Origin of the sequence: Actinophytocola sp. NPDC049390, assembly GCF_044466355.1 — a bacterium.
In the GTDB taxonomy this organism is placed as follows: Bacteria; Actinomycetota; Actinomycetes; order Mycobacteriales; family Pseudonocardiaceae; genus Actinophytocola.
In genome coordinates, this window is record NZ_JBITMQ010000001.1 from 947,123 (window position 1) to 1,001,778 (window position 54,656).

Here is a 54,656-nt window from a genome sequence, read left to right on the forward strand (position 1 = left end):
GGGCCCGCTCGGCGACCTCGACCGGCACGTGCATGGCGACGTCGCGGTACCGCAGCACGACCGGCAGGCCCGCGGTGATCCGGTCGGCCGCCGCCGTCGCGGACGCGGTCGTGATCACCATGGCCCTGGTGATGCCGAGGAGCGTGAACTCCGCCGACAGCGCGGTGGCCGCACCACCGGAACCGAACCGGACCCGCTGGGGCCGGGTCTCGTGCACGAACTGGATGCTCATAGGCCGCCCAGTATGGGGCTCACGGTGTCTCGAACCGGGCGAGCCACGTCGTGAGCAGGGCCTCGAGCGCCGCCGCGTCCTCGGGGGACAGCCCGTCGAGCAGGCGCCGCTCGTTGCGCATGTGCTCGGTGAACGCCTTGTCGATCAGCTCGCGGCCGGCCTGTGTGAGCGCGACGACCCGGCCGCGGCCGTCGGTGGTGCTGCGCCTGCGGGTGACCAGGCCGTCGCGTTCCAGGCGGTCGATGCGCTTGGTCATCGCGCCGGTCGTGACCATCGTGAACTGGGCCAGCTCTCCGGGTGCGCGCTCGAACGGCGGGCCCGCGCGGCGGAGCGTGGCGAGCACGTCGAAGTCGCCTTCGCCGAGGCCGAACCGCCGGTACACGACCAGGAGTTGGTCGGTGAGATGGTTCGCGAGCCGGTGCAGGCGGCCGATCACGCCCTGCGGGCTGACGTCGAGGTCGGGGCGTTCGCGCGCCCACTCGGCCTGGATGCGTGCGACGTGGTCGGGCGGCATACACGGATTGTAGCTTCCCGGGAAGGTACTATAGCTTCCATGGAAGCCAGTTTGCGATGGGTGGCGATCACCGCCGTCGCGCCGATCGCGTGGGGCTCCAACTACTACGTCACGCGCGAGTTCCTGCCCGCGGACTCGCCGCTGTACGGGGCGCTGCTGCGGGCGCTGCCTGCCGGGTTGGTGCTGCTCGCGGCGTGCCGCAGGCTGCCGTCAGGGTCGTGGTGGTGGCGGTCGCTGGTGCTCGGCACGCTGAACGTGGGTGCGTTCTTCGTGCTGATCTACCTGGCCGCCCAGCTGCTGCCGACGAGTGTCGCGTCGACGGTCATGGCGACCTCGCCGGTCGTGATGATGCTGTTCGCGTGGCTGCTGCTGGCGGCCCCGCCCCGGTCCCGGCACCTCGCGGGCGCCGCGCTCGGCATCGCGGGCGTCGCCTTGATGCTGTTCACGGGCGCGGTGGCGACCGACGTCCGCGGCGTACTGGCGTCCGTGGCGGCGATGACCATGTCGTCCCTCGGGTACGTGCTGACGAAGAAGTGGAGCACGGACCTCCGCGCCGACGTCGGAGTGCTGTCCCTGACGTCGTGGCAGCTCGTGGCGGGCGGGCTCGTGCTGCTGCCGGTCGCGGTGGCGGTGGAGGGCGCGCCGCCCACGCTCGACGGCCCGGCCGTGCTCGGCTTCCTGTACGTGGCGGTGGTCGCGACCGCGCTCGCGTTCGCCGCGTGGTTCGGCGGCCTGCGCCACCTCGACGCGGGCACGGTCGGGCTCGTCGGCCTGCTGAACCCGGTGACGGGCGTGCTGCTCGGCACGGTGGTGGCCGGGGAGGTGCTGAGCCTGCGGCAGCTGTGCGGGCTGGCCCTCGTGCTGGCCGGCATCGCACTCGGCAGGCCGGTGCGTGCCCGGCCCGGCCCGGCCGCCGTCAGCCCGGTGTCTCCGGGAGCAACAGGCGGTCGAGCAGGTCCTGCAGCGTGACCAGCCCGGCGAGCCCGCTACCGTCCTCGACGAGGGCCAGGTGGTCGCGGGACTCGCGCATCGTGCTGAGCGCCGCGTACATCGGCGTGTCCGCGGACAGTGTGCGCACCGGGCGCATCAGGTCGGCGGCGGAGCCGTCCCGGCGGGTGACGGCGTCGCGGACGTGGACGACACCCAGCGGTTGCCCGTGCGCGCGCACGACGAGCCGGAGGTGACCGGTCTCGTGCGCCACGCGGGCGATGTCGGCGGGACCGGCGTCCGGCGGCACCTCGGCCAGCTCCGTGATCGGCCGCATGATCGTCCTCAGTGGACGTACGTGCGCCTCGAGCGCCGCCGCGAGGCGTTCGTGCCGTGCCGCGTCCAGCGCGCCCGCCCTGGCCGAGTGGTCGAGCAGTTGGCGCAGGTCGTCCGGGCCGCGGCCTTCCGACATCTCGTCCACCGGCTCCACCCCGACGCGGCGCAGGCACCGGTTCGCGGCGCCGTTGAGCGCGACCAGCACCGGGCGGGTCAGCCACATGAAGCCGCGCATGGGGATCGCGAGCAGCGTCGCGGACCGCTCCGGGTGCGCGATGGCCCACGACTTGGGCGCCATCTCGCCGACTACCAGGTGCACGAACGTGACCACGATCAGCGAGAGCACGAACGCGATCACGTCCGCCGTCACCTCGGGCAGGCCCCAGCCGGTGAACAGCGGCGTCATCAGGTGGTGCACGGCCGGTTTGGTGATGGCGCCGAGCGCGAGCGTGCACAGGGTGATCCCCAGCTGCGACCCGGCGAGCAGCAGCGACAGGTCACGGGCGCTGGCGAGCGCGGCCCGCGCGGCGACGCTCTTCTCCGCCGCCTCGGCCAGCCGGTGGCGCCGGGCGGCGACCAGCGCGAACTCGATGGCGACGAAGAACGCGCTCAGCACGACGATCCCGGCCGAGATCGTCAACGCGAGCCACGTGCTGAGACCGCTCATCGCGCCGCCTCCCCGAGCTTGATCGACACGGTCCCCGGCACCCGGCGGGCGATCGCGTCGACGGTGATCGTGACCGTCGGCCGGGGCGTGCCGGGCGGCTTGCGCAGCGTGATCTCGACCGTGTCGCCCAGGTCGGGCAGCCGTTGCAGCTCCGACATGACCAGCCCGGCGACCGTTTCGTAGTCGCCGTCGGGCAGGTCGTGGCCGATCAGGCGCTCGACCTCGTCGAGGTGGGTCGCGCCGGGCAGCGTCCACGTGCCGTCGCGCAGCGCGGGCGCGGGCGCGGCCTCGCGGTCGTGCTCGTCGGCGATCTCGCCGACCAGCTCCTCGGCGATGTCCTCGACGGTGATCACCCCGGCGAGGCCGCCGTACTCGTCGACGACGCACCCGAACTGCTCGTCCGCCTCCCGCAACCGGGCGAGGACCGCGGGCAGCGGCAGCGACTCGGGCACCATCACGGCGGGCCGGGCCACGTCGCGGACCGGCAGGTCGAGTTCGGTGAGCGCGAGCAGGTCGCGCAGGCGCACGATGCCGACGACGTCGTCCACGTCCGCGCCGAGGACCGGGAGCCGCGAGTGGGACGCGGCCATCACCTCGAGCGCGTCCGACACCGGCGCGCCGCCGTGCACCGTGGTGACCGACGTGCGCGGGATCATGGCGTGCTCGGCGGTCCGCTCGTGCAGGTCCAGGGTGCGGTCGAGCAGCGTGGACAGCTCGGCGGGCAGGTCGCCGCTGTCCCGGGACGCCGCGACGATGTGTTCGAGGTCGCGCGGGGTGGCCGCGTGCTCCACGTCGTGCACCGGTTCGATCCGTACCGCCTTGAGCAGCAGGTTCGACGCGTGGTCGAACAGCCGGATCAGCCACCCGAACACGGACAGGTACAGCGCGGTCGACCACGCGAGCCGCCGGGCGACCGGTTCCGGTCGAGCGATGGCGAGGTTCTTCGGGAACAGCTCACCGAACACCATCTGCACGACCGTGGAGAACAACAACGCGAACACGGTGCCCACGGCCACCCCGACCGCCTGCGGGACACCGACCCCGCCGAGCAGCTCACCGATGCCGGCGCCGACGAGCGGTTCCGCGACGTAGCCGACGAGCAGCCCGGTCACGGTGATGCCGAGCTGGGCGCCGGAGAGCATGAACGAGGTGCGCCGCGTGATCCCGAGCGCACGTTCGGCGCCCGCGTCGCCGTCGGCGGCACGGGCCTTGAGCCGCGCCCGGTCGACGGCCATGTAGCCGAACTCCTGCGCGACGAAGTAGCCGGTGAGCACGGTCAGCGCGAACACGACCGCCATGCCGGCGAGAACCGTGAGGATGGTGATCATGCCGGGTGATCACCGGCGGCTGGGCTCGTCAGGGTGCGGTGTCCGATGTGGACACCGGTACTTCGGGACGGGTCCATGGTCCTCTCATGCTCGTCGGCGCGGATACCCGGTGAACGGTGACATGCCGCCGAAAGTTCCTCAACTCGGCAGGTTCCGCACGTCCACAGCGGACATCCCGGCGGCTGCCGCGGCGGCCAGGCCGACAGGGGAGTCCTCGTAGACGAGGCACCGTCCGGGTGCCACCCCCAGCAAGGACGCGGCACGGAGGAAGGTGTCGGGTGCGGGCTTGCCACGGTCGACGTCGTCCCGCGTGACGATCGCGTCGAACACGCCCGTGAGCCCGACGGCGTCGAGCACGGCGGCGGTGACGGGGGCGGTGCTGCCCGTCGCCAGCGCCATGGGGGTGCGCCCGTGCGCCCGGCGGAGGATGGCGACGACGGGGGGCACGGGCCGGACGTCACGCACCCTGGCGATGACCTGCCGGTCGCACTCGGTGAAGAGGTCGGCGTCGGTGACGGCGTCGTCGAGGTCGCCGTTGGCGCGCATGCGCCGCACCCGCTCGGCGAACGCGGACCCGTCGGCGGCCATCGCGGTGCCCGTGGGGGTGATGCCGAAGGCGGCGACGGTGGCGACGAGCGCGGCCCGCCCGATCGTGGCCGTGTCGGCGAGCGTGCCGTCCAGGTCGAAGATCAAGGCCGCGGGATCGCGCATACCGTGAACCTAGCGCGACGGCTGACCAGCCCGGGAACGGGAACCCGGCCACGGCGGGGAATGAACCGGCCCGCGCGAACGCTGTACGAAGTACACGAAGGAGGAGCAGTGGCGACAGTCGAACTGACGAAGGACAACTTCGGCGACACCATCAGCGGTGAAGGCACGGTGCTCGTCGACTTCTGGGCGGCCTGGTGTGGCCCGTGCCGGATGTTCGCGCCGGTGTTCGAGGACGCCGCCGAGCAGAACCCGGACCTCACGTTCGGGAAGGTCGACACCGAGGCCGAGGTGGAGCTCGCGCAGGCGTTCGGCATCCAGTCGATCCCGACGCTGATGATCGTGCGGGACGGGGTCGTCGTGTACGCGCAGCCGGGTGCCCTGCCCGCGCCGGCGCTGGCCGACCTGATCGGCAAGGTGCGCGACCTGGACATGGACGAGGTCCGTGAGAAGGTCCGCGCCGCCGAGGAGCGCAACGCCTGACCGTCGCTCTCCGTGAGGCGCGTTGGTATGGCCGAGTGATCACCGACCCCACTGGTGGCGGATTGTCGCCATCGGGGTCGGGCTAGAAAGCTTTCCACGTGCTCACCGGGAAGCAGCTCGTCGCGGCTGCCGCTGTGGTCGTCACCGCTTCGCTCGCCGCCGCGCCCCTCGCGGCCGCCGAGGTGCGGCTGGGGGTGGGCCACCAGACCTCGCCCGCCCAGCCGTACAAGGGCAACCCGGACGCCTCCGACTGGCTCGGGTCCTATGTGGTCGCGGGCAAGCAGGTCTGGTGCGTGCAGTTCGCGTACCTGGCCCCGGACAGCGACGAGCAGTACCGGCCCGGCGCGGCGCTGAAGACCAAGTGGGGCACCGACCTCGCGCCGGACGTGGCCGCCGACATCTCCTACCTGCTGCTGCGCCACGCCGACACCGAGGACGCCGACGAGGCCGCCGCGCTCGCGCACCTGCTGCACAGCTGGACCGCGGGCCCGCGGAACCCCGGCCAGCTCGACCCCGCCAACGACTTCCGGCACATCGCCTACGACGCGCCGTTCCACCTCGCGAAGCTGCCGCCGGCCGCACGCACGGCCGTGGACGCGCTCAAGGCCGACGCCGCCGCCAACCGCGGGCCGTGGACGGCGGCCGTCGCCGCGCCGGAGGAGCCGCAGACCATCGGCGCCGTCGCCGACTGGCCCATCACGGTGAAGAACGCGGCGGGCACCGGTGTCGCGGACGTCCCCGTGACCGTCGAAGCCACCGACGCCACCTTCACCGACGCGTCGGGCAAGCAGGTCACCTCCGGCACCGTCACCACCACGACCGAACCCCTCGCGCTCGCGGTCACCCCGACCGGCGCCGCGCCCCGGCTGGCCATCACCCTCGCGAGCCCCGCCGAGGTGCCGGTGGTGCAGCAGGCGGTGCAGGTCGACACACAGCGCATCGTCAGCACGGGTGGCGAGAAGGAACTGACCGCGAACGCCGAGACCACCGCGACCCCGCCGCCCACGACCACCACGACCACGACGCCACAGCTGCCGAGCACCATCCCCGCGGGCGACTCGTCGGACATGCCCGTCGCCCAGGCCGCGGTCGAGCAGCGGATGTCCGGCGGCGGCTGGATCGTGCTCGTCGCGGTGGTGGTCGGCGCCGGCGTGCTCGTCCTGCACCTGGCCCGCCGCCGCGCGTCAGGCGAACACCAGGGCTGACCGTGCCGCCCGAGCCCGATCCCGCCTCACTCGACGCCGCGTCACGTGCGGTGCTGCTCGACGACGACCTCTGGCACGGCGCCCCACCGCAGCCCCGGCCCGCCTGGGCCGACGAGGAGGCCGCGGCCTGGGACGACTGGTCCCGGGAGGCGGTGCGTTCCCGCCCGGTCGTCATGCCGGTGGTGGCGATGGCCGCCGTGATCGCCGCCGTCAGCGCCGCCCTGACCGCCGCGCCGGGACCCGTCGTCGGCACGCCAACCGCCGTCGTGCACCCGGCACCACCAGCGCGCAAGGCCATCGTCCCCGCCGAACCACCGGCCGCCATACCCGCGACCCCGGCCGCGGAGCCGCCGCCACCGCCGCGGACGACCCCGAAACCGAAGCCGCCGCCGCCAGCGCCGCCGCGCGAGCAGGCTCCCGGCACGGTTCGCCTCGCCCAGGGCGGCACCGCCACGCTGGTGCGCGCGGACGTGGTCGACGGGGTGCTCCCGGTCCCCGAGGGCGTGCGCGAGGCCACCTGGTGGGGTGCCGCCCTCGACGGCTCCTCGGGCGCGACCGTGCTCGCCGGGCACGTGAACTGGAAGGGCGCGACCGGACCGTTCGCCGAGCTGTGGGAGTCCCGGGTCGGCGACGTGGTCACCGTCGTCGACCCGGCGGGCGCTGCCCACCGCTACCGGGTCAGCAGGCTGGTCACGGTGCACAAGGACCAGCTGCCCGCCCGTGCGCGGGAGCTGTTCGGCCAGGACGGCCCGCACCGGCTCGTGCTCGTCACGTGCGGTGGCCGCTGGGTCGGCGGCAGTGACGGCTACGAGGAGAACCGGGTCGTGATCGCGCAGCCGTTGTGACTTCTGGCGGTTCCGTCGGAGCGCTTCATGGAGTACAACGTGAGAGCGCTTCCACGGCTGACAGGAAGAAAAGTATGAACCGACGGAGTTGTCAGGTGGTCACCCTCGTACTGGCCATGACCGCCATGTTCACCGGCAGTGCGGGCGCGGCCCCGCACGGCCCCGCGCCGCAGAACCTCGGCCCCAACGTCACGGTCTTCGACCCGGACATGCCGGTCGAGCAGATCCAGGCCACCCTCGACGCGACGCACGCCGCCCAGGTCGACGCCGAGATGGGCACCGCGCGGCAGGCGTTCCTCTTCAAGCCGGGCACCTACGGCACCGAGGAACATCCGCTGCGGATCAAGGTCGGCTACTACACCGAGATCGTCGGGCTCGGCGCGTCGCCGACCGATGTGGTGATCAACGGCAAGGTCGAGGCCTACAACCGCTGCCTCGCGGACGGCGGCACGAGCAACTGCCTCGCACTGGTCAACTTCTGGCGGACCCTGTCCAACCTGACCATCGACATCAACGCGGCGGGCCAGGACGGCTGCCGCGCGTCGGCCAACTTCTGGGCCGTGTCGCAGGCCGTGTCGTTGCGGCGGATGAACATCCGCGGCGGCGGCCTGTCCCTCATGGACTACTGCACCGCGGGCCCGCAGTACGCGAGCGGCGGCTTCATCGCCGACTCCCGGCTGCCCGCCACCACCAACGGTTCGCAGCAGCAGTGGCTCACCCGCAACAGCGAGGTCGAGAGCTGGTCCAACGGCGTGTGGAACCAGGTGTTCGCGGGTGTCGTGGGTGCACCGGACGACGCCACGTTCCCGTCGCCGCCGTACACGACGCTCGACACCACCCCGGTGAGCCGCGAGAAGCCGTACCTGTACGTCGACTCGCGTGGCCGCTACCAGGTCCGCGTGCCGTCGGCGCAGCGGAACAGCCGCGGCATCTCGTGGGGGAGCGGCATGACACCGGGCCGCACGCTGTCCCTGTCGGACTTCTTCGTCGCGAGCCCGGACGACTCGGTGCGCGAGATCAACACCCAGCTGGCGCGCGGCAGGCACCTGCTGCTCACACCCGGCGTGTACGACGTCGACCGCACCATCGCGGTGAAACGCCCCGGCACGGTCGTCCTCGGGCTCGGCCACGCCACGTTGACCGCCGTCGGCGGCGCGGTGCCGCTCGAGGTGTCCGACGTGCCCGGCGTGGTCGTCGCGGGCGTGACGATCGACGCCGGGCTGGAGGAGTCGCCGGTGCTGCTGCGGGTCGGCAAGAAACACGGCCACGGCCACAGCGACTCACGCAATCCGACCACGCTGTCCGACGTGTACTTCCGCGTGGGCGGCCCGCACGTCGGCAAGACGGACACCGCGCTGGAGGTCAACAGCGACGACGTGCTCATCGACCACACGTGGGTGTGGCGCGGCGACCACGGCGTCGAGGGCTTCACCGACACCGAACGCTGGCACACCAACACCGGTCGCACCGGCGCGGTGATCAACGGCGACGACGTGACGGCGACCGGCCTGTTCGTCGAGCACTTCCAGCGGTACAACACGGTGTGGAACGGCGAGCGCGGCACGACGGTCCTGTACCAGAACGAGCTGCCCTACGACCCGCCGACGCAGGCGGACTGGATGAACGGCGACGTCGAGGGCTTCGCCGGGTACAAGGTCGGCGACCGCGTCCGCACCCACACGCTGTACGGCGCGGGTGTGTACGTGTTCAACCAGAACAACCCGTCGATCCACACGGAGAACGGTTTCGAGGTGCCGAACCGGCCGGGCGTGCGGTTGCACCACATCATGACCGTGAACCTGAGCGCGGGCGTCATCGACCACGTGGTCAACGGCGTCGGCGACGCGGCCGACACGACGAAGGTCGGCGTGCCGATCTACGTCACGGAGTACCCCTGAGCCCATATAGTTCTGGGTCTCATGGATGTGCAGACCAACGCGGCGGTGGCGGCCGTGTACGCGCGGCTGGCGGGCCGGCTGTCCGACGACGTGCTCGACGCCGTGCGCGACCACTACGCCGCCGGTGAGACGGAGATCGCCGAGTCCGCGTTGCTGCTGGGTCTTGCCCTCGAGGGTGTCGCCATCACCCTCGAGGAGCAGGACCTGATCCGCGCCACGCTGGACGACCCGGGCAACCCGGACCTGGACGACGTGCCGATCGTCGACGAGGCACCACCACCGCCGTACCGCTTCCACGCGACGGCCCCGGCCACCGCACCGGACCCGTCCCGCGCGGACGAGGTACTGGCGGCGGCAGTACCCACCCACGGCGCCCGCCGTCTGTGCCGAGCGTGGCGAGAACCCCTGGCCGACGCCCAGGACGGCGCGACGTGGCTCTACGTCCTGGTGGTCGACCCGGAAACGGACGTACTGTCGGCACGCGGCGCCCTGGCGTCCCGGCTGTGGTGGGAACTGCAACAGCGCTGGCTGGTGGAAGTGGTCACCGAAGGCGAGGACCTACCGCCATACCAGGCCAAAGCGCTGACCATGGCCCATGAGGTACTCCCCTGAAGGCCCCCTTCAGCACCCGGCCACCACCGAAAACTGGGCGCTAGCCCACAAAGACGGCCTGCAGGCAGACCCATCCTCGCCAAACCACAACAAGCCCGAATCGTGAGGCCGCCTCCCCGAGATCAGCCAGTCCGGCGAGGACCCCCCGGAGGGAACCCCGACGGCCCGAGCAAAGCGATCGAAGCCCGAACGGCAACCTCGCTCATCTCACTGACCCGGCGCCCGTCCTCAACGGTAGTAGCGATCAACTCCCGAAGCCCCCCAAGCAAAATAAGCGCCAACTGCTCGGAAACAGGCTCGGTACGAACAGCACGCCACTCATCCGTGTCGCACAGCGTCTGAATCATCGTCACGAACGCCGACATGACATCCCGCTGCAACTCCCGAGCAGCGGCCCCCAACGATGGCACGTCCCGAATCCAGCTCAACGTGATGGCAGGCTGGGACTCCGCACAGTCGATCCACGTGGTGATCGCCTGCCGCACCTGCCGCGTCCACGGCGCCCGAGCGTCCACCGCGGCGGAGATCTCCCGAATCATCGCGGTGTTGGCATCGGTGAGGAGCGCGACGAAACACGCCTCCTTGCTGTCGAAGTGCTCGTAGAACGTCCGCCGCGACGTACGTGCCCTGCGCACGATGTCGGCGACAGTCGTGCTGCGGTACCCGTCGACCTCGATCGACGCGGCGAGCCCGTCGAGCAGACGCTGCCGGAAGGCAGTGCTCGGGCTCTGCTGGGTCATCACTGTGGACACGCTAGTACCTCCCGTCTTGTGCTCGATGGTACGCGGGCGTACCGTCGGTATGGTACGGCTGCGTACCACAGTGAGGTGACCATGACCCTGCCACCAGGGCCGGCCAAACCCCGGTTCGTGCAAGGCGCCTACGCCCTGGCGATGCCGCTGCGCGGGCTGCCCCGGCTGCGGGAGCGGTACGGCAAGGCGTTCACGGTCAACGTGCCGATCTTCGGCCGCGCCGTGGTGATCAGCGATCCCGCCGAGATCAAGCAGCTGTTCCAGACCGACACGGCACTCGCGGACAACATCGAGCCCAACCTCGGCCGCGTGCTCGGATCCCGGTCGATGTTCGCGCTGATGGGGGAGGAGCACAAACAGCAGCGGAAGCTGCTCGTGCCGCCGTTCCACGGCCGCAGGCTCGCCGCCTACGAGCGGATCTTCGAGGAGGCGACGGTCCGGGAGATGGCGTCGTGGCCGATCGGCACGTCGTTCCCGGTGCTCCCGTCGATGATGCGGATCACGCTGAACGCCATCCTGCGCACGGTGTTCGGCGCCGAGGGCAGGGAGTTCGACGACCTGCGGGACCTGTTGCCGAAGCTGGTCACGCTCGGCTCCCGGCTGGCCGCCGCGCCGATCCCCAAGTTCGGCGGCAGGATCGGGCCGTGGGCGCGGTTCTTCGCGATGCGCCGCGAGTACGACCGGGTCATCGCCCGGCTCGTCGAGAAGACCCGGCGGGCCGGTGACCTCGACGACCGCGACGACGTGCTCGCCATGATGCTGCAGAGCCGCTACGACGACGGCTCACCCATGTCCGGCAACGAGATCGCCGACCAGCTGCTCACGCTGCTCGCCGCCGGGCACGAGACCACCGCGACGACGCTCGCGTGGACCGTGGAGCGGCTGCGACGGCACCCGGACGTGCTCGCCGACCTGGTCGCCGAGGTCGACGCCGGCGGCAAGCGGCTGCGCGAGGCCACGCTCATCGAGGTGCAGCGGACCCGTCCGGTGATCGACCTGGTCGGCAGGAAGGTCAGGGCCGACGCGCTCGAACTGGGCCGCTGGGTGGTGCCGAAGGGGTACTCGATCCTCGTCAGCATCGGCCTGATCCACGACGACGACGCCGTGTTCCCGGACGCGGCACGGTTCGACCCGCACCGGTTCGTCGGCTCGCGACCCGACCTGTACGAGTGGATCCCGTTCGGGGGCGGCACCCGGCGCTGCATCGGCGCGGCGTTCGCGACCCTGGAGATGAACGTCGTGCTGCGGACGGTGCTCCGGGACGTCACACTCGCTGCGACCACCGAACCGGCGGAACGCTGGCACTCCAGAGGGGTCGCCAACGCGCCGGGCAAGGGCGGGCTCGCGGTCGTGCACCGCAGGACCGCCGAGGCCGCCGGAGCCGCTGAGACCACTCGGTCCACTCAGGCCACGTCGAGGGGAGCACGGTCGTGAACGAGAAGGTCGCCGCCGTCGGACGGGGAATCTCCCTCGCCTACGAGGAGGTCGGGGACGGGGAGCCGCTCGTGCTCGTCGGCGGGCTCGGCCAGCAACTCCACAGCTGGCCGGACGCCTTCTGCGAGCAGTTCGCCGAGCGCGGCTACCGGGTCGTGCGGTTCGACAACCGGGACATCGGCCGGTCGACGCACGAGGACTTCCGGCCCGCGAAGCTGTGGTCGATGCTGGTCGGCCGGTTCCCGGAGCGGCAGTACGACCTCGCCGACATGGCGGAGGACACGATCGGGTTGTTCGACGCGATCGGGTTTGACAGTGCCCACGTGGTCGGGGTGTCGATGGGCGGCATGATCGCGCAGACCGTCGCGGCCCGGCACCCGGACCGCGTGCGGACCCTCACGTCGATCATGTCGAACACCGGGACGCGCCGGGCCGGACGTCCCGCGCTGTCCACACTGCGGCTGATGGCCGCCGCACCACCGAAGGCGCGGGACGCGGCGATGGACCGCGCGGTGCGGATGTTCCGCCACATCGGCTCGCACGGCTTCCCGTTCGACGAGGACTGGGTGCGTGCGCAGGCGGGCCGCGGCTGGGACCGGGACTCGTCGTCGGCCGGAACCGGCAGGCAGTTGGGCTCGATCCTGAAGTCCGGGGACCGCACGCCGTCGCTGCGGTCGGTCAAGGCACCCACGCTCGTGATCCACGGCGACCGCGACCGGATGGTGCACCCGACGGGCGGCGCCGCCACGGTGCGCGCGATCACCGGCGCACGGCTGGAGACCATTCCCGGCATGGGCCACGACCTGCCCAAGGGTGCGTGGCCCAGGCTGGTGGACCTCATTGACACCCACGCACGCACGCCGAGGAGCACCGATGCCCGTGACACGACCGCGTCCTAGCATCACCGGCCGCCCCGCCATGATCACCGGTGCGGCCTCCGGCATCGGCCGTGCGCTCGCCGTCCGCCTCGCCCGCTCGGGTTCCCCGGTGGCGATCGCCGACGTGGACGAGGCCGGGCTGAAGGAGACCGCCGCCGCGTTGCCCGGCCGCGTGCTGAGCCGCGTGCTCGACGTGCGGGACGCCGCCGACCAGCGGCGGTTCGCCGACGAGGTGCGGGACTGGCTGCCCGCGCCACTCGCCGTCGTGTTCAACAACGCCGGTGTCGCCGTGACCTCGACCGTGCTGGACGCGGTGCCCGAGGACGACCAGTGGCTGCACGACATCAACTTCCACGGCGTCGTCAACGGCACCCGGGCGTTCCTGCCGATCCTGGTCGGGCAGGACGACGGGGTCATCGTGAACACGTCCAGCGTGTTCGGGCTCGCGGGCATGCCGTACCAGAGCGCGTACTGCGCGGCGAAGTTCGCGGTCCGCGGCTTCACCGAGTCGTTGCGCCACGAGCTGCGGGGGACCGGCGTGCGCGCGGTGACCGTGCACCCGGGCGGCATCACCACGAACATCGCCCGCAACGCCCGCATCCGCTCCGACCCCGAGGGGCTCGGGCGGACGAAGGAGCAGATGGCCGCGCAGTTCGAGGCCATCACCATGACCTCGCCGGAGAAGGCGGCCGCGATCATCCACAAGGGAGTCGAGCGCGGCAAGGCACGCATCCTCGTCGGGCCCGACGCGTACCTGTTCGACGCGCTGACCCGCATCACGCCGACGCACTACCACTCGGTGCTCGGCACCCTGCAGTCGCGGCTGCGAGCCCGGCAGACGGAGAAGGCATGAGCACCGATGTGGACGTTCTCATCGTGGGCGCCGGGCTGTCGGGCATCGGCGCCGCGCACCACCTGCGGACCGCGTTCCCGGGCCTGACGTACACGATCCTCGAGGCCCGCGACACGATCGGCGGCACGTGGGACCTGTTCCGGTACCCGGGCGTGCGGTCCGACTCGGACATGCACACCCTCGGCTACCGGTTCAAGCCGTGGACGCAGGCGAAGGCCATCGCCGACGGGCCCTCGATCCTGTCGTACGTCAGGGAAACCGCCGAGGCGGCGGGCATCGACCGGCACATCCGCTTCCGGCACCGCGTGGTGCGCGCGTCATGGTCCACGGAGGACGCGCGGTGGACCGTCGAGGCACGCCATGACGGCGACCCGGTGACGTTGACCGCCCGGTTCCTGTACGTGTGCAGCGGTTACTACCACTACGACGGCGGCCACACCCCGGACTTCCCCGGCGTGGCACGGTTCCGCGGCACGGTCGTCCACCCGCAGCGGTGGCCGGAAGACCTCGACTACACGGGCAAGAAGGTGGTCGTGATCGGCAGTGGCGCCACCGCCGTGACGCTCGTGCCCGCGATGGCGGAGAAGGCCGCGCACGTGACGATGCTGCAGCGCTCACCGACCTACGTCCTCTCGCTGCCCGCGGAGGACAGGATCGCGAACACGTTGCGGCGGCTGATCGGGCCGAAACGCGCGTACTTCGTCACGCGCTGGAAGAACGTGGTGATGAGCACGTTCCTCTACCAGCTGTCCCGGCGTCGCCCGCACGTCGTGCGGAACCTGATCCGCAAGGCCACGATCCGGCAGCTGCCGCCGGGCTACGACGTCGACACGCACTTCAGGCCGCGCTACGACCCGTGGGACCAACGGCTCTGCCTCGTCCCGGACGGCGACCTGTTCCGCGCGATCCGCCACGGCCGTGCTTCCGTGGTGACGGACCGGATCGCGGAGTTCACCGAGACCGGGCCGCGGCTCGAGTCCGGTGACACGCTGGACGCGGACGTCGTCGTCACCGCGACCGGGTTGCGGCTGCTGGCGTTCGGCGGCATGGAGCTGATCGTCGACGGGCGTGCGGTCGAGCTGCCCAAGACCATGGCGTACAAGGGAATGATGCTGTCGGACGTGCCGAACTTCGTGTTCACCATCGGGTACACGAACGCGTCGTGGACGCTGAAGGCCGACCTCGTCGGCGAGTACGTCGTGCGGCTGCTGCGGCACATGGACGAACACGGCCACGACGTGGCCGTGCCGGCCAACGACGACCCGTCGGTCACCGAACGCCCACTGCTCGACTTCGACGCGGGCTACGTGCTTCGGTCGATCGACGAGTTTCCCCGCGCGGGTTCGCGCGCACCGTGGCAGCTGGGCATGAGCTACGCACACGACGTCGTGAACCTGCGCCACGGCAAGGTGGACGACGGGGTCATGCGGTTCACGCGCCGTGCGGTGCGGGCGAACAAGTGAGACCGGGCGCACCCACCGTCAGCCGGTCTCCTTCGCGAGCCACTCCTCGAACGTGGTGGGCGCGAGACGCGCGTTCTCGCCGGGCAGCAGCACCTCGCCCGCCATCGGCGTGCCGAACATCCCCTGCCACGTCGGCACGAGCCTGACGTCCCGACCGCGGGCCTGGTGGGTGCGGCGGGCCATGTCGACGAGGTCCTGGGGTTCCGGGCCCGCGACGTCCACGTACCGCCCGCGCGGTTCGCCGACGGCCAGTTCGGCGAGGACGTCGGCGACGTCCCCGGGGGCGATGGGTTGTACGAGCAGTGGCGCGATCGTCGCCGTGCCGTCCTGCTCGGTCCAGCTCGCGACCATCTCGGCGAAGTCGTGGAACTGCGTGGCCGGGACGATGGTCCACGGCACCGGGCCCGCCTCGACCAGGCGCTCCTGTTCACGCTTGCCCGCGTAGTGCGCGTTGCCCTCGACGTCGTGGATGCCGACGATCGACAGCAGGACGTGGTGGCGCACGCCGGCACGCTGCTCGGCGGCGAGCAGCGTGCGGGTGGTGGTGCCGAGGTAGTCCACCGTCCCGTCCCGGTCGCCCGCGGGCGCGTTGATGGCGTCGACGACCGCGTCGACCCCGGCGAGCGCGTCGTCGAGGCCGTCGCCCGTGAACAGGTCGACCCCGGTTGACCGGCTGATCCGTACGACCTCGTGCCCGCCCCGCTCGAGCGCGGCGACGGTCCGCGCCCCGATGTTCCCGGTCGCACCCGCGACGGCGATCCGCATGACTTTCTCCTATTTCGGACTAATTTGATCCGTAATATCTCGGATACTATCGCGGGGTGAAGCTGCCCGTGAGCACCGAGTGGGTACTGCACTGCGCGACGACGCTGGCGCAGCTGGAGCCGGGTGCCACCGCGTCGGCGGCCCAGTTGGCGGAGTACTACGACCTGCCCGCGCCCTACCTGGCGAAACAGCTGCAGGCGCTGGTTCGCGCGGGCATCCTGTCCGCGACGACGGGGCCGCGCGGCGGCTTCCGGCTCGGCCGGCCTGCGACGGAGATCACCCTGTTGGCGATCGTAGAGGCGGTCGACGGCGGCACGTCACCGTACGAGTGCCGGGAGATCCGCCAGCGGGGTGCGGGCGCGTTGCCACCGGAGGACTGCCGCAACACGTGCGTCCTGGCCCGGAAGATGGCCGATGCGCACGAGGCGTGGCGCCGCAGCCTGGCCGAGGACACGCTGGCCGACATCATCGCGAGCCTGCCACCGTCCGCCCCGGCCCGCACGCGAGCACGCATGGCCACCACGGGACGGGGGCCGCGGTCAGGTGGCGGCTCGTAGGGTCGGCGACCGTGACCCCGCCGAGCGGGCACTCAGGTTCGTCGGGCCAGCACCCGGTCGATCAGCTCGTCCGCCGCACCGAGGTAGTTCTCGGGGGCCAGCAGCTCCGGCAGCCGGTCACCGAGCGACGCGACCTCCGGCGCGGCGGCGAGGAGTTCGTCGAAACGACCCTCGCCCGCGGCGGCCTGGCCCGCGATCCGACCCAGCAACGCCTTCGCGGCCGCCTTGCCGAGCACGGGCGCGAGCGCGGCGTTCAGCCGTTCCGCCACGATCGTGCCGCCGCCCGAGGACAGGTTCGCCGCCATCCGCTCCGGGAACACCCGCAGCCCCGCCACCAGCTCGGCGGCCGTGCGCGCGGCGCCGCCCGCGAGCCGCAACGCCTCCCGCAGTGGCTGCCACTCCGCCTGCCAGCCACCCGCGGACCGCTCGTCCTCCGCCAGCATGGCCTGCCCCAGCATCTGCGCGTACCCGGGTGCCTGCCGTGCCGCCGCCACGAGCATCGTCGCCAGCACGGGGTTGCGTTTCTGCGGCATCGCCGAGGACCGCCCGCTGTGCTCGCCCGCGGGCTCGCCGACCTCGCCGACCTCGGTCCTGGTCCCGGCGAGCACGTCCACCGCGATCTTGCCGAGCGCACCGGTCACCGCGACCACGACCCACCCGAGGTCGACGAGCGGCGTGCGCTGCGTGTGCCACGGCGCGGCGGGAGCCCGCAGACCCAGCTCCGCGGCGACGCCCTCGACCAGCCGCGCGGCGTGGCCCTCCGGCGGCACTCCCGCGTTCCGCGCGTACTCGAGGTACGCGGCGAGCGTGCCCGCCGCGCCACCCAGCTGCACCGGGAGGCTCGCGCGGACCTGCCGGAGCCGCTCCCGCGCGTCCAGCACCAGCGTCAGCCAACCCGCCGCCTTCAACCCGAACGCGGTGGGCACCGCCTGCTGCGTGAGGGTGCGGGCCGCCATGGGCGTGTGCCGGTGCTCGTCGGCGAGCCGGGCCAGCGCGTCGGCGACCCGGTCCAGGTCGGTGTCGGTGGCACGCAGGGCGCGGGCGGCGAGCAGCATGGCCGCCGAGTCGAGCACGTCCTGGCTGGTGCAGCCGCGGTGCACGTACTCGGCCGCGTCGGGGTCCGCGACCGCCGCGGTCAGCTCCCGCACCAGCGCCACCACCGGGTTCGCCGAACCACGGGCCCGCACCGCGAGCCCGGCGACGTCGATGTTCTCCTGCCTCGCGGCGGCCTCGATCGGGTCGACCGCCGACGACGGGATCACGCCGAGACGTGCCTGCGTACGGGCGAGCGCCACCTCGAACTCGAGCATCGCGGCGACCCACGCCTCGTCGGCGAGCAGCGTGTCCATCCCCGTGCCCGGCCACACCAGGCTCAGCAGTCCCGTGTCCGCGTTCATCCCTCCACCTTCTCAAGCGGACGGGGTCACCACACGTCACCGTCGCGCCAGTCGCAGGTGAGGGGGCCGGTGCGGTCGATCGCGGTGACCGGGAGGACGTAGACGCTGTCGTCGTCGTCCGCCGTGCGTTCACGGCCCGCCGGGGTGAGCGACCAGGTCTCGCCCTGCCAGCGTTGCCAGCCGCGGGCCTCGTAGAACGGGACGCCGATCTCGCTGGAGCTGAGCGCGCCCAGGTCGTAGGCCGCCCGGATGATCCGTTCCACGGGCGCCATCACCGCGGCCCCGATGCCGAGCCGCCGGTGGTCCGCGCGCACCGCGACGCCCTCCACGTACCCCGTCCGCAGGGCCCGGCCGCCGTGGACGAACCGGCGTTGCACGACGGCCGCGTGGCCGACGAGCACCTCGCCGGACCACGCCAGTGCGTGCGCGCCGCCCAGGGTGTGGTCCCAGTCCTCGTCGGAGAAGTCGCCGTCGAACGCGGCGTCCAGCAGTTCCCGGAGCGCGGTGCGGTCAGCGGGGGAGAGGTCCGCGGTGTGCGCCACTCGTACGTCGGTCATGACCACATCTCGAAGGGTTCGTCGATGCGCTCGCCCGCGAGGAACGCGGGGAGCAGGGCCGGAAGGCGGCCGGGGTAGAAGCGTTCCCCGCTCGCCAACAACTCGTCGCGCGGCCACCAGCGGGCGGACACGTACGCGTCGACCTCGTAGTCCAGTTGGCCGGTCACGTCGATCGGCGGCGCCACGCCCGGTACGGGGACCGTCGCGACCACCTCTTCCTGGACGCGGCGGAAACCCCGGCACTTGAACGTGGCCGTGCGGGTCCACGTGGCCTGGCCGACCGTGTCGGCCACCAGGCCCGTCTCCTCGCGCAGCTCGCGGACCGCGGCCTCCACATAGGACTCGCCGGGGTCGATGCCGCCGCCGGGCAGCTCCCACCACGTGCCGAGTTCGGGGTAGTCGGGGCTGCGGGTGTGGAACAGCAGGACCTGGCCGCGTTCGTCGAGGACCACCAGCCGGACGGCGCTGCGGTGTTCGAGCGGCAGGTCCCGGGGCAGGTCCACTACGTCGTCTCGCAGCGGCGGGCCAGTGCGGCGCGGGTGGCCGTCCACCGCTCGGACTCGGCGACCTCCTTGGTGGCGTGGAAGTCCATGGGCCGCAGCGGGATGCCGAGCGAGTCGCGCTTGTACTCGGCGACGTGGCAGGAGTACAGCGTGAACCCGTCGTGTTCCTCGGTGTCGTGCACGCGCAGTTTCGCGTAGTGGGCGGCGATGCCGTCAGCGGCGATGAGCGTGGCGACCCCGTCGCGGGCGAGGTTCGCGCGTGCGTTCCTGCTCGCGACCGCGACGAGCAGCGCCTCCCGGTCCGGAGTGGCGAGCAGTTCCGCCGTGCACAGCAGCATCACATGGGGGAAGCCATCCGCGTCGACGGTGACGAACGGGAAGGCCTGTTCGTCCCGGTCCGGCTGTGGCCAGGTCTCCAGGAGCAGGGCGAGTTCCGCGGGCACGCTGATTCGGTCCACACCGCACTCTAGCGAAGATCAACGCGGTTGGAACCGGCCGAGCAGCCGGTCCGTGAGGTCCGGGAGCGGCTGCTCGCCGGAGTCCTCCAGCCACAGCACGGCCGCGGTCCGCACGGCCGCGAGGAACGTCGCCGCCATCAGCCGGGCCAGTTCCGCGTCGAGGCCGTGGCCACGTGTCCGCAGCACCGCCGCGAGGTCGCGTTCGAGGGTGATCTGGTCGCTGGCCTGCCGCGCGAGCAGCGACGGGTGCCTGCGCAGGAGCCGCAGCTGCGCCACCCACCCGGGGTCCGGGATGGGCCTGCCGCGGTACAGCTCGGCGACCGCCGCCCGCAGCGCCTGCCAGGGCGGTTCGTCCGCTGGCCTGCCGTCGACCAGGGCCACCAGGTTCCTGGTCCGCTCGCGGTCCGCGTGCAGGACCGCGTCCTCCTTGTTGGCGAAGTAGTTGGAGAACGTTCGCCGCGAGACGCCCACCTCGTCGGCGATGTCCTCGACGGTGACGCCGTCGAGACCGCGTTCCATCGCGAGCCGCAGCGCCGCCTCGTGCAGCGACTGCCTGGTCGCCGCCTTCTTGCGGGTCCGCAGCGTGGCGGTCGGTGCCGCGGCTTCGGTGGCCTCCATACGGCAAGCCTAGCGAGGGAATAAACTTCGCGTTGTGCAAGTTTGCGCAGTGGGCAAGAATTGTTCGGAAGCTTGAAGGGGGCGCCATGACGGCCGAGGCGGTCGAGGCCGGCACACGGGACGAGATGGGCCACCGGCGCGTGCTGGAGTCGCTGTCGGGGCTGCTGCTAGTGCTGTTCGTGGCCATGATCAGCTCCACGGTCGTGTCGACCGCGTTGCCGTTGATCATCGGCTCGCTGAACGGCACGCAGACGCAGTACACGTGGGTGGTCACGGCCACCCTGCTCACGGCGACGGCGACGACCCCCATCTGGGGCAAGCTCGCCGACCTGTTCAACAAGAAGACGCTGGTCCAGGTCGCGATCGTGATCTTCGTGATCGGCTCGATGATCAGCGGGTTCAGCCAGGACACGGGGCAGCTCATCGCCGCCCGCGCGTTCCAGGGCATCGGCATCGGCGGCCTGCAGGCGCTGGTCCAGGTCGTGATCGCGGCGATCATCCCGCCGAGGGAGCGCGGCAAGTACAACGGCCTGCTCGGTGCGGTCATGGCGGTCGCCACGGTCGGCGGCCCGCTGCTCGGCGGCCTGATCGTGGACGTGTCGTGGCTCGGGTGGCGCTGGTGCTTCTTCGTCGGCGTGCCGATCGCGGCGATCGCGTTCGTCGTGCTGCAGCGCACGCTGCACCTGGAGACGGACCGCCGGGAGAACGTGCGGGTCGACTACCTCGGCGCGGCCCTGATCGCGACCGGTGTGAGCGTCCTTTTGATCTGGGTGTCGTTCGTCGGCAACTCGTTCGACTGGCTGTCGTGGCAGACCACGCTGATGGTGCTCGGCGGTCTCCTGCTCCTCGGGTTCGCCGTGCTGGTGGAGAAGCGGGTGCGGGAGCCGATCGTGCCGCTCGACATCGTCGTCCAGCGCACGCCGGCGCTCGCGATCATCGCGAGCCTCGCGGTCGGCATGGCCATGTTCGGTGGCGCGGTGTTCCTCGGCCAGTACTTCCAGGTCGGCCGCGGCTACACGCCGACAGAGGCCGGGCTGCTCACCATCCCGATGATGGCGGGCGTGCTCGTGTCGTCGACTGTCTCCGGGCGCATGATCAGCCGGTCGGGCAAGGTCAAGCCCTACATCGTGGTCGGCGCGGTCGTCCTCGTGCTCGGTTTCCTCGGGCTGGGGATGGTCGACCACGCCACGTCGCTGTGGATCGTCGGGGTCGCGATGGCGGTCGTCGGTGTCGGCGTCGGCATGACGATGCAGAACCTGGTGCTGGCGGTCCAGAACAGCGTGCCGATGAAGGACCTGGGCGCGGCGAGCGCCTCGGTCACGTTCTTCCGGTCGCTCGGCGGCACCATCGGCGTGTCGGTGCTGGGCGCGGTCCTCGCCAACCGGGTCACCGCCGACCTGGCCGCGGCGCTGCACGTGCCGGAGGGCCAGGCGGCCACCGGTGGCACGAGCGCGTTGAACCTGACGGCGCTGCCGCCCGAGGTGCGGACGGTAGTGCACACCGTGTACGGCGACGCGACGGCGCACATCTTCCTGATCTCCGCGGCGGTGGCCGTGGTCGGGGTGATCGCGGCGCTGCTGCTCAAGCCGATCACCCTGCGCACGACGATCGACCTGGAGACCAGGGAAGAAGACACGGCGGTGTCGGACCCGATCGCGGGATAGGGGAGAACGATGAGCGGCAGCGCGGCCGAGCTCAACGCCTTCGAGTCCACTGTGGAACAGTTCGGTCCGCGCCGGGACCCCTCGGCGCGGACCATCCTCGTCGGGGTCGACGGCTCCGACACGGCCATGCGAGCGGCGGCCTTCGCCTTCGGCATGGCGAGGCGCCAGAGTGCCAGGCTGATCGTCGCGTTCGTGGCGAGCCACTCGGCGCTGTCTGCGCTCGGCCCGGCGGTGGCGGCCGCGGTCGAACACGACGCGATCGTCAAGCTCCACGCCGAGCTGCGGGACCAGATCCGGTCCGGCGCCGAGGAGCTGGCGGTGCCGGTCACGTTCCTGAAGACGTTCGGCGACCCGTACACCACGCTCCGGGACGCCGCCGACCGCTGCCAGGTGGACACGGTGGTGGTCGGGGCGTCGCAGAAGGCCGGTCACCGGTTCGCGGGCTCGGTCGCGACGAAGCTCATCCGGGCCGGTCACTGGCCGGTGCTCGTCGTTCCCTGACGTCCGGGAATGTCGGAAACTTTCTTTCCGTCGCCACTCCGGGTTATCGTTGACCTACCCAGCGTCCAGGGAGGTCGGGCTCATGAGGCGTCGGTTGCTCGCGGCGGTACTGGGTGTGGCGGTCACCGCCATGACGGTCAGCGGTCCAGCCCAGGCCTCCGACTACGACTCGTTCGCCTACGCGCGGCAGGCCGCGGGGCAGCGGGTCATCTACTCGTATCCGGGTCTGGTCCCGCCCGAGTCGCTCCTCGCGCGCATTCGTGCCGGTGAGGCCGCCGGGGTGATCTTCTTCGGGGAGAACGTCTCCAGCCTCACACAGATCCGCGGCGTCGTGCAGCAGCTGCGGGCGGCTTCGGCGCAGAGCCCCAACCCCCATCCGCTGCTGCTGATGACGGATCAGGAAGGTGGCCTGATCCGCCGCCTTCCCGGCGAACCCGCCCTGTCCCACAAGGATGTCGGGCTCTCGGCCGACCCCGCCGCCGCGGCCACCGCCGCGGGGCGGGGTGCGGGGGAGAACCTCGCCGGGGTCGGGATGAACGTCAACCTGGCGCCGGTGTTGGACGTGTTCCACGCACCCGGTGACCTGATGGATCAGTACGAGCGGTCGTTCAGTTCGAACGCCGGGGTGGTCGGTGATCTCGGGGCGAACTATCTGCGTGCGCAGCAGGCTGAGGGGGTCGCCGCCACCGTGAAGCACTTTCCGGGGTTGGGCAAGGCGAACGCCGACGAGAACACCGACGCCAAGCCTGTGACGTTGTCCGTTCCGCTCACGACGTTGCGGAGCGTGGACGAGGTGCCTTACCAGGACGCGTTCGCCGCTGGCGCCAAGCTTGTGATGTTGTCGTGGGCCGTGTACACCGCGCTCGATCCGAACCGGCCTGCTGGGTTGTCCTCGGTTGTGATCGGTCAGGAACTGCGGGTTCGTCACGGGTTCACCGGGGTCACGATCACTGACGCGTTGGAAGCCGGTGCGTTGTCGGGGTACGGGTCGGTCGGCAATCGTGCCGTGCTCGCCGCGCGGGCGGGGAACGATCTTGTTCTCGCCTCGGCTCGGGACGTGGGGCAGGGGGATCAGGCTGCTGATGCCCTGGCTCGTGCGCTGGCTGATGGCACGCTTGACAGTGGTGCCTTTGGTGATGCATTGAGCAGGGTCAACGCTTTGCGTGCCGGTCTTTCCTGAGCGCCTGTCCTCGCCGGACGGGTTGATCTCAAGGGCTTCCGATTCTTGCAACCCGTTCGACAGCGCGCTGTTCTCCCCATGGCACCCCGACCAGCAGGCGCTGCGGGTGTTGTGGTTTGGCATGGATGGCAGGCAGGCCGTCTTTGTGGGCTTTCGCCCCGCATGCTCGGGGCTGGGCCGGGCGCGCAGCGCCCGGCCTCCCGGTGGTGCTGTTGCCGCGTAAGGCGCGTTCGCGGCCGGGCGTTGCGGGTGGTGCCGCCGCTTGGGGTTGGGCTGTCAGACTCGTGCCGGGACTCGGTCTCGGCGGTCCTCGTCTGGTTCGGTCAGCTTCGCGCCCTCCACGTCCACGTTCGGCAGGATCTTGTCCAGCCAGCGCGGTAGCCACCAGGCGGCCTTGCCGAACAGTGACATCAGTGCCGGGACGATCGTCATGCGGACCACGAACGCGTCCACCGCGACGCCGAACGCCAGTGCGAAGCCGATCGACTGGATCAGCGAGTCCTCCGCGAACACGAAGCCCGCGAACACGCTCGTCATGATCAGTGCTGCGGCGACCACGACCCGGGCGCCGTGGGAGAAGCCCGTTGCCACGGCCTCGCGGGCCGGGGTGCCGTGCACGTAGTCCTCGCGCATCCGGGTCACCAGGAAGACCTGGTAGTCCATCGCGAGTCCGAACAGGACACCGATCAGCAGGATCGGCAGCATGCTCATGATCGGACCGGTGGCCTCGACGCCGAGCAGGTCCTTCAGCCAGCCCCACTGGAACACCGCGACCACCGCACCGAACGTCGCCGCCACCGACGCGAGGAAGCCGATCGTCGCCTTCAGCGGCACGATGATCGACCGGAACACCAGCATCAGCAACAGGAATGCCAGGCCGACGATCAGCGCCAGGTAGGGGAGCATCGCGTCCGAGAGTTTCTCCGACACGTCGATGTTCGCGGCGGTCTCGCCGGTCACCGAGATGGTCGCGCCCGTGCTGTCGTGCAGGTCTGCCGCGGCCGCGCGGATGTCCGCGACCAGGTCCTCCGTCGCCACGTCGCTCGGGCCGGTCTTCGGGATGACCTGCATGATCGTCGTGTCGCCCTTGGTCTGTGGCGGCATCGGCATGGCGCCCAGGTCGGTGATCGACGTCGCGGTCGCCGCGATCGCGCCCTGTGCGTTGTCGCTGCCCGCCGTGTCCACGACGATCATCAGCGGGCCGTTCGCGCCCGGCCCGAAGCCCTCGGTGACCAGGTCGTAGGCCTTGTGCTGCGTGCTCTCCGGCGCCGCGGTGGCGTCGTTGGGCAGGCCGAGCTGCATGTCGGTGGCCGGGATCGCCACCACGACCACACCGGCGATCGCCACCAGGAGCGTCGCGATCCGGTGGCGGCCGACGAACCGGGCCCACCGCTCGCCCATGCCGGCACGGCCGGGTTTCGGGCCGCCGCGCAGGCCACGGATTCGGCCGCGGATCCGGTCGCCCGCGAACCCGAGCACGGCGGGCAGCAGCGTGACCGCGATGAGCACGGCGATGACGACGGTCGCGGCGGCCGCGACACCCATCTCGCCGAGGAACGGGATGCCGACGACGGTCAGGCCCGCGAGCGCCACGATCACCGTGAGGCCCGCGAAGATCACGGCCGAGCCCGCGGTGCCGACCGCGCGGCCCGCGGCCTGCTCGTGGTCGGCGCCGTTCGCGAGTTCGGCGCGGTAGCGGGACACGATGAACAACGCGTAGTCGATGCCGACGGCGAGGCCGATCATCAGCGCCAGGATCGGGGTGTTGGCGTTCAGTTCGGTGAAACCGGTGACGACCAGCAGACCGCTCATGCCGACGCCGACGCCGATGAGCGCGGTCAGCAGCGGCAGCCCCGCGGCGATCAGCGAACCGAAGGTGATCACGAGGACGAGGGCCGCGATCGCGACGCCGACGACCTCCATGGCGCCGGTCTCCGGCGCGCCCCGCGTCGCGTCACCGCCGATCTCGGCATGCAGGCTGGAGACGTGCGCGGCCTCGGTGAGCGCCTCGCGGTCGGCCTCGGTCAGCTCGAACGCCTGCTTGCTGTAGCTGACCTGGATCAGGGCCATGCCGCCGTCGCGGGACAGCGCCTGCGTCCGGAACGGGTCGGTGGCGCCGACGACCTCCGGCGCGCCGTTCAGCGCCGCGACGACCTTCGCCACCTCGGCCTGGGCGGGCCGGGAGGTGAGGAAGTCCTCGCCCTCCGGTGCCTCCAGGACGACACGCGCGGTGCCGCCGCCCACGTTGGCCTCGGGGAAGGTCTTCTTCAGGTGGTCGATCGCCTGCTGGGACTCGGTGCCCGGGATCGACACCGCGTTCGACATCGTGCCGGACAGGCTGAACGCGCCGACGCCGACGGCGACGAGCAGCACCGTCCAGATACCGGTCACCAGCCACCGGCGGCGGAAGGACGCCCGCCCCAGTCGGTACAGGAATGTCGCCACCTTGGAACTCCCCATGTTTCGCGCCTGCGTATGGTTCCGAAACTAGCCGATCGACAAGTGCGCTCCAAGCCGTTCGGCAAGTATGTGACTTGTCGAACAGCAAGTAGTTAGCTTGCCGTACGACTAGCTGAGGAGGTACCGTCGAACTCTCAGCGAGGAGGGGCGATGACGGCCACCAAGCCGGACACCCGGACCCGGTTGCTCGAGACCGCGCTCGGGTTGTTCACCGTGCACGGCGTCGAGGGCACGTCCTTGCAGATGATCGCCGACGCTCTCGGCGTCACCAAGGCCGCGGTGTACTACCACTTCAGGACGAAGGACGAGATCACCGAGGCGGTCGCGGAGCCCGCGCTGCGCGAGCTGTCCGCGATCCTGGACCGCGCGGCGACGCTGCGCAGGCACGGCGCCCAGGTCGACTACGTGATCGACGGGCTCGTGGACCTGATCGTGCGCAACCGCGTGCTGGTCGCGGTGTTCTGCAGCGACCCGGGCATCGCGCGCGCGGTCGAGCGGTCGCTGCACGGCGAGGAGAACGTGATGACCCGCCTGCCCGCGATGCTGGTCCCCCCGGACGCGGACGACGGCGCGGTGGTGGCGGCACACGTCGCGCTGGCGGGGGTGGCGCTGGCGGGTGGCTCGCCCGCGCTGATGGCGATGGACGACGACTCGCTGGGCAAACACCTCGGCGACGCGGTCCGCCGTCTGGTCGGCAGACCACGTCGCCGTGAGGCGTCCTGACCGGCGTCAGCCCGCGTGGCGGCGCTTGAGCCAGATCCGCAGCACGATCAGCAGCGCCAGCAGCCCGGCGAGCGGGATCGCGGGCCTGCGGGTGGCGCCGTCGACGACCGGGCGTACCCTGGTCGCCACCTGTGGGGGGAGCTTGTCGACGAGGTCGTCGCCCTTCTCCCGCAGTTCCTCGGCCTTCTCGTGCGCGACGCGCTGAGCGCGTGCCTTCACGTCGGCCTTCTCGCCGAGCGCGCTCACCGTCTCGGCGAGTTCCTGGCGCGTCAGTTCCGCGTCGTGGCGCAGGTCCTCGTCCGTCGGCGCCTCACCCGGCATGGTCATCCGTTCGGTGTCCTTGGCGTTCATCGCTTGCCCGCCTCCTTGACCACGTGGATGTCTTCCTTCGCGTTCTCCACCGCGGGCGAGGGCATCGGCGCGCTCTGCTTCAGCTGCTTGCGCGCCATCAGCACCGCGACACCCGCGATCACGAACAGCGCGACCGCGACGATGAGCGCGGCCGCCCACGCGGGCAGCACCAGCGCGAGCAGGAGCACGCAGGCGGCGATCAGCACGGCGCCGCCGTAGAACGCGAACACCCCGCCCGCACCCGCGAACGCGGCGCCGGCACCGGCGTGCTTCGCCTTGCCCTTCATCTCCCGCACGGCGAGCGTCACCTCGGTCCGCGCGAGCCTGTTCACCTGGTCGGTGAGGTCGCGGACCAGCTCGGCCGTCGACTTCTCAGCGTGGTCGGTGCTGTGGTCCGTGCGCACGTCTCGTATGGCAGTCATGACTCCGTCGCCTCCTCTGCCGCGCGGTTACCCGACGTGGCTGACCTGGAAACACACGGTTCGTCCCACACCGGAACGGGTACCCCGCCGCCATGCGAGCACTGATACTGAACTGCACGCTCAAGAAGTCACCCGAGCGGTCGAACACACAGCGACTCGCGGACGTGGTGGCCGCCTCGCTGAGCGAGAAGGGTGTCGCGGTCGAGTCGATCCGGGTCGTCGACCAGCGGATCGAGCCGGGGGTCCAGACCGACATGGGTGACGACTGGACCGGGATCCACCGCAAGCTGCTGGAGTCGGAGATCCTGGTGGTCGCGTCGCCGACGTGGCTCGGCATGCCCTCGTCCGTGGCGCACCGGGTGCTCGAACGGATGGACGCGATGCTGTCCGAGACCGACGACGAGGACCGGCCCGTGGCGTACAACCGGGTCGCCGGAGTCGTCGTCACCGGCAACGAGGACGGCGCGCACCACGTGATCAACGAGATCTGCGGTGGGCTCAACGAGGTCGGCTACACGATCCCCGGCCAGGCGTGGACGTACTGGAACTCCGGCCCCGGGCCGGGGCCGGACTACACGGAGACCGACCACGGCCACGAGTTCTCGGAGAGGACCGCGGCCACGATGGCCAAGAACCTGGTCGCGGTCGCCACCGCGCTCGCCAAGCAGCCCATCCCCGCGTGAGAAGGAGCCCCTCGTGAACGTCAACAAGGTGCTGTACAAGCCGGTCGGCATGCTCGTCGGTGTCCTCGGCGGTGTGCTCGCGACCACCGCGTTCAACAAGGTGTGGGGCGCGGTCGGACCCGGTGACGAGGCGCCGGACGCGACCGACAGCAAGGCGACCTGGTCCCAGGTGCTGCTCGCGGCGACGATCCAGGGCGCGATCTTCGGTGCCGTGAAGGCGGCGGTCGACCGCGCCGGCGCGACCGGTTACCGCAAGGTCACCGGCGAATGGCCCGACGACTGAGGCGCAGCGACCCCGGCGGGCCGGGACTGCGCAGGCAGCGCTCCGGCCGGGGATGGCGCTACTTCGACATCGACGACCGGCCGCTGCGCGACCGCGGCGAGGTGTCGCGGCTCAACGGCCTCGCGATCCCGCCCGCGTGGCAGGAGGTGTGGATCTGCCCTTTTCCGAACGGGCACATCCAGGCCGTCGGCACGGACGCGGCCGGGCGGCGGCAGTACCTCTACCACGAGCAGTGGCGCGAGGAACGTGACGGTGAGAAGCACGACCGCGTGGTGCGCCTCGCCGCGCACCTGCCGGCGTTCCGGGCCGCGGTCGACGAGGACCTGTGCACGCGGGGGCTGACGGAGCGGCGGGTGCTGGCGGGTGCGCTGCGCATGCTGGACCGCGGCGTGTTCCGCACCGGAGGCGACGAGTACGCGGAGGAGAGCAGGGGAGTGGCGACCCTGCTGTGCGGTGACGTGCGGGTCCGCCATGGCGAGATCCTCTTCGACTACGTCGCCAAGGGCGGTGTCGAGCGCAGGCTGCGGATCCGGGACGAGCGGCTGGCGCCGTTGATCACCGCTGTGCGGCGCGGGCGCGCCGCGGCGGACCGGCTGCTGGTCCACCGCGGAGGTGAGGTGCGCGCCTCGGACATCAACAGCCGCTTCCAGGAACTGACCGGGCCCGAGTACACCGCGAAGGACCTCCGCACGTGGCACGCGACCGTGCTGGCGGCCGTGATCATCGCGGGGCGGCCGCCGCCGTCGTCGGACACGGGGCGGCGGCGGACGGAGAAGGCCGTGATGCGTGCGGTGGCCGAGCAGCTGGGGAACACGCCGACCGTGACGCGTAAGTCCTATGTGGACCCTCGGGTGCTCGACGGCTGGGCACGGGGGCGGACGGTGGAGCGGGCGCTGCGGAAGGCGGCGGGAAAGTCGATCGAGGACGTGCGCCCGGCCATCGAACGCGCCGTGGTCCGGTTGCTGAAGGAGACGTAGGGGATCGGCAGCCGGCCTACCGGCGGGCACCGACAGTTCCGGGCGGTGGCAACAGAACCGTCCACAACGCACAGGGCCCGGCCGGGTTTCCGGCCGGGCCCTGCTCCCTTGCGCTCCCCACTCAGGGCTTCAGCAGTACCTTGATGGCGCCGTCCTGTTTCTGTTGGAAGATCTCGTAGCCGTGCGGGGCCTCGGCGAGCGGCAGCTGGTGCGTCGCCAGGTCCTCGGTGCCGAGCGGGTCGTCGTCACGGGTCAGCAGCGGCATGATCTCGTCGGTCCAGCGGCGCACGTTGGCCTGGCCCATCCGCAGCTGGATCTGCTTGTCGAAAAGCTGCATCATCGGGATCGGGTCGACCATGCCGCCGTACACCCCGGACAGCGACACCGTGCCGCCGCGCCGGACCGTGTCGATCGCCGCCAGCAGCGCGCCCATCCGGTCGATGCCCGCCTTCTCGGTCATCTTCGCCGCGATCGGCTTCGGCAGCAGCGACGTCAGCTGCTGCGCCACCTTGCCCACGGGTGACCCGTGCGCCTCCATGCCGACCGCGTCGATCACCGAGTCCGGGCCGCGACCCGCGGTCAGGTCCCTGAGCGTGGCGACCGTGTCCTCGGGCTCGGTCAGGTCGACCGTGATCACCCCGTACTTCGACGCCAGGGCCAGGCGTTCCGGCACCAGGTCGACACCGATGACCTGCCCGGCGCCCAGGTGCCGCGCGATGCGGCAGCACATCTGGCCGATCGGGCCCAGGCCGAAGACCACGATGCTGCCGCCCTCGGGGACGTCGGCGTACTTCACCGCCTGCCATGCGGTCGGCACCACGTCCGACAGGTACACGAACCGCTCGTCCGGCGGACCCTCCGGCACCTTGATCGGGCCGTAGTGCGCCTGCGGCACCCGCAGGTACTCCGCCTGTCCGCCGGGCACCTGCCCGTACAGCTTGGTGTAGCCGAGCAGCGCCGCGCCCTTGTCCCGGTCACGCACCTGCGTCGTCTCGCACTGGGACTGCAGCCCGGTCCTGCACATGACGCAGTGCCCGCACGAGATGTTGAACGGCACCACCACCCGGTCGCCGGGCTTGATGTGCGACACCTCCGCGCCGACCTCCTCGACGACGCCCATCGGCTCGTGGCCGAGCACGTCGCCGGGGTCGATGAACGACCCGAGCACCTCGTACAGGTGCAGGTCCGACCCGCAGATCCCGCTCGCGGTCACCTTGATGATCGCGTCGGTCGGCTCCCGGATCTCCGGGTCCGGCACGGTCTCCACGCGCACGTCGCGTTTTCCCTGCCACGTCACGGCTTTCATCGGTGGTTCCTCTCGGCTCAGCCCGGGTGGGTCTCGCCGCCGAGGGCGGCGAGCACCTCGCCCGAGTAGTACGACGACAGCCGTTCCGCGGCGAAGAACACGTACGACGGGGCCAGCTCGTCCGGTTGCGCGACCCGGCCGTACGGGGTCTGCCCGCCGAAGCTCTCGACCTTCTCCTCGGGCAGCGTGGCCGGGATCAACGGCGTCCACACCGGTCCGGGCGCGACGCAGTTGACGCGGATCCGCCGGTCCACGAGCGCCTGTGCCATCGCCATCGTCCACGCGTGCACGGCGCCCTTGGTGGCCGAGTAGTCGATGAGGCCCTTGTTGCCGCGCAGCCCGTTCACCGATCCGGTGTTGATGATCGCGCCGCCCTCGCCCAGGTGCGGCAGCGCGGCCGCGGTCACCCGGAAGTAGCTGTGGATGTTCACGTCGAACGTCCGGTGCCACTGCTCGTCGGTGATGTCCTCGGGCGACTCGACCTGTTCCTGCGTCGCCACGTTGTTGACGAGGACGTCGAGCCCGCCGAGCGCCGCGACGGCCCGCTCGACCACAGCCGCGCAGTGCGCCCGGTCGGCGAGGTCGCCCGCGATCAGCTCGCAGCGCCTGCCCTCCGCCTGCACGAGGTCGGCGGTGTGCTTGGCGTCGTCGTGCTCTTCGAGGTACGCGATCGCGACGTCCGCGCCCTCCTTGGCGAACGCGACGGCGACCGCCCGGCCGATGCCGGAGTCGCCGCCGGTGATCAGTGCCCGCTTGTGCCGCAGCAGGTCACGCCCGACGTACCCGGACATCTCGTCCCGCGGCTCGGGGCGCATCCGGTCGGTCTCACCTGGGGGGTTCTGCTGTTGCGGCGGCTGCTTCCGCTCGGCCATCGGTGCTCCCCACGTTCGGCTGCGGTGGGGGGTTACCCAGGCGGTTCACGCTCAACCGTCGCGGCGCATCGCCACCCTGGGCCACGCGTCGAGCCCGCGCGCGGCCTCGTGCGCGCGGATCGCCCGCAGCCCGGGCGTGAGGTCGGTCACCACGGTGAAGCCGATGCGGGCGTAGTAGGGCGCGTTCCACGGCACGTCCGCGAACGTGGTGAGCGTCAGCCCGGCCAGCCCGCGTGCCCGCGCCCACGCACCGACGTGGTCGATGAGCGCCCGGCCGATCCCGCGCCGCGCATGTCCCGGGTGGACGGAAACCTGCTCGATGTGCGCGTACCCGTCGACCTCGTCGGCCAGCACGTACGCGACGGGCGGGGTGCCCCACACCCACGCCCGGCCCGCGCGTTGGTACACCGCCAGTTCCTCGATCGCGGGCAGCTCGTCGTCGGCGATCGCCGCCATGCCGAGGTCGCGGAACGGCGCGCCCGCGGCGTGTTCGATGTCGCGTAGCACGGGCAGGTCGGTCAGACTGGCCTCGCGGATCACGGGTGCGGAGCGTAACGGTCGGCAGGAGGTAGGGATGGCGGACGGGTCGGCCGCCACACTCGCTGTGGGCGTCGAGGAGGAACTGCTGCTCGTCGACCCCGGCACCGGCGCCACCGTGCCCGCCGCCCCCGAGGTGTGCCACGCCGCGGCCGCCATGCGGGCGGCGGGCGACGACGCCGCGCTGCGGTCGCGGTGGTCCGCCGCCCGCGTCGAGGCGGTCACCGGCACCTGCCCGACGCTCGACGAGCTGGCGCGGCGGCTCGTCCACAACCGCGTCCAGCTGACCACCGCGGCCCGCGCGGCCGACGTGTGGCTGGTGCCGAGCGGGTGCGCGGTGCTCGACGGCCCGGTCGCGCCAACCGAGCGGTTCGCCGGCGTCGCCGACGTGTACGGCGGGGTCGTCGCCGACCACCACCCGTGCGGCTGCCACGTCCAGGTCGGCGTGCCGGACCCGGAGACGGCGGTGGCGGTGGTGAACCACCTGCGTCCGTGGCTGCCGACGCTGCTGGCCCTCTCGGTCAACTCCCCGTTCACCGGCGGCGCCGACACCGGCTACGCGAGCTGGCGCGCGGTGCAGCGGTCCCGGTTGCCCGCGTCCGGGATGCCGCCGCACTTCGCGTCGGTGCGGGCGTACGAGGCACGCGTGGCCCGCCTCGCCGAACAGGGCGTGCTGGTCGACGACGCTTCCCCGCTGTGGCTGGCGCGACCGGTGCCGCGACTGTCCGCTGTGGACCTGCGGGTCGCGGACACGGGCATCGACGTCGACGCGACGCTCCTGCAGGCGGCGCTGACGGTCGCGCTGGTCCGCACCGCGCTCACCGACCTCGCCGCCGGCCGCGAGGCCCCCGCCATCGGCGAACAGGTCGCGGCGACCGCGCTCTGGTCCTCGGCCCGGCACGGCATGGCGGGCCCCGGCATCCACCCCGTGCTGGAACGCCAGGCCCCGGCAGCGGTCCTCGTCACCGAGCTGCTGGCCGCGGTCCGCCCGGCGCTGGAGGACCTGGGCGCGACACAGATGGTGCGGGAGGCGGTCCGGCGCCTGTTACGCAGTGACACCGCCACCGCCACCGCCACCGCCACCGACACCGGCACCGGCACCGGCACCGGAGCCGCCCGCCAACGCGCCGCGGGCGACCCGTACGAGGTGGTCCGCATGCTCGCGACGAGCACGGTGCCGGGTGCCGGATAGCGACGAAACGCCCCAGTACGATCCCGCGTCTACGGTTCCGCGGTGGTGGGAGACCAGATGACCTCGGCTGACTCGGCGGACGGTGACCCCGTCGCGTGGGGTGACCTGCCGCCGCGCAACCCGGACTTCACGGGTCGTGAGGACTTGCTCGGGCTGGTGCACCGCCGCCTGTGCGACACCACACGGACGGCGCCGGTGGCCCTGCGCGGACTGGGCGACATCGGGAAGTCACAGATCGCGGTCGAGTACGTCCACCGGCACCTGGCGGACTACGACGTCGTGTGGTGGGTGTCCGCCCGGCACCCGGCCGACATCCGAACCGGTCTGGCGGGCCTCGCCCGTCGTCTCGGCATCCCGGGCGACGACGAGAAGACCGCCGCGTCGGCCGTGCTGGAGGAACTGTCCCGTGGCGAACGCCGGTGGCTCCTCGTGTTCGACGACGCGGGGCATCCCGACGAGGTGTGGCCGTTCCTGCCCGGCGGCACCGGGCACGTGCTCGTGACCTCGCGCAACGGCAAGTGGGCCTACAAGGCCTCGACGATCGAGGTCACACGTGACCGGGGCGGCACCGCCACACCGCGCCGCCACCTGGACGGCACCCACGTGATCTGCGTGTTCGACGTCGAGAAGTACGGCGACCGCGAACGCACGCGGCGCAACCGCATGGCCGTTCGCGAGGGCATGTACCGGGCTGCCCGCACGGCGTTTCGCCGGGCGGGGATTCCGTGGGAGACCTCCTACCGGCGGGACACGGGCGACGGGATTCTCATCGCCGTGCCCGCGACCGGCGCGGACAAGGGCGCCTTCGTCGGCGAGCTGCCCCGCGCGCTGTCCGAACTGCTGGACGAGCACAACTCGGCGCATCCCGACGCGGTGATCCGGCTCCGCCTGTCGCTGGACGTCGGTGAGATCGCGTTCGACGGTCACGGCCCGGACGGGCCCAGCATCATCCACGCGACACGGTTGAACGACGCGGCGCCGTTCAAGTCCGCCCTTGCCCGCTCACCCCGGCCGTTCGCCGTGATCACCTCGGCCTACGTCCACGACGAGATCGTGAGACAGCACGACGGGTACGCGCCGGAGGAGTACCGCCGGATCGACGTCCAGGTGAAGGAAACCCAGAGCGTCGGCTGGGTCCGCGTACCGGGTGAACCGCCCGCCACCGCCTCCGTGGTGCGGCGGTTCGGCCTGCGGTTGCGCGACGTCCTCCGCGCGGCGGGCCGTTAGGCGTTCTCGGGTGGGAGGACGCAGAACTCGTTGCCTTCCGGGTCCTGCATGACCACCCACGGCACCGTCTCGTCGTCGGTGACGACGCGGCCGCCCAGCGCCACGAGCCGGGCCACCTCGTCGTACTGCGGGCCGGGCGCGCGCACGTCGATGTGCACGCGGTTCTTCGCCCGCTTCTGCTCGCTCACGGGGTGGAAGAGGAGCACCGGGTCACCGTCGGATTCGATGTACTCCGTGCCGTGGGCGTCCCGCCAGCGGCGGGTGATCCGTAAACCCAGGGCGGTGCACCAGAACGCCGCGAGCGTTTCCGCGTCCCGGCAGTCGAACACGGTCGCGATGATCCGGCTCGGCATACGTCCCACGTTAACCGCTGGCCAGGCCCTTTACCGTGTGATCATGAGCTCCATCGATGTCGGTGCGGTCGCGTCCGCGATGGCGGCCGGGGCCACGGAACCCGGCGTTCAGCTGGTCCAGACCCGTTTCCGCGCCGGGCTGGTCGAGGGCTGGGACCCGCGGCCGGGTGACCGCGTGCTGGAGGTGGGATGTGGCCAAGGCGACATGACCGCCGTGCTCGCCGCCGCGGTGGGGGAGCGCGGGCACGTCACGGCCGTCGACCTCGCCGACCCGTCCTACGGTGCGCCGGTGACGCTCGGCGAGTCGGCCGACATCCTGCGCGCCACCCCGCTGGGCGGGCGGATCGACTTCCGGTTCGGGTTCGACGTGCTCGCCGAGACCTTCCCGGACGACGCGTTCGACCACGTCGTCCTGTCCCAGTGCTCGTGGTACTTCGCCGATCTGGACCAGCTCCGCGCCACGCTCACCCGGGTACGGCCCTGGGCGCGGCGCCTGTGCTTCGCCGAGTGGGACCTGGCCCCGGCCGCGCACGAGCAGCTCGCGCACCTGCTCGCGGTGCAGGTCCAGGCCGTGGTCGAGGCCACCGGAGAACGCGGCGACGGCAACGTGCGCACCCCGTTCTCCCGCGAGACCCTGCTGCGGATCCTCGACGCGACCGGCTGGCGGGCGGACGAGCCGAGGACCGTCGACACCGCCGGCCTGCACGACGCGGAATGGGAGATCCAGCTGTGCCGTGAGGTGGTCCGGGAGCGGCTGCACACGGTGCCCTCGGCGGTGCGGGACCTGGTCAGGAGCCAGCTGGACGTGCTCGACTCGGTCGCCGACCACGTCCGGCCGCTGCCGGTGTACTCGGTGACCGCTACTCGGTGAGCAGCCCGTGCCGCTCGGCCAGCACACCGGCGTGGAACCGGGTGCGCGCGCCGAGCTGGTCGAGCAGCTCCGCGACGCGCCGCGTGACCGTGCGGGGGCTGACGCCGAGCTGACGGGCGATCGTCTCGTCCTTCGCGCCCGCGGCGAGCAGCGTCAACAACCCCAGGTCGGCCTGCCCGGCGGCCTCCCGCACCGGCACCAGCGGCGCGGCCTGGTCCCACAGCAGGTCGAACAGCACGACGAGCGCGTCGAGCAACGCGCACCTGCGCACCACCAGCGCGCTCTCGACCATGTCCTCCAGCACGAGCGGCAGCAGCGCGACCTCCCGGTCGGCGATCGCGAGCTTCATCGGCAGCTTCGGGTGCACGCGGGACTCCTCGCCGCTGTCGACCGCCCGGTGCGCGGCCGCCAGCGCGCCGGGCAGCTCCAGCGACTCCGGCGCGTACAGCCCGCGCACCCGCACGTCCTCGTGCAGCCGCGTGGTCACCTCCTCCTCGGACGGCGACGCCTGCGCCGCGTAGGGCGGGCGGTCGATCACCAGCAGCTCCCGCTCGCAGTCCCGCACGAGCTGGGTGAACCGGTCGGCGACGGCCCGCTGGCCCACGAGGATCTCCAGCAGCTCGTCCGGCTGACGCGCCACGTTCATCTCGGCGACCAGCGCCCGCGCGTTGGCCTGCAGCGTGGTCAGCTCCCGCTGCCGCCGCGCGACCAGCAGGTCGATGGCGGTGTCCGGGCGCGCCGCGAGCAGGCGCACCGGCCTGCCCGGCAGGCGCGTCACGAGGCCCAGCTCCTCCAGCTCGCCCACCGCCTTGCGGGTCACCCGCTCCGAGCGGTGCACTGTCCGCGCCAGCTCCGCCGCCGTCCGGCCGGGGTCGGCGAGCAACGCACGGTAGACGGACTCGGCGAACGCCGTGATCCCCAACGCCTCGAGCATGCCGACCATCGTGGCCACTTCTCGCCAAGGCGGCAACACGCCATGCGGAGTCACCCCAAGCGGCACAGGCCCACACAACCCCGCGAGTCGCGCGCTCGGACACACCGAGTTGTAAGTTTCGTGCAGACCTGTACCGGTGTCCAGTAACAGCAATTAATTATATAGATGTCCGATTATGCTCGAATCTGGAGACGCGAGGACGCCGCGCGTTCCTGACGTCTGCGCGTCTCAGCCGTTACGCGAGGATGGTTGACCCGCCGAAAGTGGCCGCATAGCGTCACTTTCCCGACCTCATGGGGGCATTGTGACCAAGCTTGAGATAGCCGACCGGACGCTGGCCGCCGGTGACCGGATCACCGCGGACGAGCTGCGGACCCGCTGTGCGCGCCCCGCCTTCGGGCGGGTGCTGACCGAGCACATGGTGTCGTTGCGGTGGACGGCCGAAAGTGGCTGGCACGACGCCGAGGTCGTGCCCTACGGCCCGCTGACCATGGACCCCGCGATGGTCGGGCTCCACTACGGCCAGGTCGTCTTCGAGGGCATGAAGGCGTTCCGCCACGCGGACGGACACGCCGTGCTGTTCCGGCCGCACGACCACGGCGCCCGCTTCGCCGACTCGGCGCGGCGGCTCGCGATGCCCGAACTACCCGTGGACACCTTCGTCGCCGCGGCGCGTGCGCTGGTCCGCGCCGACGAGCGGTGGGTGCCGTCCGAACCGGCGCGCAGCCTCTACCTGCGCCCGATCATGTTCGCCACCGATCCGGTACTCGCGCTCGCGCCCGGCCTCGAGTACCGGTTCCTGCTGCTCGCCATGGTCACCGAGAACTTCTTCGGCGCCGACAGCCCGCCGGTGTCGGTGTGGGCGAGCACCCGCTACAGCCGCGCCGCGCCCGGTGGGACCGGCGAGGCCAAGTGCGCCGGCAACTACGCGCCCGCGTTCCTCGCGCAGCAGGAGGCCGCGGAGCACGGTTGCCAGCAGGTCGTCTGGCTCGACGCCGCCGAGCACCGCTGGGTCGAGGAGATGGGCGGCATGAACATCTTCTGGGTGCACGTCCGGGGTGAGGAGACCACGCTGGTCACACCGCCGCTGACCGGGACGCTGCTGCCCGGCGTGACGCGGCGGTCCCTGCTGACGCTGGCGCAGGACGAGGGTTTCCGCGTCGAGGAACGGCGGGTCACGCTCGACGACTGGCAGCACCTGACCGAGACCGGCGCGTTCGCGGAGGCGTTCGCGTGCGGCACCGCGGCCGCCGTCACCCCGATCGGCCGCGTGGTCGCCGAGGGACGCGAGTGGACCGTCGGCGACGGGACGGCCGGGCCGGTGTCCGCGCGGATGCGCACGGCGCTGACCGACGTCCAGCGCGGCATCGCCCCGGACAAGCACGGCTGGCTCGTCGACGCGTGAAACCTGGCTACCCGAGGGCGAGCGGGAGCGTGGTGAGCGTCGTGCGGCGGTGGCGGCCGTCGGCGCGGAACAGGCGGCCCAGCTGCGTGCGTTGCTCGGCGGTCAGCCGGGTGCGGTAGTTGGGCAGGCCGACCCGCACCGCGGCGCTCGTGGTGGTCGTGCCCCACGCGGACCGGCGCAGTGTGTAGGCGGTGCTGGTGAACGTGGTCGCCCGCGGGCACCGGCCGAACGACGCCACCACCTCGTCGGCCGCCAGCGGGACCAGGCAGACCTGCCGGTGCGTGCCGAGGGTGGCGCCGTCCCACGACTCGCGGGCGCGGTAGCCGACGGTCGACGCGGCGACGTACCGGGCGTCGTGGCCGGTGCCGGTCGCCGTGATCAGGTCGTCGTGCAGTTCGCGCGGGTCGAGCACCGAGCTGTCGTAGCCCGCTCCCGCGAGGTCGGTCACCAGTCGCAGCGCGGCGGCGGTCGCGGCGCGGCGGGCGCCGTCGGCCCCGCCGCCGCGGGCCAGTGCCGCGGCCGGTGCGTCGTCCTGCCGGTAGTGGAGTGCGAGCCAGTACAGGGTCACGGGCGCGGGCGTCACGGGGCGGCCCGGAGTCGACCACGACACGAGTGACGCGGCGGCCAGGGGGACGTCGGTGCGGTCGAACGCGGTGCGCAGCAGGGAGATCAGCGCGGCCGGGTCCGGGTTGGTGCCGGGTGCCAGCCGGATCGTGACGCTGTGGCCGGGGCCGTCGCCGACGCTCGTGACACCGACCCGTTCGCCGCCGCGGCCCACATGGGTGCTGATCGTCAGCTTCGGCTCCAGCGCCAGGAGCGGGGTCGCCGCCGCCTCGCGGGGGCGGCGGCGGACCAGGAACCTGGCGGCGATCGCCAGCCACTGGTAGCCGCACAGCCCGCCGACCCGGACGGTCGTCGCCGCGACCGCGAGCACCGCCGCGGCGATCGCGGGGATCGCGGCGCCGTCGAGCGGGAACGCGGTGATCAGCACGGCGAGCGCGGCCAGCTGCCACACCACCACCTGCCGGGCCGCGATCGGCAGCAACCAGCGGAAGGAGCGGTGTCCCGCCGTGCCGCTCGTGGTGTCCGGCGCACCCGCAATTGTCGTCATGATCCGCACCGCCCCGTAAACAGATGGAAATAAATTGCCAACTGTGATCAAAACGGTGGTTAGTATCGCCCGTATTCACAGTGCGATCAACCTCCGCCGGAGCAAGGGGTCCGCCCGTGTGGACGCAACGAGATCAGATCCAGGCGTACCAGTTTCTGCGCCGCCGCTTGGTTTCCGCGCTGGTCTCCGCCGACGCGAACCACCCGGTTTCGCCGTCGAAACGTTTGGTTCTCGGTGTCGCGATCGGTGCCGCTGTCGCTCTTTTGACCACCGCGGTGTTCGGCGTCATCGGTCTGCTCAGCCCGAGCCGGGCGCAGGAGTGGCGGCAGGGCGGACAGGTGATCGTCGAGAAGGAGACCGGCGCCCGGTTCGTCCTCGGCGCGGACGGCGCGCTGCACCCGGTGCTGAACTACACGTCCGCGCGACTGCTGGCCGGTGGTGACGGCGCCAAGACGGTGACGGTGCCCGCGAAGACGCTCGCGGGCACGCCACGCGGCTCGGTCGTCGGGATTCCCGGTGCGCCGGACTCGTTGCCGCAGAAGGGCAAGCTGCTGTCCGGTCCGTGGACCGGCTGCAGCCGGGTCTCGCCGGACCGGCCGTCGGGCGACGCGCCGATCTCCACTGTCCTGTTGGGACAGTCGCGGCCGGGTGTCGCGCTGCGTGCCGGGCGGGCGGTCCTGGTCAGGTCTGCCGACGGCCTGTTCGTGCTCACCGACGGGCGGCGGCACCGGCTGGTCGGCGCGACCACCCCGGTCGCGCTCGGCTACACCGCCGCAACGGCGGTCCCCGTCGCGTCGGCCTGGCTGAACACCGTGTCGTCCGGCCGCGACCTCAAGCCCGTCGACGTGCCGGACGCCGGGGCCGCCGGGCCGTCAGTCGGCGAGGTCCGCACCCGCGTCGGTCAGGTGCTCGCGACCGGCGCGGAGTACTACGTGGTCCGGGCCGACGGTCTCGCGGTCGTCACCGAGACCGAGGCCCTGCTGGTGCTCGGCGCACCCGCGAACGCGCGAGCGTATCCGGGCGACGTGCCGCGGCCGGTGCGGGTCGCGCCCGCCGACGTCGCCACCGCACGCCAGTCGGCCACCGTCGCCGACGGCTACCCGAGACGCCACCCACTGCCGCTCCCGGTCGAACGGACCGCGACGTTGTGCGCGACCGGCGACCGGATCACCGTCAGCGCCGGGGCTCCCGGCACGAAGCCTGTGCTGACCGACCCGGAGGAGAACGCCGCGACCGAGGTGTTCGTGCCGGGCGGCGCGGGCGCGGTCGTGGAGGAGGAGCCCGCGCCCGGCGCATCGGCGGGTGCCGTGTACGTCATCACCGACACGGGCATGAAGTACCCGGTCGCCGACGACAAGGCGGTCGCCGCGCTCGGCTTCGGCTCGGCGAAGCGGCAGGGGGTGCCCGCCGCGGTGCTCGACCTGTTCCCGACGGGTGTCACGCTGAGCCCCGACGCCGCACGGAAACCGGTGCCCGGCTGATGGGTGCGGCGGAACGCGGCCTGCTGCGACAGGGACTTCGGTACTCCCTGATCCTGCGGCTGATCGTGGTCGCCGTCGCCAGCGTGGTGTCTCTCCTCCTCGAACCGGGACCGCGGCCCGCCGTCACCGCGGCCGTCGTGGTGGCGCTCAACGCGTGGAACCTCTGGTACGCGCGGTACCGGCTGCGTCACCACGGGCACGGCCGGGCGTGGCCGGTGGTGCTGGACGTGCTGGTGATGAGCGCGATCTGCCTGACCCAGGGGTGGACCACGACGTACGCGTTCTCGCCGGCGGAGAACGTCGCCGCGCCGAACTGGGTGATGGTCGCCGCGGAGATCACCGTCGTCGCCTACCCGTGGCAGGTCGGCACGGCGGGGCTCGCCTGTGTGGCGACGACGCTGCTCGGCGCGTACCTCGGTGGCGCGGCGCTCGCCGAACCGGGCGGGCTCGGCCTGACGCCGCTGGACCTGTGGCTGGTGGTGGAGGCCGCGCTGTCGTGGGGGCTGTACCGCCTGGTGCGCAGGCACGGGCGGGCCGCCGACGAGCAGGTCGCGCGTGGTGAGTGGCTGCGCAGGTCGGCCGCCGTGGCCGCCGCGCGGCGGGTCGACGAGACCGAGTACCTGGCGACACTGCACGACACGGCGTCCGCGACGCTGCTCATGGTCGGTGCCGGGGTCGTGCCGGGACGGCAGGACTGGCTCGCCGAGCAGGCGGCCCGCGACCTGGAGGCGATCGACGGGCCGGCGGCGCCGGGCGGCGAGGTCGATCTCGTCGAGCTGCTGCGGGACGTGCTGCGCCAGTCGCCGCTGCGGGTGCGGTGGCGGGGCGTCGACGCGCTCCGACTGTCCGCTGTGGACGCGACGCTGCTCTGCCACGGCACCCGCGAGGCGCTGACGAACGTGCTGCGCCACGCCGGGACCGACGAGGCCGAGGTGACCCTGACGGCCGACGCCACCGCGGTCGTCGTCGAGATCGCCGACCGCGGCCGCGGGTTCGACCCGGCCAGGGTGAACGACCACCGGCACGGCGTGGCCGGGTCGCTCGTGGCCCGTATGGCGCGGATCGGCGGCAGCGCGACCGTCACCAGCGCGCCGGGGCACGGCACACGCGTGCGGATGTCGTGCCCGCTCACCACGGCCGTCCCGGTCGACACGGGCGCCGACACGGGAGCTGACACCGAGCTGATCGCGGTCAACTTCCTGCGGGGCCTGCGGTGGGCCGTCGTCGTGATGAGCCTCGTCATCCTGCTCCTGCTCGACCTGCCGAAGCTGTTGTCCAACAGGGACGCCTACGGTTCCGTGGCCACGCAGTTCGTCGTCATGGCGGGCTTCTTCGCGGTGTCGGTGGCGGTCGCGGTCGCGATGTGGCGCGGCCGCGCGGGTCCGCTCGGCTGGTGGCGGTGGCCGGTGGTGGCCGCCGTGGTCGCGTTGTCGGTGCTGGCGACGTGGACCGTGCTGCCCGAACACCGGCTCGGCGTCGCGCACTGGTCGGAGGGCGACGCCGCGTGGTGGCTGGTGCTGCTCGTGCTGGACAGCAGGATCGCGGTGTTCGTCGGGCTCCTCGCGGCGCACTACGCGCTCACGTTCGCCCACGCGCTGCTCGCCGGGCACGCCGTCGTCACCGTCGCCGGGACGGTGAACGCGACGCTGATCGTGGTGGCATACCAGCTGGCCGTGTGCGTGATCGCGGCCGTGCTCCGCAACCTCGCCTGCTCGGCGGCCCGGCTGGCGCGCGAGGAGGAGGAGCTGCGGACCGCGGAGGCGGTGGAACGGCAGGTGCACGAGTACCGCCGGGAACGCTTCGCCGACGTCGCCGAGACGACCGTGCCGCTGCTGGCCGGGCTGGCGTCGGGCGCGCTGGACCCCGCCGACGAGGCGGTGCGCCGGTCGTGTGCCGTGGAGGCGACCAGGATGCGCCGCATCTTCGCCGAGACCGCCGACCACGCCGCCGACACCGACCTGTTGCTGCGGGAGCTGCGTGCCTGCGTCGCGCTGGCCGAACGGAACGGGGTGTCGGTGTCGTTCGCGGAGGTCGGCACCCGGCCCGACGTGCCGCTGACCGTGCGGCGTGCGCTGACCGAGCCCGCGGTGGCGGTGCTGGCCACCGCACGCGGCAAGGTCCGGCTGACCGTCGCCGGCGACGTCAGGACGCTCACGGTGAGCGTTGTCGCGCAGCGGCCCCCGTTCGACATGCCGGAGCCCGACCACGACGGCGTGCGCACCGCGAGCGTCGTCGACGGCGACCGGTTGTGGATACAGACGACCTGGCGAGGTGAACCGTGATCACGACCGTCGTCGTCGACGACCATTCCGTGGTGATAGCGGGTGTGCGCACGTGGTGCGCGGTGGCCGACCCACCGATCAAGATGCTCGACGCGGGCCCGACGCCGGCGGTCGCGTGGCTCGACCCGGGCCGCGAGGCCGACGTGGTGGTGCTGGACCTGCAGCTCGACCGGTCGGGCCCGGCCTACGCGGACCTGAAGCGCCTGGTGGACGCGGGCAGGCGCGTCGTGGTCTACAGCGGGCGGACCGACCGCGAGACCGTGCTGAACTGCGTGGACATCGGTGCGTTCACCTACCTCACGAAGGCGGAGGGTGAGGAACACCTGGTGGCCGCGATCCAGGCCGCCGCGGCGGGCGACAGCTACACGCCGCCGATGATGTCGGGCGCCATCGGCGCCGACGACCGCCCCCACCGGCCGAAGCTCTCGCCGCGGGAGAAGGAGGTCCTGCTCGAGTGGTTCCACTGCGAGTCCAAGGAGATGGTCGCGAAGCGGCTGAGCATCACGGTCTCGCGGGTGAACCAGTGCCTGGAACGGGCGCGCCTGAAGTACGCCAAGGTGGGCCGCGAAGCCCCGACGAAGGCGGCGCTGGTGGCCCGTCTCATCCAGGACGGGCACGTCAGCGTCGACGAGCTGTAGCGGTTGCACCTGGGAACACTCCGAAATGGGGGACGAACGACCACCATCACACGGCCGCCGGGCTCGCTACCGTCGGTACCGGATCAGACACGGGACCGCCGAGGAGGGACCGATGGCCACGATCGCGGTCGGGGTGATCGAAGACCATCCGCTCTACCGTGCCGCGCTGGCGGCCCTGCTCGCCGAGGAACCGGGGTTCGAGCTCGACGCGGCGGGCGAGTCCGTCGCCGAGTTCGCCGCCCGCAGGCGGAGCACGGACTGCGTGGTCCTGCTGGACCTCAACGTGCCGGAGGTGCGGGACGCCGCCGCGGTGATGGAGGTCGTCCGCCTGGGACACCGCGTGCTCATCGTGTCGGCGCACGCGAACAGAGCGCAGGTGCTCGGTGCGATGGACGCGGGCGCGCGGGGTTTCCTCTGCAAGGACGCCGACGGCGCCGAGATCCTGCGCGCCATCCGGGAGGTCGTCGCCGGGCGGCGGTACCTGTCGCCGACCGTCGCGTCGTTCGTGCTCGACGCGTCCGAGCGCAGCCGCGCCCAGTACCCGGAGCTGTCCGTGCGGGAGATCGAGGTGCTGTCCCGCGTCGCGGCGGGGGAGCGGGACCGCGACATCGCCGAGGCACTGGCCATCAGCGTCCGCACCGTCCGGTCCTACCTGGACCGGATCCGCGACAAGACAGGCGTGCGCCGCCGGTCCGACCTCACCCGGTACGCCATCCGGCACGGCCACGTGCGCGCCGAGAAGTCGTTGCTGACCGCCTGAGATGCGCACGAGGCTCGCGCTGGCCGCGCTGGCGGCCGCTCACGCCGCCGGGGTGCGGCGGGGCAGGCGCGCGGAGCGGACCGCCGTCAACCGGTACCTGCACGACACCGTCCTGCCGACGCTGGAGGCGTTCGCGCTCGCCGCCGCCGGGGACGCAGACCGGGCGCCGGAGAAGCTCGCCGACCTCCGCCGGACCGCGCGGGCACAGGCCGCGGCGTTGCGGCGGGATCTCCTGGACCGCGGGCCGGAGCCGGTGTCGGCGCTCTCCGACGCGCTGCGGTCGGCGATCGCCGAGGAGGAACGGCACGGGCTGCGGGTGGACCTGGTGGCCGACGCCGATCCGGTGCTGCCCTCCGCACGCGGGCTGGCGGTGTGTGACGCGGTCCGTGAGGTGCTGCGGAACACCCGCAGGCATTCGGGTGTCGACCGGGCGCGGGTGCGGGTCGTCGAGCGGGCGGGCGGGATCGCGGTGATCGCCGCTGACCGCGGTGCCGGGTTCACGGGCACACCCGGGTTCGGGATTCGGGAGTCCATTGTGGGCAGGATGGTCGAGGTCGGTGGCGCCGCCCGTGTCCGGTCACGGCCTGGGCGCGGGACGACGGTCACGTTGTGGGTGCCGCGGTGAGGGTGTTGCTGGCGTTGTGTGTCGCCGCGCTGGGGCTCGGGGTGGCGCCCGCAGCCGCGGCGCCGCAGTGTGTGCGGCCGACGGGGGTTTATCGTGAGCCGCCGACGTGGGCGGCTCGGTTGACCGATCCTCGGTCCGTGTGGCCGCTCACCACCGGGGTGGGGCAGACGGTCGCGGTTCTCGGTACCGGGGTGGACTCCGGCAACCCACAGCTGGACCGGGTTCTGCCGGGCGCGACGGACGACTGCGACGGGCGTGGCACGTTCGCCGCCGGGATCGTCGCGGGCCGGCCGGATCCGGCGACGACCTTCACCGGTATGGCGCCGGGGGCCCGGATCCTGCCGGGCAAGTACACGGAGACGACCGGCAACGGGGGTGCGCCCGATCCGGACCGGCTGGCGAGTGCCATCTCGGGCGCTGTCGACGGGGGTGCGACCGTGGTTCTGGTGGTCGTGCCGACCATGCGGGACAGTCCGGCGTTGGTGCGGGCCGTGCGGGAGGCTGTCGCGCGGGACGTGGTGGTCGTGTCGCCCGCCGTCGGGGACAAGGCTTCGGCGCGGTCCTATCCGACGAGTTTGCCCGGCGTGCTCGGGGTGGGGGTCGTGGACGAGGGGGGTGGGGCGGTGCAGGGGGAGGCGGGGGAGCACATCGCGGTTTCCGCTCCCGGTAAGGATGTCGTCGGTACGTCGGCGCGGACCGGTGGGAAGCTCGGGCACATCTGGGGGCTTGCTTCGCCGCCGCTGTACGCGGCGGCTGCTTACGTTGCCGGGGCGGTGGCTTTGGTTCGTGCCTACCGGCCGGAGTTGCGGGCCGCGCAGGTGGTTCAGCGGGTCGTCGAGACGGCGAGCGGGCCGCCTGGGCGGGATCCGCGGCTCGGGTGGGGGGTGCTCGATGTGCGGGCGGCTGTGACGGCTTCGTTGGGTGGGTCGGTTGCTTCCGGGGTTTCCGCCGCGCCTTTTGTGCCTGCTTCCGGGCCGGGGGAGCCGGTTGTGCATCGGCGGCTTCCTGGGGTGTTGGGGGTGGGTGGGGTGTTGTTGGCTGTGGTTGCGATCGTGTCGGTGGGGGTGGTTCGGCGGGGGCGGGCTCGGGGGTGGCGTGGCGGATGAGTGGGCTTTCCGGTGTGGGTTTGTGTCCTCGTCGGACGGGCTGCCGTCCGGGGGGTCCTCGCCGGACGGGCTGATCTCGGGGAGGGGCCTTCCGATTCTTGCTTGTTGTGGTTTGGCATGGATGGGTGGCCTGCCCTCCCGTCGACCTCCCTCCGGGCTATCACACCGCGTCAAGGGGCCGGTGTTTTTGTGCATGGTGTGCTTTTTGTTGGCCCCTTGACCCGGTGTGATCGGGCTTCGCCAGGTCGACGGGAGGGCAGGCAGGCCGTCTTTGTGGGCTTTCGCCCGGCTTGTGCACGAGGCTGGGCCCGCTTCGCGGGCCTCGGGCGCTTCGCGCCCGGGCCTTCCGGGTGGTGGTGCTGTGAAACACGCTTTCAGGGCATTGGGGTCAGTGGAGGCGGCGGCGGTCGAAGTACGTTTGGCCGTCTACTACCTCGTTGCTGTACTGGAGGTCGCCTGCTGCGTCGATGACCACCGTTTCGCCGGTGCGCACGGCCTGTTCTAGTCGGTCGGCCAGGGCGGTCTGGTCCAGGTCCGGGTTGTCCACGGCTATGACGCGGCCGACCTCGTTGTTGAACAGGTCCATGGCTTCCTTCGCGGGTGGGTTGCCCGCCAGCGCCTCGTGTGCGGTTGTGTAGTCCGCTGCCCACGACGCGCCGAACTGGCGTTCCAGCAGTGCGCTCGCGTACGCGTGCCGGTACGCGTCGCCGTGGCCGTCTTCCTGGCCCCAGCTGGAGAAGCGGGACTGGGCCTGTTCGTAGGCCTCGTCGCGGATGGTGCTGAACCGCCACGCCTCGTACCAGTTCAGGTCGTCCAGCATGGCTGCCTCGGTCGCGGTGATCGATCTCGGGGTCACCACCTGGTCCAGTGGCCACCCCGGGTACTTCGTGGTGCCGCCGGGGTCGGGGGAGACCTGGTAGTTCCGCAGGATCTCGGCCGGGGCCAGCTTGCGCGGGCCCACCTCGGCCGGGGGGATCGGGTGCGCGGCCTGCTCGTCGATCCGTGCGGCCTTCTCCTGGTCCCAGTCGCGGAAGGTCATGGTGGACAACTGGATGCCGCCGATGACCTCCTGCAGCTTCTCGCTCGCCGACGTGAGCCGGGCGGTGCCCTCGTACACCGCCCGGGCGTGCCCCGCGCCCGCCCGGGCCGAACCCTCGACGTCGCCGAACGCGGCGGTGGGAACCATTCGCCCGGTGAGGGCTCGCGCGATGCGGTCCAACGCGGACACCTGCCGGGGCAGGTCCCGGGTCGCGGCAACGGTCAGCGCGTCGTGCTGAACGTGAAACCCGGGCCCTGGGGCGGGTTCCGGCATGTCCGGGCTCCTCTCGGCTCACCGGGCGAATGGCGGACTCAGTCCGCGCGTACCTTCTGCGCGGTCGTGTTGATGCTGTCGGCCTGCCGGCCGGAGAGGTCCTCGTAGCACTTCGCGCCGGAGCGGATCTCGTCGCTCTGGGTGCGGAGTCGCTCCTGGCCGCGCGTCGCGTGGTCGCGGTACGCCTGCGTGTTCGCGGTGTGCGCCTGGTGCGCGGTACCCGATGCCTGCACCTGACCGAACGCCGCGCTGCTCGCCGCCGCGCCGCCGACGGTGTTGGCGGCGCGCTTCAGCTTGTCCGCCGGGTTGAGCAGCTTGCCGACCGCTTCGAGCAGTTTCTGCAGCTCCGACATGAACCCGTTCGAGTTGGACTGTTGCCCGTCGGCGCCGCTCGGGGTGGTCTGGTGGTCCTGCTGCACCGGGGCCGGGTCCGTGGCCGCGCCGTTGTTCATGTTCGCGATGCCCTGGCGTGCGGTGTCCAGGTGCGACCGGTACTGGCCCTCGGTGTAGGTGGACCAGTCGTTGAACGAGTTGTTGCGCTGCTGGTAGATCTGGTACGCGTGCTGGGCGTTGGTCGCCGGGTCGAGGTTCGCGTCGTGGTTGCGCGTCGCCTGCTCGGCCGCCGTGCCGTAGCCGGGGTTGAGCGACCGGATCTGCCACAGCCCGACCGACGCGCCCCACTTCTGCGTCTGCAGGCCGATGTCCCCGAGCGCGCCTGGGTTTCCGCTCGACTCCGCCAGCGCGACCGCGACCGCGATCTCCAGGTCGTCCCCGGTGAACCCGGCGTTGGCCGCGTGTTGCGCGATTTCCTGGGCCGTCAAGTTCGGCATTTCACATTCCTCTCAGAATCGGTACCCACCCGGCGGGTCCTGCTCGACGGCGGGGTCCTCGCCGACCACCGGTGGCGTGATGGTCGCCGACTCGCCCCAGACCTCCTCGGTCTCCATGAGCCACGGCGGGATGCGGCGCGCCCCGGACATGTCACCCGCGCCAGGGGCGAACGGCATGAACGGCATCATCGGCATGCCGGTGCCCATGCCCGCCCCGGCCGCCGCCGCACCGCCCGCGGCACGCATGGCGGCCGCGGCTGCGGCCGAGCCCTGCTGTGCGCCGACCACCCCGGCCTGTGGCGTCGCGGCGGTCCCACCGCCGATCGCGCCGCCTCCTCCGCCACCACCGCTGAAACCCTTGAGCGGCACCGTGTTCGGCTTGGTGTCCTTCTTGTCCTTCTTCACCGGCTTCTTCGACCACGGCGGCACCTTCGGCAGCAGCGGCATGCCGAGGCGACCGGTGCCGGCGGCCACGGCGGCCGCGATGCCCGCGCTGAACATGTTGCCGAACACCGGTTTGCTCGTCGTCTGCTCCAGCTCGGTGCCGCCGTGCCGGCCGAGTTCGTCCTGGCCCGCGACCTGCCCGGTCGGTGGCACGTCCGGTGCCGCACCGGCGGTCGGGGTGCGGGGAATGGACTGGTCGGCGGCCTGGTAGTGACCCGCCAGTTCGGTCATCACGGCGACCGCCCTCGCGTGCGCCGCCTCCGCCGCCGCGGCGGCCTGCTGCTGTTCCTCGACCGCGCGCACCGCGTCGGCCTGCTGCTGCCGTAGCTCGTAGACCTGGCCGCGGGGCAGGAACGGGTTGACCGACAGCGGCGTCGAGGCCATCCGGACCGTCGCGCCGGACAGTTCGGGAACCGCGACCGGGGGCGGCATCTCACGCTTGGCCTTGGCGAGCGCGTCGGCCGCGTCGTGGGTGAGGTCGCGCATCACGAGCGACGCCTCGGCGATCCTGCGCAGGCCGGTGGCGAGGTCGCCGACCATGACCTGGTACTGCTCGGCGGCGCCGCCCTTCCAGTCCTTGCGGAACCGGGTGAGCTTGCCCTCCAGGTTGGACGCCTGCTCGTTGAGCCTGGCCCCGACCGCTTCCCACTGGTGCGCAGCGGTGCGCGGGGTCCCCTCGTCGCCCGCGTGGAGCATGTCCCACAGCTCCTGGTGGCTGAACGCGGCGAACGGTGTGGTGACGTACATGGGCGTCACGCCTTCCCTGGCTCGTGCTCGTCGAGGAGCGCGTCGACGATGTCCTCGACGACGTCGTCACGGGAACCACCGGGCTGCTCGTGCGGCTCGTCGCCGATGATGTCCTCGACGATCGAGTCCACGACATGCCCGCCGAGGCCGTTGCCGATCGCGTTGCCGATCCCGTTGCCGAGGCCGTTGCCGATGCCGGGAGGCAGGCCGTCGGGACCGAGCCCGGGGCCGACGCCGTGCGCGGCGTTCCGCACCGCCGCGGCCACCTCGTCGTCGTAGTGCTCGTAGGACGTCGTCACGGACTTGGTGATCTCCGCGGCGAAGTCGATCGCGTCGCGCGCCTGCCCGACCAGGACGGACATCTCGTCGACGGCCACGTCGTGGTTGGTGCGCAGCGACTGCGCCTCGCCGAACGTGCCGAGCAGCATCGCCGCCACGGTGAGCGCGTCCAGGTGCCCCTTCGGCTGGGCCATGCCACTCAGCTGGGTGCCCAGCTCGTGCGTGAACGTCGTGAGCGAGTCCAGGTTGATCGCGAAGGCCTCGTCGGGCGACGGCATGAGATCCCCTTTCGCGGCGCGGGTCGCGGCGGGGTGGGTGGCCTGCCTGGCTCACCCACCCCACGCGCGCCCGACGTGGAGGTGGTGGCTCAGTACAGGCCCTGCCCCGCCGGGGTCGCGCCGTGCTGCTGGAACTTGGACGCCAGGTGCCCGTCGAGCGCCGCGCCGTCCGCGGCCGACTGGCTCAGCAGCCCACCGAGGTTGTGGACGATCTGCGTCATCTCGGCGAGCAGCCCGCGCAGCTTGGACTCGGCGGCCTGGGCGTCCAGACCGGACTGCGCGCCGGACCGGTACCAGGTCTCGCGGACCGGGCTCAGCGCGGTGTCGAGGTCGCTCAGCGCCACGTTGATGGCACCGGCGTACTTCACCAGCGAACCACCGGCGCTGTCCACCGCGCCGTAGTTCATCGCGACGGTGCCGCTGGAGGCTGCGCCTTCCGTGTACATCGTCAGCTCACTCCTTTCGGTCGTACTGGGGGATCAGCCGTTCAGGCCGGACACGATGCCGGAGCCGCCCGACGCGCCCTGAGCGGTCTGCGTGAACTTCACGCCCTGCTGGCGCGAGAACTCGGAGTGCTGCGTCATGACCTCGTTGAACTTCTGCGCGATCACGTTCAGCTCGAGCCGCGCCTTCTGGATGCGGTCGTTCAGCAGCATCTTGTTCTGGTCGAAGGAAAGCCTTGCCGCGCCGTTGAAGTTGGCCGTCGCGCCGACCAGGCTGTCCACTTCGGAGTTGAGCTTGCCCATCATGTCCTGGATGCGGACCGAGGTGTCGTCGAAGTCCTTGGCGGCCTTCCCCATGACGGCCTGGTCAACGAGAATTCCCTGAGGTGCCATAGTGTGTGTTACCTCCTTCCGGGAGTCACACTATGGGCGTCGATCGGCTGCTCCAACGGCACAACTGCCCAGCTCTTCGACGGCGTTTTTACCCACAGGGGGCATGGGTTTCCCTCGGGGGGCAGGCTGTCTTTGTGGGCTTGCGCCCGGCTTTGGCGGTGGCTGGGTGCTGAAGGGGTCCTTCGGTGCGGTGGTTGGGTGACGATTGGGGCCTTCAGGTTGGTTCTGTCCAGCTGACCTGGACCAGTTCGGTGCCCGCTCGCCTGCGCACCAGGTTTCCCCGGCCGGGTGGTTGCGGGCCCGGCCGCACGTCACCGATCAGGGCGCCCTCGTCCCGGTCGCCGGACATCACGATGCCCGGCGTGCCCAGTTCCCGGATGCGCTGGATCACCGGGTCGAACGCCGCCCTCGCCGCGCCGCCGCTGCTCCTCGTGATCACCAGGTGCAGGCCGATGTCCCTCGCGTGCGGCAGGTAGTCCAGCAGGGGCTGCAGCGGGTGCACCAGCTTGCCCGGGGACGCGACCAGTTCGTAGTCGTCCACCAGCAGGAACAGCTCGCGGCCCGTCCACCAGTCGCGGCGTCGCAGCTGTTCCGGGGTGATGTCCGGGCCGGGCAGGCGTTCGCGCATCGCGGTGGCGATCTGCGTGACGTAGTCCTCCAGTACCGGTTCCGAGCCCGCGTACCCCAGCAGGTGTTCCCGTGGCACCGCGCCCAGCAGTCCCCGCCGGTAGTCGACCAGGACGATCCGGGCCTCGTCCGGGGTGTAGCGGCGGGTGATGCCGTCGGCGATGGTGCGTAGGAGTGCGGTCTTGCCGCATTCGACGTCGGCGAAGGCCAGGAAGTGCGGTTCGGCGTCGAAGTCGATGTACGCCGGGCGCAGGTCGGACTCCGCCAGGCCCAGTGGGATGCCGCGGCCCGGCCTGTGCCACGCGTCCGCCAGCGACGCGGCCGGGACCTCGCGGGGGAGAAGGCGCATCCTCGGAGCGTGCGGGCCGGGCCACGCGGCGGTGATCCGCTTGACCAGGTCGGCGGTGCCGTCCGGCAGCGTGTCCACGCGGTCGTCGCCGTCGAGGCGGGGCAGCACCCCCAGCATGTGCAGCCGGTCCATGGTGATGCCGCGGCCCGGCTTGTTCTTCGGGACGTTCATCGCCACCCGGCGGTCGATCATCGAGTCGGACGGGTCGCCCAGGCGCAGCTCGACGCGGGTGCCCATGCTGTCGCGCAGCTGAGTCGGCATGCTCAGCCACCACGTCGTCGACACGGCCACGTGGATGCCGAACCCCAGGCCACGGGTGGCGAGCCGGATGATCGTCGCCTCCAGGAACTCGTACTCCTGGCGGACCGTCGCCCAGTCGTCGATCACCAGGAACACGTCGCCGAACTCGCGGCCGTCGTCGCTCTCGGTGAAGTCCGCACGGCGGGAACGGAACGTGGTGATCGAGTCGACGCCGTGTTCGGCGAACAACGCCTCCCGCTGCGCCAGCAGGGACGCGACCTCCGCCACCATGCGCCGACAGCTCTCCGCGTCCCGGCGTACCGCGTAGCCGCTCACGTGCGGCAGCCCCGACACCGCGCCCAGCGCGCCGCCGCCCATGTCCAGCAGGAACACCTGCACCTCGGCCGGGGTGTGGGTGAGCGCCAGCGACGCGACCAGCCCGCGCAGGAACGTGCTCTTCCCGCTCTGCGGCGCGCCGATCAGCATCACGTTGCCCGCCGCGCCGGTCAGGTCGAACCACAGCTCGTCGCGGGTCTGCTCGAACGGCTTGTCCACGATGGCCACCGGGACCACCAGCGACCCGTTGCCGCGCCAGTCCTTCGGGCACAGCCCACGCCGTTCGTCGGCCGCGAGCGGCGGCAACAGCTGGTCGAGCGTCGGTGGGTCGGCCAACGGCGGCAGCCAGATCTGGTGCGCGGGCGGGCCCATGCCTTCCAGCCGGGACAGCATCGCCCCCATGATCGTCTCACCGGTGCCGTCCGCGGCGTCCGGTGTGGACGGTGGGGCAGGCGTGGGCGGGGTCGGGTCGGTGACCCTCGTCAGCCGGAACGGCAGCACCTGCCTGCCCGGCGCCGCCGGTCGCGCCGGGCCGGTCACGCGTGGCGGCAGCTCGCCGGACACGAACGCGGTCTTCAGGCGCCGCAACGTCTCCGTGTCCGTCTTGAGGTACGCCGAACCCGGCACCGCGGGCAGGTGGTACGCGTCGGGCACGCCGAGCACGGTCCGGCTCTCCGCGGCCGAGAACGTCCGCAGGCCGATGCGGTACGACAGGTGCGCCTCCAGCCCCCGCAACCGGCCCTCCTCCAGCCGCTGCGACGCCAGCAGCAGGTGCACCGCGAGGCTGCGGCCCAGCCTGCCGATCTGCACGAACAGGTCGATGAACTCCGGGCGGCTGGACAACAGCTCGCTGAACTCGTCGATGATCACCAGCAGCGACGGCATCGGTGCGAGGTCGGCCCCGGCGGCGCGGGCGCGCTCGTAGTCGCGCACCGACGCGAAGTTGCCCGCCGCCCGCAGCAGCTCCTGCCTGCGCACCAGCTCACCGTTGATCGCGTCGGCCATGCGGTCGACCAGTGCCAGGTCCTCCGACAGGTTGGTGATCACCGCGCACGTGTGCGGCAGGTCGGTCATCCCGGCGAACGTGGCGCCGCCCTTGAAGTCGATCAGCGCCAGGTTCACCGCCTCTGACGAGTGCGTCACGACCAGCCCGCAGACCAGCGTGCGCAGCAGCTCGCTCTTGCCGGACCCGGTCGCGCCGATCGCGAGGCCGTGCGGGCCCATGCCGCCCTCCGCGGACTCCTTCAGGTCCAGCTCCACCGGCTGGCCCTGCGGGTCGAGCCCCAGCGGCACCCGCAGCCGGTCGCGCGCGGACCTCGGCCGCCACGTGACCGCCGGATCGGTGTCGCGCGGGTCGTCGAGGCCGAGCAGCACCGCCAGCCCGAACGTGGTCGACAGCGGGCTCTCCGCGGTCACCACCCCGGCCCGCGGGTACGGCGCGAGCTCCCTGGCCAGCGCGGTCGCGGCCAGGTGGTCGACCTGGTCGTGCACACCGAGGTAGGAGTAGACCGCGTCCGACCCGGCGTCGACCAGCATGCCGACCTTGCCGTCGGCGACGTGGAGCCCCAGCTCGTGCGGCCCGATCTCGGCGGGCGGGGTGTCGGTCAGCTCGATCACGGTGACGCCGTGCAGCCCGGGGCTCGGCGTGATCCGGGTGGCGCCGTGGGTGCGTCCGCCGTCGACCACGACCACCAGGTGCGGCGCGTCGAACCCCATGCCGCCCTGCCGGGTGAACGCCGGGCGTTCGCCGAGGTCCTGGCCGAACTGCTCGGCCAGCTCGTCGAGGTTCCCCGCCACGTACCGGACCGGGCCGACGGCGTCGGAGTCGGACGCCGACGCCGCGTGCGGCAGCCACTTCGACCAGTCCCAGTCACCCTGGCGGTCCGTCGCCACGCACAGCCCGAGCAGCAGGTCCGTGGGCGCGTGGAACGCCACCGCCTGCGCCAGCAGCGCGCGGAGCAGGTCGAGCGTGGCGTCCCGGTGCCCGCTGATCTCGATGCGGGAGAACGCACGCAGCGAGATCGCCACCGGCAGGTCCGGCACGGTCGAGTAGGCGCGGATGAAGTGCCGCAGCGCGGTCGACGACACCGGGTCGAGGTCCTCGAGCGGCGCCGTCTGCGGTGCCCGCAACGGGGTGGCGAGCCGCTGCGGGCCGGCCCCGACCCGGACCTGCCCGAAGTCCGGGTCAGAGCGGCGGCGCTCCCACCGGCGTGAGCCGCGCACCAGCGTCCACAGGTCCGCGGGGGCGGGGCGGTCGAACTCCAGCGCGAGCCGCTGCGCGTCGGCGACGTCGTGCACCTGCTTGCGCAGCCCCGCGAGGTAACGCTGGTAGTCGCGCCGCTCCTCGTTGATCTTCGCCTTGGTCTGGTGCCTGCCGCCCGCGAGCATCATCACGACCATGCCACCCATGACCAGGATGAACAGGCCGCCGAAGACGAACGTCA

The 54,656-nt window shown here is 71.9% G+C and carries 56 protein-coding genes (2 of these 56 running past the window's edge); 28 read left to right on the forward strand and 28 right to left on the reverse strand.

Going from position 1 to position 54,656, the window contains the following annotated elements:
• Together ACIBVP_RS04310 and ACIBVP_RS04315 are read right to left on the reverse strand one after the other, a co-directional pair.
• A protein-coding gene (locus ACIBVP_RS04310; protein WP_396104508.1) for a maleylacetate reductase crosses the window boundary here: on the reverse strand, positions 1-232 show its 5' portion. It extends 806 nt beyond the left edge of the window; 232 of the gene's 1,038 nt are visible here — the first part of the coding sequence; the start codon lies at positions 230-232; its stop codon lies off the left edge, out of view.
• Between the two features lie 19 nt (positions 233-251).
• Entirely contained in the window at positions 252-746 is a 495-nt protein-coding gene (locus ACIBVP_RS04315) for a MarR family winged helix-turn-helix transcriptional regulator (RefSeq protein ID WP_396104509.1), read from the reverse strand.
• 39 nt (positions 747-785) lie between these two features.
• Between ACIBVP_RS04315 and ACIBVP_RS04320 the strand changes: the two genes are divergently transcribed.
• The gene (locus ACIBVP_RS04320; RefSeq protein ID WP_396104510.1) at positions 786-1,715 is read left to right on the forward strand and encodes an EamA family transporter; all 930 of its coding nucleotides are present in this window, start codon (positions 786-788) and stop codon (positions 1,713-1,715) included.
• Here ACIBVP_RS04320 and ACIBVP_RS04325 read toward each other — a convergent pair.
• The 3 genes from ACIBVP_RS04325 to ACIBVP_RS04335 form a co-directional block, all read right to left on the reverse strand.
• A complete protein-coding gene (locus tag ACIBVP_RS04325) occupies positions 1,663-2,676 on the reverse strand; it encodes a hemolysin family protein (RefSeq protein WP_396104511.1) in 1,014 nt (337 codons plus the stop codon). The genes ACIBVP_RS04320 and ACIBVP_RS04325 overlap by 53 nt on opposite strands.
• A complete protein-coding gene (locus ACIBVP_RS04330; RefSeq protein ID WP_396104512.1) occupies positions 2,673-4,004 on the reverse strand; it encodes a hemolysin family protein in 1,332 nt (443 codons plus the stop codon). Before ACIBVP_RS04330 ends, ACIBVP_RS04325 begins: the two co-directional genes overlap by 4 nt.
• Positions 4,005-4,142: 138 nt before the next feature.
• Positions 4,143-4,715 carry an HAD family hydrolase gene (locus tag ACIBVP_RS04335; RefSeq protein WP_396104513.1) on the reverse strand — a complete coding sequence of 191 codons (573 nt, stop codon included), beginning with the start codon at positions 4,713-4,715 and terminating at the stop codon, positions 4,143-4,145.
• 108 nt (positions 4,716-4,823) lie between these two features.
• Between ACIBVP_RS04335 and trxA the strand changes: the two genes are divergently transcribed.
• The 5 genes from trxA to ACIBVP_RS04360 all read left to right on the forward strand — a co-directional run bounded on the left by trxA (position 4,824) and on the right by ACIBVP_RS04360 (position 9,755).
• Positions 4,824-5,195, forward strand: a complete 372-nt coding sequence (gene trxA, locus ACIBVP_RS04340) for a thioredoxin (protein ID WP_396104514.1) — start codon at positions 4,824-4,826, stop codon at positions 5,193-5,195.
• 98 nt (positions 5,196-5,293) lie between these two features.
• Positions 5,294-6,400: a hypothetical protein gene (locus tag ACIBVP_RS04345; RefSeq protein WP_396104515.1), complete on the forward strand. Its 1,107-nt coding sequence runs from the start codon at positions 5,294-5,296 to the stop codon at positions 6,398-6,400.
• Between the two features lie 173 nt (positions 6,401-6,573).
• Complete coding sequence (locus tag ACIBVP_RS04350) at positions 6,574-7,245, forward strand: class F sortase (RefSeq protein WP_396104932.1); 672 nt, start codon at positions 6,574-6,576, stop codon at positions 7,243-7,245.
• 95 nt (positions 7,246-7,340) lie between these two features.
• Entirely contained in the window at positions 7,341-9,143 is a 1,803-nt protein-coding gene (locus tag ACIBVP_RS04355) for a hypothetical protein (protein ID WP_396104516.1), read from the forward strand.
• Between the two features lie 21 nt (positions 9,144-9,164).
• Positions 9,165-9,755, forward strand: coding sequence for a hypothetical protein (locus ACIBVP_RS04360; protein ID WP_396104517.1), 591 nt, complete (start codon positions 9,165-9,167; stop codon positions 9,753-9,755).
• A gap of 122 nt (positions 9,756-9,877) precedes the next feature.
• On the opposite strand, the gene ACIBVP_RS04365 is transcribed toward ACIBVP_RS04360, so the two are convergent.
• Positions 9,878-10,495: a TetR/AcrR family transcriptional regulator gene (locus tag ACIBVP_RS04365; protein WP_396104933.1), complete on the reverse strand. Its 618-nt coding sequence runs from the start codon at positions 10,493-10,495 to the stop codon at positions 9,878-9,880.
• Between the two features lie 93 nt (positions 10,496-10,588).
• Here ACIBVP_RS04365 and ACIBVP_RS04370 point away from each other — a divergent pair, with 93 nt between their 5' ends.
• From ACIBVP_RS04370 to ACIBVP_RS04385, 4 genes are read left to right on the forward strand one after another with little or no spacing between them, the layout of a single operon-like run.
• Positions 10,589-11,941, forward strand: a complete 1,353-nt coding sequence (locus ACIBVP_RS04370) for a cytochrome P450 (RefSeq protein WP_396104518.1) — start codon at positions 10,589-10,591, stop codon at positions 11,939-11,941.
• Positions 11,938-12,840, forward strand: a complete 903-nt coding sequence (locus tag ACIBVP_RS04375; protein ID WP_396104519.1) for an alpha/beta fold hydrolase — start codon at positions 11,938-11,940, stop codon at positions 12,838-12,840. Before ACIBVP_RS04370 ends, ACIBVP_RS04375 begins: the two co-directional genes overlap by 4 nt.
• Positions 12,815-13,672 carry an SDR family NAD(P)-dependent oxidoreductase gene (locus ACIBVP_RS04380; protein WP_396104520.1) on the forward strand — a complete coding sequence of 286 codons (858 nt, stop codon included), beginning with the start codon at positions 12,815-12,817 and terminating at the stop codon, positions 13,670-13,672. The genes ACIBVP_RS04375 and ACIBVP_RS04380 overlap by 26 nt, the downstream gene beginning before the upstream one ends.
• On the forward strand, positions 13,669-15,135 hold the full coding sequence (locus ACIBVP_RS04385; protein ID WP_396104521.1) for a flavin-containing monooxygenase: 1,467 nt from the start codon (positions 13,669-13,671) through the stop codon (positions 15,133-15,135). Before ACIBVP_RS04380 ends, ACIBVP_RS04385 begins: the two co-directional genes overlap by 4 nt.
• A gap of 18 nt (positions 15,136-15,153) precedes the next feature.
• Here ACIBVP_RS04385 and ACIBVP_RS04390 read toward each other — a convergent pair whose 3' ends face one another.
• Positions 15,154-15,900, reverse strand: a complete 747-nt coding sequence (locus tag ACIBVP_RS04390) for an SDR family oxidoreductase (RefSeq protein WP_396104522.1) — start codon at positions 15,898-15,900, stop codon at positions 15,154-15,156.
• Positions 15,901-15,956: 56 nt separating this feature from the next.
• On the opposite strand from ACIBVP_RS04390, the gene ACIBVP_RS04395 reads away from it, so the two are divergent.
• Entirely contained in the window at positions 15,957-16,457 is a 501-nt protein-coding gene (locus tag ACIBVP_RS04395) for an RrF2 family transcriptional regulator (protein WP_396104523.1), read from the forward strand.
• Positions 16,458-16,489: 32 nt separating this feature from the next.
• Here ACIBVP_RS04395 and pcaB read toward each other — a convergent pair whose 3' ends face one another.
• Genes pcaB through ACIBVP_RS04420 form a run of 5 tightly spaced genes read right to left on the reverse strand, consistent with a single transcriptional unit; the run spans position 16,490 to position 19,990 of the window.
• The gene (pcaB, locus tag ACIBVP_RS04400) at positions 16,490-17,854 is read right to left on the reverse strand and encodes a 3-carboxy-cis,cis-muconate cycloisomerase (RefSeq protein ID WP_396104524.1); all 1,365 of its coding nucleotides are present in this window, start codon (positions 17,852-17,854) and stop codon (positions 16,490-16,492) included.
• Between the two features lie 26 nt (positions 17,855-17,880).
• The gene (locus ACIBVP_RS04405; protein WP_396104525.1) at positions 17,881-18,411 is read right to left on the reverse strand and encodes a GNAT family N-acetyltransferase; all 531 of its coding nucleotides are present in this window, start codon (positions 18,409-18,411) and stop codon (positions 17,881-17,883) included.
• Positions 18,408-18,914 carry an NUDIX hydrolase gene (locus ACIBVP_RS04410; RefSeq protein WP_396104526.1) on the reverse strand — a complete coding sequence of 169 codons (507 nt, stop codon included), beginning with the start codon at positions 18,912-18,914 and terminating at the stop codon, positions 18,408-18,410. Before ACIBVP_RS04410 ends, ACIBVP_RS04405 begins: the two co-directional genes overlap by 4 nt.
• The gene (locus ACIBVP_RS04415) at positions 18,914-19,372 is read right to left on the reverse strand and encodes a hypothetical protein (RefSeq protein ID WP_396104527.1); all 459 of its coding nucleotides are present in this window, start codon (positions 19,370-19,372) and stop codon (positions 18,914-18,916) included. Before ACIBVP_RS04415 ends, ACIBVP_RS04410 begins: the two co-directional genes overlap by 1 nt.
• A gap of 18 nt (positions 19,373-19,390) precedes the next feature.
• A complete protein-coding gene (locus ACIBVP_RS04420) occupies positions 19,391-19,990 on the reverse strand; it encodes a TetR/AcrR family transcriptional regulator (RefSeq protein WP_396104528.1) in 600 nt (199 codons plus the stop codon).
• Between the two features lie 86 nt (positions 19,991-20,076).
• On the opposite strand from ACIBVP_RS04420, the gene ACIBVP_RS04425 reads away from it, so the two are divergent.
• The 3 genes from ACIBVP_RS04425 (at position 20,077) to ACIBVP_RS04435 (ending at position 23,335) form a co-directional block, all read left to right on the forward strand.
• Positions 20,077-21,654 carry an MFS transporter gene (locus tag ACIBVP_RS04425; protein WP_396104529.1) on the forward strand — a complete coding sequence of 526 codons (1,578 nt, stop codon included), beginning with the start codon at positions 20,077-20,079 and terminating at the stop codon, positions 21,652-21,654.
• 9 nt (positions 21,655-21,663) lie between these two features.
• On the forward strand, positions 21,664-22,155 hold the full coding sequence (locus ACIBVP_RS04430; protein WP_396104530.1) for a universal stress protein: 492 nt from the start codon (positions 21,664-21,666) through the stop codon (positions 22,153-22,155).
• Positions 22,156-22,237: 82 nt separating this feature from the next.
• Positions 22,238-23,335: a glycoside hydrolase family 3 N-terminal domain-containing protein gene (locus ACIBVP_RS04435; protein WP_396104531.1), complete on the forward strand. Its 1,098-nt coding sequence runs from the start codon at positions 22,238-22,240 to the stop codon at positions 23,333-23,335.
• A 276-nt stretch (positions 23,336-23,611) separates the two neighbouring features.
• Here the strand turns inward: ACIBVP_RS04435 and ACIBVP_RS04440 are convergent, their stop codons facing one another.
• Complete coding sequence (locus ACIBVP_RS04440) at positions 23,612-25,780, reverse strand: MMPL family transporter (protein ID WP_396104532.1); 2,169 nt, start codon at positions 25,778-25,780, stop codon at positions 23,612-23,614.
• A 165-nt stretch (positions 25,781-25,945) separates the two neighbouring features.
• On the opposite strand from ACIBVP_RS04440, the gene ACIBVP_RS04445 reads away from it, so the two are divergent.
• Complete coding sequence (locus ACIBVP_RS04445; protein WP_396104533.1) at positions 25,946-26,518, forward strand: TetR/AcrR family transcriptional regulator; 573 nt, start codon at positions 25,946-25,948, stop codon at positions 26,516-26,518.
• Between the two features lie 6 nt (positions 26,519-26,524).
• Here the strand turns inward: ACIBVP_RS04445 and ACIBVP_RS04450 are convergent, their stop codons facing one another.
• On the reverse strand, positions 26,525-26,869 hold the full coding sequence (locus ACIBVP_RS04450; RefSeq protein ID WP_396104534.1) for a DUF3618 domain-containing protein: 345 nt from the start codon (positions 26,867-26,869) through the stop codon (positions 26,525-26,527).
• Positions 26,866-27,291 (reverse strand): phage holin family protein, encoded by a 426-nt coding sequence (locus tag ACIBVP_RS04455; RefSeq protein ID WP_396104535.1) that lies wholly within the window; start codon positions 27,289-27,291, stop codon positions 26,866-26,868. Before ACIBVP_RS04455 ends, ACIBVP_RS04450 begins: the two co-directional genes overlap by 4 nt.
• Before the next feature lie 92 nt (positions 27,292-27,383).
• Between ACIBVP_RS04455 and ACIBVP_RS04460 the strand changes: the two genes are divergently transcribed.
• From ACIBVP_RS04460 to ACIBVP_RS04470, 3 genes are read left to right on the forward strand one after another with little or no spacing between them, the layout of a single operon-like run.
• Entirely contained in the window at positions 27,384-27,974 is a 591-nt protein-coding gene (locus ACIBVP_RS04460; protein ID WP_396104536.1) for a flavodoxin family protein, read from the forward strand.
• Positions 27,975-27,987: 13 nt separating this feature from the next.
• Positions 27,988-28,257, forward strand: a complete 270-nt coding sequence (locus tag ACIBVP_RS04465) for a DUF4235 domain-containing protein (protein WP_396104537.1) — start codon at positions 27,988-27,990, stop codon at positions 28,255-28,257.
• Entirely contained in the window at positions 28,242-29,234 is a 993-nt protein-coding gene (locus tag ACIBVP_RS04470; RefSeq protein WP_396104538.1) for a DNA topoisomerase IB, read from the forward strand. The genes ACIBVP_RS04465 and ACIBVP_RS04470 overlap by 16 nt, the downstream gene beginning before the upstream one ends.
• A gap of 121 nt (positions 29,235-29,355) precedes the next feature.
• On the opposite strand, the gene ACIBVP_RS04475 is transcribed toward ACIBVP_RS04470, so the two are convergent.
• Genes ACIBVP_RS04475 through ACIBVP_RS04485 form a run of 3 tightly spaced genes read right to left on the reverse strand, consistent with a single transcriptional unit; the run spans position 29,356 to position 31,952 of the window.
• The gene (locus ACIBVP_RS04475) at positions 29,356-30,540 is read right to left on the reverse strand and encodes a zinc-dependent alcohol dehydrogenase (RefSeq protein ID WP_396104539.1); all 1,185 of its coding nucleotides are present in this window, start codon (positions 30,538-30,540) and stop codon (positions 29,356-29,358) included.
• Positions 30,541-30,557: 17 nt separating this feature from the next.
• A complete protein-coding gene (locus ACIBVP_RS04480; RefSeq protein ID WP_396104540.1) occupies positions 30,558-31,412 on the reverse strand; it encodes an SDR family oxidoreductase in 855 nt (284 codons plus the stop codon).
• A gap of 51 nt (positions 31,413-31,463) precedes the next feature.
• A complete protein-coding gene (locus ACIBVP_RS04485; protein WP_396104541.1) occupies positions 31,464-31,952 on the reverse strand; it encodes a GNAT family N-acetyltransferase in 489 nt (162 codons plus the stop codon).
• A gap of 34 nt (positions 31,953-31,986) precedes the next feature.
• Between ACIBVP_RS04485 and ACIBVP_RS04490 the strand changes: the two genes are divergently transcribed.
• Both ACIBVP_RS04490 and ACIBVP_RS04495 read left to right on the forward strand, forming a co-directional pair.
• The gene (locus tag ACIBVP_RS04490) at positions 31,987-33,141 is read left to right on the forward strand and encodes a YbdK family carboxylate-amine ligase (protein WP_396104542.1); all 1,155 of its coding nucleotides are present in this window, start codon (positions 31,987-31,989) and stop codon (positions 33,139-33,141) included.
• A 57-nt stretch (positions 33,142-33,198) separates the two neighbouring features.
• A complete protein-coding gene (locus tag ACIBVP_RS04495) occupies positions 33,199-34,368 on the forward strand; it encodes a hypothetical protein (RefSeq protein ID WP_396104543.1) in 1,170 nt (389 codons plus the stop codon).
• Here ACIBVP_RS04495 and ACIBVP_RS04500 read toward each other — a convergent pair.
• On the reverse strand, positions 34,365-34,721 hold the full coding sequence (locus ACIBVP_RS04500) for a VOC family protein (RefSeq protein ID WP_396104544.1): 357 nt from the start codon (positions 34,719-34,721) through the stop codon (positions 34,365-34,367). The two genes, ACIBVP_RS04495 and ACIBVP_RS04500, sit on opposite strands and share 4 nt — an antisense overlap.
• A gap of 43 nt (positions 34,722-34,764) precedes the next feature.
• Here ACIBVP_RS04500 and ACIBVP_RS04505 point away from each other — a divergent pair, with 43 nt between their 5' ends.
• Positions 34,765-35,592 carry a class I SAM-dependent methyltransferase gene (locus ACIBVP_RS04505; protein WP_396104545.1) on the forward strand — a complete coding sequence of 276 codons (828 nt, stop codon included), beginning with the start codon at positions 34,765-34,767 and terminating at the stop codon, positions 35,590-35,592.
• On the opposite strand, the gene ACIBVP_RS04510 is transcribed toward ACIBVP_RS04505, so the two are convergent.
• Complete coding sequence (locus ACIBVP_RS04510) at positions 35,582-36,526, reverse strand: helix-turn-helix domain-containing protein (RefSeq protein ID WP_396104546.1); 945 nt, start codon at positions 36,524-36,526, stop codon at positions 35,582-35,584. The two genes, ACIBVP_RS04505 and ACIBVP_RS04510, sit on opposite strands and share 11 nt — an antisense overlap.
• Positions 36,527-36,830: 304 nt before the next feature.
• Between ACIBVP_RS04510 and ACIBVP_RS04515 the strand changes: the two genes are divergently transcribed.
• Complete coding sequence (locus tag ACIBVP_RS04515) at positions 36,831-37,931, forward strand: branched-chain amino acid aminotransferase (protein ID WP_396104547.1); 1,101 nt, start codon at positions 36,831-36,833, stop codon at positions 37,929-37,931.
• A gap of 7 nt (positions 37,932-37,938) precedes the next feature.
• Here the strand turns inward: ACIBVP_RS04515 and ACIBVP_RS04520 are convergent, their stop codons facing one another.
• On the reverse strand, positions 37,939-39,042 hold the full coding sequence (locus ACIBVP_RS04520; RefSeq protein WP_396104548.1) for a type VII secretion protein EccE: 1,104 nt from the start codon (positions 39,040-39,042) through the stop codon (positions 37,939-37,941).
• Positions 39,043-39,158: 116 nt separating this feature from the next.
• Here ACIBVP_RS04520 and eccB point away from each other — a divergent pair, with 116 nt between their 5' ends.
• The 6 genes from eccB (at position 39,159) to ACIBVP_RS04550 (ending at position 45,934) form a co-directional block, all read left to right on the forward strand.
• Entirely contained in the window at positions 39,159-40,523 is a 1,365-nt protein-coding gene (gene eccB, locus ACIBVP_RS04525; RefSeq protein WP_396104549.1) for a type VII secretion protein EccB, read from the forward strand.
• A complete protein-coding gene (locus ACIBVP_RS04530) occupies positions 40,523-42,805 on the forward strand; it encodes a sensor histidine kinase (protein WP_396104550.1) in 2,283 nt (760 codons plus the stop codon). The genes eccB and ACIBVP_RS04530 overlap by 1 nt, the downstream gene beginning before the upstream one ends.
• A complete protein-coding gene (locus tag ACIBVP_RS04535) occupies positions 42,802-43,443 on the forward strand; it encodes a DNA-binding response regulator (RefSeq protein WP_396104551.1) in 642 nt (213 codons plus the stop codon). Before ACIBVP_RS04530 ends, ACIBVP_RS04535 begins: the two co-directional genes overlap by 4 nt.
• Before the next feature lie 112 nt (positions 43,444-43,555).
• A complete protein-coding gene (locus ACIBVP_RS04540) occupies positions 43,556-44,203 on the forward strand; it encodes a LuxR C-terminal-related transcriptional regulator (RefSeq protein WP_396104552.1) in 648 nt (215 codons plus the stop codon).
• A 1-nt stretch (position 44,204) separates the two neighbouring features.
• Positions 44,205-44,828 (forward strand): sensor histidine kinase, encoded by a 624-nt coding sequence (locus ACIBVP_RS04545; protein WP_396104553.1) that lies wholly within the window; start codon positions 44,205-44,207, stop codon positions 44,826-44,828.
• A gap of 137 nt (positions 44,829-44,965) precedes the next feature.
• Entirely contained in the window at positions 44,966-45,934 is a 969-nt protein-coding gene (locus ACIBVP_RS04550) for a S8 family serine peptidase (RefSeq protein ID WP_396104554.1), read from the forward strand.
• Between the two features lie 388 nt (positions 45,935-46,322).
• On the opposite strand, the gene ACIBVP_RS04555 is transcribed toward ACIBVP_RS04550, so the two are convergent.
• The 7 genes from ACIBVP_RS04555 to eccCa all read right to left on the reverse strand — a co-directional run.
• Positions 46,323-47,246 (reverse strand): DUF6973 domain-containing protein, encoded by a 924-nt coding sequence (locus ACIBVP_RS04555; RefSeq protein ID WP_396104555.1) that lies wholly within the window; start codon positions 47,244-47,246, stop codon positions 46,323-46,325.
• Between the two features lie 38 nt (positions 47,247-47,284).
• The gene (locus ACIBVP_RS04560) at positions 47,285-48,076 is read right to left on the reverse strand and encodes a transglycosylase SLT domain-containing protein (RefSeq protein WP_396104556.1); all 792 of its coding nucleotides are present in this window, start codon (positions 48,074-48,076) and stop codon (positions 47,285-47,287) included.
• A 12-nt stretch (positions 48,077-48,088) separates the two neighbouring features.
• Complete coding sequence (locus tag ACIBVP_RS04565; protein WP_396104557.1) at positions 48,089-49,267, reverse strand: WXG100 family type VII secretion target; 1,179 nt, start codon at positions 49,265-49,267, stop codon at positions 48,089-48,091.
• A gap of 5 nt (positions 49,268-49,272) precedes the next feature.
• Positions 49,273-49,824, reverse strand: coding sequence for a hypothetical protein (locus ACIBVP_RS04570; protein WP_396104558.1), 552 nt, complete (start codon positions 49,822-49,824; stop codon positions 49,273-49,275).
• 89 nt (positions 49,825-49,913) lie between these two features.
• A complete protein-coding gene (locus ACIBVP_RS04575; protein WP_396104559.1) occupies positions 49,914-50,270 on the reverse strand; it encodes a WXG100 family type VII secretion target in 357 nt (118 codons plus the stop codon).
• Positions 50,271-50,303: 33 nt separating this feature from the next.
• The gene (locus ACIBVP_RS04580; RefSeq protein ID WP_396104560.1) at positions 50,304-50,660 is read right to left on the reverse strand and encodes a WXG100 family type VII secretion target; all 357 of its coding nucleotides are present in this window, start codon (positions 50,658-50,660) and stop codon (positions 50,304-50,306) included.
• 214 nt (positions 50,661-50,874) lie between these two features.
• Positions 50,875-54,656: the 3' portion of a type VII secretion protein EccCa gene (eccCa, locus tag ACIBVP_RS04585; RefSeq protein WP_396104561.1), read on the reverse strand. 196 nt of this gene lie beyond the right edge of the window; 3,782 of the gene's 3,978 nt are visible here — the last part of the coding sequence; its start codon lies beyond the right edge, outside the window — the gene reads right to left on this strand; the stop codon is at positions 50,875-50,877.

What these genes read in the sequence shown, in the direction of transcription:
- ACIBVP_RS04315 (WP_396104509.1), bottom strand. Translation starts at nt 746, where the DNA reads ATGCCGCCCGACCACGTCGCACGCATCCAGGCCGAGTGGGCGCGCGAA.
- ACIBVP_RS04320 (WP_396104510.1), top strand. Translation starts at nt 786, where the DNA reads ATGGAAGCCAGTTTGCGATGGGTGGCGATCACCGCCGTCGCGCCGATC.
- ACIBVP_RS04325 (WP_396104511.1), bottom strand. Translation starts at nt 2,676, where the DNA reads ATGAGCGGTCTCAGCACGTGGCTCGCGTTGACGATCTCGGCCGGGATC.
- ACIBVP_RS04330 (WP_396104512.1), bottom strand. Translation starts at nt 4,004, where the DNA reads ATGATCACCATCCTCACGGTTCTCGCCGGCATGGCGGTCGTGTTCGCG.
- ACIBVP_RS04335 (WP_396104513.1), bottom strand. Translation starts at nt 4,715, where the DNA reads ATGCGCGATCCCGCGGCCTTGATCTTCGACCTGGACGGCACGCTCGCC.
- ACIBVP_RS04350 (WP_396104932.1), top strand. Translation starts at nt 6,574, where the DNA reads ATGCCGGTGGTGGCGATGGCCGCCGTGATCGCCGCCGTCAGCGCCGCC.
- ACIBVP_RS04360 (WP_396104517.1), top strand. Translation starts at nt 9,165, where the DNA reads ATGGATGTGCAGACCAACGCGGCGGTGGCGGCCGTGTACGCGCGGCTG.
- ACIBVP_RS04365 (WP_396104933.1), bottom strand. Translation starts at nt 10,495, where the DNA reads ATGACCCAGCAGAGCCCGAGCACTGCCTTCCGGCAGCGTCTGCTCGAC.
- ACIBVP_RS04370 (WP_396104518.1), top strand. Translation starts at nt 10,589, where the DNA reads ATGACCCTGCCACCAGGGCCGGCCAAACCCCGGTTCGTGCAAGGCGCC.
- ACIBVP_RS04380 (WP_396104520.1), top strand. Translation starts at nt 12,815, where the DNA reads ATGCCCGTGACACGACCGCGTCCTAGCATCACCGGCCGCCCCGCCATG.
- ACIBVP_RS04385 (WP_396104521.1), top strand. Translation starts at nt 13,669, where the DNA reads ATGAGCACCGATGTGGACGTTCTCATCGTGGGCGCCGGGCTGTCGGGC.
- ACIBVP_RS04390 (WP_396104522.1), bottom strand. Translation starts at nt 15,900, where the DNA reads ATGCGGATCGCCGTCGCGGGTGCGACCGGGAACATCGGGGCGCGGACC.
- pcaB (WP_396104524.1), bottom strand. Translation starts at nt 17,854, where the DNA reads ATGAACGCGGACACGGGACTGCTGAGCCTGGTGTGGCCGGGCACGGGG.
- ACIBVP_RS04405 (WP_396104525.1), bottom strand. Translation starts at nt 18,411, where the DNA reads ATGACCGACGTACGAGTGGCGCACACCGCGGACCTCTCCCCCGCTGAC.
- ACIBVP_RS04420 (WP_396104528.1), bottom strand. Translation starts at nt 19,990, where the DNA reads ATGGAGGCCACCGAAGCCGCGGCACCGACCGCCACGCTGCGGACCCGC.
- ACIBVP_RS04425 (WP_396104529.1), top strand. Translation starts at nt 20,077, where the DNA reads ATGACGGCCGAGGCGGTCGAGGCCGGCACACGGGACGAGATGGGCCAC.
- ACIBVP_RS04430 (WP_396104530.1), top strand. Translation starts at nt 21,664, where the DNA reads ATGAGCGGCAGCGCGGCCGAGCTCAACGCCTTCGAGTCCACTGTGGAA.
- ACIBVP_RS04435 (WP_396104531.1), top strand. Translation starts at nt 22,238, where the DNA reads ATGAGGCGTCGGTTGCTCGCGGCGGTACTGGGTGTGGCGGTCACCGCC.
- ACIBVP_RS04445 (WP_396104533.1), top strand. Translation starts at nt 25,946, where the DNA reads ATGACGGCCACCAAGCCGGACACCCGGACCCGGTTGCTCGAGACCGCG.
- ACIBVP_RS04450 (WP_396104534.1), bottom strand. Translation starts at nt 26,869, where the DNA reads ATGAACGCCAAGGACACCGAACGGATGACCATGCCGGGTGAGGCGCCG.
- ACIBVP_RS04455 (WP_396104535.1), bottom strand. Translation starts at nt 27,291, where the DNA reads ATGACTGCCATACGAGACGTGCGCACGGACCACAGCACCGACCACGCT.
- ACIBVP_RS04460 (WP_396104536.1), top strand. Translation starts at nt 27,384, where the DNA reads ATGCGAGCACTGATACTGAACTGCACGCTCAAGAAGTCACCCGAGCGG.
- ACIBVP_RS04470 (WP_396104538.1), top strand. Translation starts at nt 28,242, where the DNA reads ATGGCCCGACGACTGAGGCGCAGCGACCCCGGCGGGCCGGGACTGCGC.
- ACIBVP_RS04475 (WP_396104539.1), bottom strand. Translation starts at nt 30,540, where the DNA reads ATGAAAGCCGTGACGTGGCAGGGAAAACGCGACGTGCGCGTGGAGACC.
- ACIBVP_RS04480 (WP_396104540.1), bottom strand. Translation starts at nt 31,412, where the DNA reads ATGGCCGAGCGGAAGCAGCCGCCGCAACAGCAGAACCCCCCAGGTGAG.
- ACIBVP_RS04490 (WP_396104542.1), top strand. Translation starts at nt 31,987, where the DNA reads ATGGCGGACGGGTCGGCCGCCACACTCGCTGTGGGCGTCGAGGAGGAA.
- ACIBVP_RS04495 (WP_396104543.1), top strand. Translation starts at nt 33,199, where the DNA reads ATGACCTCGGCTGACTCGGCGGACGGTGACCCCGTCGCGTGGGGTGAC.
- ACIBVP_RS04500 (WP_396104544.1), bottom strand. Translation starts at nt 34,721, where the DNA reads ATGCCGAGCCGGATCATCGCGACCGTGTTCGACTGCCGGGACGCGGAA.
- ACIBVP_RS04505 (WP_396104545.1), top strand. Translation starts at nt 34,765, where the DNA reads ATGAGCTCCATCGATGTCGGTGCGGTCGCGTCCGCGATGGCGGCCGGG.
- ACIBVP_RS04510 (WP_396104546.1), bottom strand. Translation starts at nt 36,526, where the DNA reads ATGCTCGAGGCGTTGGGGATCACGGCGTTCGCCGAGTCCGTCTACCGT.
- ACIBVP_RS04520 (WP_396104548.1), bottom strand. Translation starts at nt 39,042, where the DNA reads ATGACGACAATTGCGGGTGCGCCGGACACCACGAGCGGCACGGCGGGA.
- ACIBVP_RS04530 (WP_396104550.1), top strand. Translation starts at nt 40,523, where the DNA reads ATGGGTGCGGCGGAACGCGGCCTGCTGCGACAGGGACTTCGGTACTCC.
- ACIBVP_RS04540 (WP_396104552.1), top strand. Translation starts at nt 43,556, where the DNA reads ATGGCCACGATCGCGGTCGGGGTGATCGAAGACCATCCGCTCTACCGT.
- ACIBVP_RS04545 (WP_396104553.1), top strand. Translation starts at nt 44,205, where the DNA reads ATGCGCACGAGGCTCGCGCTGGCCGCGCTGGCGGCCGCTCACGCCGCC.
- ACIBVP_RS04555 (WP_396104555.1), bottom strand. Translation starts at nt 47,246, where the DNA reads ATGCCGGAACCCGCCCCAGGGCCCGGGTTTCACGTTCAGCACGACGCG.
- ACIBVP_RS04560 (WP_396104556.1), bottom strand. Translation starts at nt 48,076, where the DNA reads ATGCCGAACTTGACGGCCCAGGAAATCGCGCAACACGCGGCCAACGCC.
- ACIBVP_RS04565 (WP_396104557.1), bottom strand. Translation starts at nt 49,267, where the DNA reads ATGTACGTCACCACACCGTTCGCCGCGTTCAGCCACCAGGAGCTGTGG.
- ACIBVP_RS04570 (WP_396104558.1), bottom strand. Translation starts at nt 49,824, where the DNA reads ATGCCGTCGCCCGACGAGGCCTTCGCGATCAACCTGGACTCGCTCACG.
- ACIBVP_RS04575 (WP_396104559.1), bottom strand. Translation starts at nt 50,270, where the DNA reads ATGTACACGGAAGGCGCAGCCTCCAGCGGCACCGTCGCGATGAACTAC.
- ACIBVP_RS04580 (WP_396104560.1), bottom strand. Translation starts at nt 50,660, where the DNA reads ATGGCACCTCAGGGAATTCTCGTTGACCAGGCCGTCATGGGGAAGGCC.